The organism is Tropicimonas sp. TH_r6 (assembly GCF_033101155.1).
Lineage (GTDB): Bacteria > Pseudomonadota > Alphaproteobacteria > Rhodobacterales > Rhodobacteraceae > Tropicimonas.
Window position 1 is genome coordinate 1 of record NZ_JAWMPX010000025.1, and the last position, 57671, is coordinate 57671.

Sequence of the window (57671 nt, forward strand, 5' to 3'; positions counted from 1 at the left end):
TACCACGGATGCTCCATACTCGTGTTCAATCGAGCGCTGACAAGCGACATCGGCTATCGACGGGAAGCTCCTCTAAACTCAAGGCTACGCCGAAAGCTCCAAGCCCCTGCGGCGCCTCCACATGGAAAGGTGCAGCAGGGGAACAGCGTCTGCTCCTCGAATGATCGAACTGTGCGCCGGACAAGATCATACGGCTGTGACCGCGCCCTCCGGCCATGTGTGGTTCGGGAGGAGGAGGGCACGTGCCACTCTTGTGGTTCACGCGCCAGCCCGCGACCCGCAGCAACTCTGCCACCTTTCGATCGTCTTAACGCCCATAGCTCTTCGCCAGTCGGATCATGGCCAGCCGCAGCTCATCGTCGTTTTGTTCGACAGCCCGGTACTGCATGGAACAGCGGGCAAGTCCGATCACCTTGCAGGTCCGGCGTTTGGACGTGGCGAGTTTCTGACGCGTGTGAATGACGGCCTGACGAAGCTGGCTCGTCGTCAGGCCCTCGGCTTTAGGTGGTTCAGGCTTTCCTTGAGAATGAGCTTGTCGAGTTCCAACTCGGCCACGATCTTCTTCAGTCTTACGTTCTCTTTCTCAAGATTGCGCATTTCCGACAGCTGAGACTTGCCCATCCCGCCGAACCGACGCCGCATTCGCCATTGTCGCTCGGACCAATGGCGCGACTATGGCTCATTGTAGTAGGTTGCGTCGCTGACACCGACCGAACGACAGGCCCTTCGCACGTCATTACCATCCGCCAGCTTCAGCTCGATCTCTCGAAGCAGCTTCAGGACGTCCTCATCCGAATACCGTTTCCGAGCCATCTCTCTTCCCCCTTTCGTGGTCCAAACAATGGCCCAGTTTTAGGGGGCAGTCACAAATGTTCGGACGCTGAAGGACTGGCGGCGGGTTGCCACCCGCTACGGCAACCTCTTCCCAATGACGACGACGGTGCCGGGTTGTTTGGCACCAGTCAGGCTCAACTGGATTGACCCGCCGCGCTCCTCTCGGGAAGAAATTCGTCGACGACGGTATAGGCGACAATAACGATCATAGCTGAGAGGCCGATTTGAACCACTCGGACGATGCTCTTTACGTCGGCTTCATCGGAGAAGGGGGCAATGGAGCCGCCATAAACCACGAGAACGGTTGTAAGAGCCGATCCAGCGGCGGGTGCCAACGGGTGCTTAGACTTGCTCAGTGCCCCAAGCGCGACGCAAAGAAACACTGCGAGCAAAATGGCCGTCACAACGCTGGGTGCGATGACATTGATTTCGTAGAATACGATGGCGATACCAGCTCCGAGCATGTTGGCGGTCAACATCGCCTTCGCAACCCCCTTACCTGCGGCTGGCATAGCCGCCAGTTGCTGGCTCAGGATCGCGACGAAGAACAGGACGAGCAAGGCGGACCAGCCAAACAGGAAAAACGCCAAGGCGAATGGCACGGTCACCATGGACATTCGCACCAGCCTACGAACCGGATCGAAATCTTGCTTTGCTTTTTTTGGCTTCGCACCACCTGCCGCGACCGGTTCGGCCGGGAAGAGCGTGAAGCTCAATGCCGAGGCAAAACCCGCGATGAGAAGGTTGGCCGGGATCCAGGCCACGAATACCAACGCCAGTTCCTCGGACTGCACGATGATGTTCGGAATCATCATTGCGGCCATCAGTGCCAGAACGCCGGGCAGGATACCCGCACCGGCAATTGACCAGCCAAAGGAAAGGACAATCGCAATGGCAACGCCACCGAGGAACACCAGCGGATAGGGCGCCAGAAGCGAGAAGGCGAGCCACGACACCAGCATGAGCAGTGTCGCGAAGACAAACAACTTGAGCGCCACCTTGATCGGCATCGCTGCGGGCGCTTGCAGGAAGAGCGCCGCAAAAACCGCGCCGATGAAGGACAGCGGCCAGTCGAGGAGCAGCCCAAGGCCGAACACCCCGACCGTGCCGAAGGTCAATCGCAGGATTGAGCGCCGTTCTTCAGTATGCATATGACAAAAAGGCCACCGCACGAATGTACATGCGGCCGATGAAGTTCATGAGCTTGCTGTCGGTCGTGTACAGAATGACATCCGCCTGCCCGTTCAGTTGGAATCTCAGGTCGTCGTCCAGGCTGCCGGCCTCGTGGCCCGGCAGAACGATGCGCACGGGAAAGCGCTCCGCTTCCCGCAGGAATCCCGCCGTTGACGGAGCGCTGGCCAACTCTCCGGGAGAGTCTGCGCCGCTCACGGACACAGCGCCACTGAAGCTTTCGACCTTGCCAGTCAGGACGTGACCCGGATGCATGTTCAGGACCACTTCAACCGGCGATCCGACCTGCGCGAGTCCCATGTTGTTCTCGGTCATGTAGGCCTCGATCCAGACATCCGTCGCATCGAGGAAAGTAACCAGATCGCTGCCAGCGCGGGCGTAGGTTCCGGGTGCAATCAGCAGATTCGAGATGAGCCCGTCGGCAGGCGCTTTCAGTTCCGTCCATTCCAGGTTCAGATCGGCCTCTGCTAGCGCGGCAAGTGCCCGCTGGATCTTGGCGTTTTCCTTCCCTTCCTCACCCAGACGCTGTTTGGCCTTTTCCAGATCCGCATTCGCATTCTCGAGGTTGGCCTCGGATTCGGCGAGTTTTCCTCTTGCGTCATCTGCATTCGCAATTGGGACGAGCCCCTTCTTCTCAAGAGAGAAAATACGTTCGCTTTGCAGCCGGAGCGTGTCCAGGTCCACTTGAGCCCGGGCAACCTTGGCTTGCGCGGCGCTGACTTCGGCCGAGGATGCTCCCACATCCTGCGTGGCCGATTCCAGATCGGCCTCCGCCCTCGCCCGGTCGATCTCGTAAGGTGTTCGGTCGATCCGGACCAGAACGTCGCCGGCTGAGACAACTTCTCCATTTTTGACCAGAACTTCGGTCACGGTTCCTGTCACTTGAGGAACGATCTGCGTCGCCACAGCCTTGACCCGCGCATTTCCGGTAATCGGTGTCATGCGGTCTGCCGCGATGTACCAGACAAGAAACAGTGCCAGAATGGCGACCGTGCTCCAAATCGTGCGCTTCATCACGCCTCTCCCGCTGCGCTTTCATCGTCTGAGGCCGTCTCATCGGCCTCGTCTCCCTCTTTGATCCACAGGCTGAACAATTCATAGAACACGGCGAACAGGACAGGCCCCATGAAAACCCCGATCAGACCGTAGGCCATCATGCCACCGAGGACACCAATAAGAATGACCAGCATCGGGGTCTGGAGACCCTGCGAGATGAAAATCGGGCGCAGGAAGCTGTCCATGATCGTGACGGGAATGGCGAGCACGGTGAACATGAGGGCCATTCCACCTGACATGGAGCTCCAGGCGTAGATAATCACCGGGATCAGCACGAGGCCGGGTCCGACCTGGATGATCGACAGGATCAGACAGATGAAGGCGAGCGTGGTTGCGGAACCAATGCCGAATAGGGTCAGCAAGAGCCAGACGACGAAGGCCTGGATCGCGGCAACGCCGACGACGCCCTTCATGACGTTCTGGATCGTTGCACCGGCCATTAGGACAAACTCACCACCGCGCAACGAAAAGACCCGGTTCGCGAAGCTCTGTACGCCGACAACAAGCTTTGGGCCGGGCGACATGAGCGCGCCCATGACGATGACTGAAAGGGCGAGGCCGAGAAGCCCGACTCCGACCCCGATCACCTTGCCGAACAAGGCCTGCGTGAGCTCAAGGAGTTGAGGGCCGTATTTCGCCAGGGCGCCGTCGAGGTTCTTCTCGAACATCGTCCAGATCTCCAGAACCGGTGGGCCGATGACGGGAAACTCACTCAATCCTTCGGGCGGCGGGGGCATCTTCAGAGTTCCAGCCGCCGCCTGTTCGGAGAAGTCGGACCCGAGATCGGCCGCTCCGGATATCGCCGAGGCAATGGGACCGAGAGTGACGACGAGACCGATCAATACCAGAACGGTCGAAGCCAGCCCTTTCCGGCCGCCGAGCCGTTTCTGGAGCCAATCGAAGCCAGGATAGAGCGTAACAGACAAGATCACCGCCCAGATGAAGATACTGGCAAGCGGCGTAACCATCACGATGGCGCTATAGATAAACATACCCAGAAACATCAGGCGGATCGCGAGATCGACAATCCTGGAGTCCTGAAATTCTGCACTGGTTTCTTTGTGTTCGGCCATTTCGGTTCCCTGTCAGAAGTATGGCGGATCGTTGCTGGAGGTTGAACGATCGCTCGTTTCTTGTTGTGTCCTGGAGCGCAGGTGCGTTTCCACACCCATCCCCGCCCTCTGGCTTTTATTGTTTTTCCCTATCCGTCCTGTAGTGGGACAGAATTGCATCCGCGACGGTCGTCGCCGCCGTCACGAAGATGCCGAGGCCGATCACGATGTAGAACATCGTGAAGATCTTGCCAGCAGCGGATTCGGGTGAAATGTCTCCGAAGCCGACTGTCGAAATGGCAATTACCGAAAAATACACGGAGTCCAGCCAACTCCACCCCTCGACAAAGCGGTAAAAAACCGATGCCCAGAGCACAATGGCCAGCGTGAAAGCGAGTATACTGCGAACGCGACCGTCCCTGGAGGCGTAACCAACGCTACGCAAGATTTGACGAAATGACCCCAAGATCCCCTCCCTGTGCCCAACCTATGGTCTCGCGACTCGTCTTGACGGTGTCGACAAAACTCCCATTCCGGACAGGCTAGCCACACGGATAGGTTGAACGCCAGCCCTAAAGTTGAACCTGTGGCTCCCGGCAGATCCGGCGCGTGGCCGCAAAAGGAGGTGGCGGCTCCAGTCGGCCCCGAGAAATGTACAGGTGTCTGAGCAAGCACGAGAGTCCTTTCCGGGCCGAAAACGACGGCTGGCCAGGCAGCACAGAGTGACCGCTTCGTGCATCAAGTTCCTGTTCGTTGTCTGTCCGATGAAGGTCCGCTATCGCACTCTGGGGTAGGAGCCCGTTTAGGCGGCTTTGGGCTGGGTGCGGCCGCTCCAACGTCGAAGTGAACGGCAGCATTGTCCCTTCAATGGTCGCCCCTCGGGTAGTTTGAAGTTTCGGCTTGCTTGGCTGCCAGCCCTGTTCCGACGACTGCCTTGGACCAACACAACACCGATAAATCCTTGTCGGATGGAGTGATGGGACGCTTGCATGAACGGTCCATGTCAACCGTGTTCCCAAGGCGTCTCTTCTTAAGTCCGTATATGGTGAAAGTTCCTCAAGGTCGGCAGAGGACCACCTTGCTCGACTACCTATCCAACCGCTCCTCAACCGAGGGAGGGATAGCGCTTGCTTATTCGATTGAGCCCCCAACCTGACGACCAACTCTAGGCCTCAATCGGCTCATCTGGTCGGCTAGCACCACAGTCACCCAAACAATCGAATCAACCAGCATCCCATGAGGCCCTTTCGGTGAAACGAGAAGGTTTCTTTTTTGATGACCAATCATCAGGAAACTATTCACATGCCTAACGGATGGCCGATGGCCGACACCCAAAACAACGAAGTGATCCGCAAAACCACCGAACAAGTTCATACCCAGTTCAGAGAGATCGTTTCTTCTGAGAATACTAGCCAGCGAGGAAACTGGTTCTTCAGAGGAGACACAGCGGTAATCCCCCCCGATCTGAGGGGGGATGCTGAAGTAGAATTTTCTCGGCAGGATGACTGAGGAGATTCCGATGAAGAAGACACGTTTCTCTGAGGCCCAGATCATGGGCATCCTGCGGCAGATGGAGAACGGCGTGCCCGTTGCCGAGCTGTGCCGCGAACACGGCATGAGCAGCGCGTCGGTCTACAAGTGGCGCGCCAAGTATGGTGGCATGGACACGAGTCTGATCAGCGAGATGAAGGCTATGGCCGAGGAGAACCGGCGGCTGAAGCGCATGTGTGCCGATGTCAGCATGCAGAAGAATTTGCTGAAGGAAGCTCTGGGAAAAAAATGATACGGCCAGCTCAGCGCCGGGAGTTGGCCGTGAAAGCGGTGGCGATGAAGGGTGCCAGCAGTGCTCTGGCCTGTCGCGCGTTCAGCATCAGCGAGACGTGCTACAGATACAGCCCCAAGCTGGATGAGGAGAACGAACAGATCGCAGAACTGCTCGTCGCACGGACGACGGCCAAGAAGACCTGGGGCTTCGGCCTGTGCTTCCTGTATCTGCGGAATGTCCAGGGCCATGGCTGGAACCACAAGCGTGTCTACCGGATCCAGCGCGAACTGGAGTTGAACCTGAGGATCAAGCCACGCAAGCGGCTGAAGCGGCCGAACCCCGAGGAACTCGCGGTTCCGGGCGCACCGAACGAGGTCTGGTCGATGGATTTCATGGCGGATCGACTTGAGGACGGCCGGGCGTTTCGGCTGCTGAACGTCCTGGATGACTTCAACCGCGAGGGATTGGGTATCGAAGTGGACTTCTCGCTGGCTGCCGAACGGGTCGTACGGGCGTTGAACCAGATCATCGAATGGCGTGGCGCGCCAAAGGCGATCCGGGTGGATAACGGTCCCGAATACGTCAGTGGCACGCTGGTCGAATGGGCCGAGCAAAGGAGCATTGCCCTGACCTACATCCAGCCCGGAAAGCCCCGGCAGAACGCTTATGTCGAGCGCTACAATCGCACGGTCCGGCACGAGTGGCTGGACCTCTACATCGTATCCATGAGCTGCAGCAGATTGCCACCGAGTGGCTCTGGTCCTACGACAACGAGCGCCCGAACATGGGCACCGGTGGGATGACACCCGCCCAGAAACTGAAAATGGCCGCGTAAATTCTACGACCAAACCCCCGCACAAATGCGGGGATTACCCCGACCGGGCGCGGCTTTTCCTTTTTTTCGTTGTCAGCCAGCGAGGTGCAGCCCGCCCCGGCGCATTTCCCACAAGTGGCGGACAGTTCAAATCGGCGCGTCGTGGCAAAATAACCGCTCGATTTTTGTGCAGCGAGCGAGCATCGTCGGGTCAACGTGCTGCGCGACGGGAACGGGTCCGAACCGGTTGAGTGCGCGGCGCTGCATGGTTTCCGGGAGGATGGGATGACCAAGACCGAAGACGCTCTGTTCCACGATAAACTGGACGAAATTCGCGCAATCGCGGTCGAGAGACTGGACAAGGCGGATCGCGAGAGTTTTCTGACGGCGCTCGATCTCCTCTTTGCCCGGGCCTCGATGGAAGATTTCGAGGGTCGCAGCTGCGAGGAAATCTACGGCTCGGCGTTGGCGCTTTGGAAATTCTCGGCCCGCCGCGAAGCGGGCGAAGCGCGGGTACGGATCTATAACCCGCGCATGTCCGAGCATGGTTGGGAGTGCTCGCACACGGTGCTGGAAATCGTCAATGACGACATGCCCTTCCTCGTGGACTCGCTGACCTCCTACCTGACGGTGCAGGGGCTGGCGATCCACACGCTGATCCACCCGCTCGTGACCCTGCGCCGCACCAAGGCCGGCGAACGCGTCGAACTGGTCCCGGCCGGGACTGAGGGGGGCACGCGCGAATCCCTGATCCAGGTCCTGGTCGACCAGATCGGGGATGCGGCGCGGCTGGCCCGCTGCGAGGCCGAGATTGCACAGGTGATGCGGGACGTGCGGGTCTCGGTCAAGGATTGGCGTCCAATCCTGATCCGTCTCGGCGAAGTCACCGCGGCGCTGAAGGAGAACGCGCCTGCCGAGACGCGGGACGTGACCGAAGAGGTGGTGGAGTTCCTCGACTGGCTCTCCGAGAACCATTTCACCTTCCTTGGGTACCGCGAATACGAGACCCGCGAGGATACGCCTTCGGTGCAACGAGTCGAGAAGAGCGGGCTCGGGCTGATGCGGGACCCGGATTTTACGGTGTTGCGCGACCTCGAAGGCAGTTTCTCCGACTGGTCCCCCGAGATGGACGCCTTCACCACCGATCGCTCTCCGCTGATGATCATCAAGTCCAACCGCCGCTCGACGGTTCACCGGCCCACGCATTTCGACCTGATCGGGGTCAAGCGCTTCGACGCAAAGGGCAACATGACCGGCGCCCATGTCTTTGTCGGCCACTTCACAGCCACCGCCTATAACCGCAGCCCGCGTCAGATCCCGCTCCTGCGGCAGAAAGTCGAGCGGCTGGTCGAGCGCTCTGGTTTCCCCTCCGACAGCCACGACGCAAAGACGCTGGCCCATGTGCTGGGAATCTATCCGCGCGACGAGCTGTTCCAGAGCTCGGACGCGCAACTCCACGAAAACGCGATGGCCGCGCTGCACCTGACGATTCGACCGCGCACCCGGCTGCTGGTCCGGCCCGACCGGTTTGGGCGCTTCGTCTCCTGCCTCGTCTATGTGCCGCGCGAGCGTTACAACACCGAATTGCGGACCAGGATCGGCGATATCCTTGCCGAAGAGTTCGACGGCCGGATCGCCACCTGGACTCCGAGTTTCGACGAGGTGTTGGCGCGGGTGCATTACGTGATCGCGCTGCATGGTGGAAACGTGGCCACTGCGCATGATGTGACCACCATCGAGGAACGGATTCTCGGCGCGGTGCGCAGTTGGGGCGATCACCTGCGAACCGCGTTGATCGAGCGGGCGGGGGAATCCGAGGGCAATCGGCTGCACGCGCTCTACGGCGCCGGCTTCGCGGCGTCCTATCGCGACGAGTTCAATGCCGTCTCCGCCATCACCGATATCGAGAAGATGGAACAACTCAAGGGCGACGCCGGTCTCGAGTTGAAATTCTACCGCCGGCTGGAAGATCCCGAACGGAACGTGCGTTTCAAGCTCTACCGGCTGGGCCGTTCCGTGCCACTGTCCGACGCGCTGCCGATTCTCGAACATATGGGCTTCCGGATCCAGGAGGAGCACCCGTTCCGCATCGACCGCGAGGACGCCGTGATCTGGATGCACGATTTCCACATGGAATCGGCCGATGGCGCGCCGATCGATCTCGCAAATCTCCGAGACAAGCTGGAAACGGCCTTCGCGGAGCTCTGGACCGGTGAAGTGGATGACGACCGGTTGAACCGGCTGGTGCTCGTCGCCGGGCTAACGGTGCGGGAGACCGCGCTGCTCCGCGCCTATGGCGGCTTCCTGCGGCAGGCAAACATCCCCTATTCCATGCCCTACATGCAGGACGCGTTGATCGAGAACCCGGAGATCGCCCGCAAGCTGGTGGCGCTCTTCCAGGCGCTCTTCGATCCCGCTGGCGGGGCGGATACGGACAAGCGCGCGGCCCGGGCGGAGGAGATCTCTGGCGAGATCGAGGCCGCGCTCGACAGCGTCGCCCGGCTCGATTTCGACCAGATCCTGCGCCGCTTTCGCAATGCAATCCTCTCGACCCTGCGGACCAATTACTTCCAGCCGGGCGAGGGCGGGGCGACCAAGCCCTACATGTCCTTCAAGTTCGACTGCGCCCAGCTTGACGCCTTGCCGCTGCCGCGTCCCTGGCGGGAGATCTATGTCTTCTCCACCGCCGTCGAAGGCGTGCATCTGCGCTACGGCCCGGTCGCGCGCGGCGGGCTGCGATGGTCGGACCGCAAGGAGGATTACCGCACCGAGGTGCTCGGGCTGGTCAAGGCACAGCAGGTCAAGAATGCGGTCATCGTGCCCGTGGGCTCCAAGGGTGGCTTCCTGCCCAAGCACCTCCCCGTGGGCGGGACACGCGACGAGGTGGTGGCCGAGGCCGTGCGCTGTTACCGCATCTTCCTCTCCGGCATGCTCGATATCACCGACAATATCGTCGATGCCGAGATCGTGCCGCCGAAAGCGGTGATCCGGCGCGATCCGGACGACCCTTATCTCGTCGTTGCTGCCGACAAGGGCACCGCGACCTTCTCCGACTATGCCAACGCGCTGGCGGTCGAATACGGCTTCTGGCTGGGCGACGCCTTCGCCTCGGGCGGCTCCAATGGCTACGATCACAAGGGGATGGGCATCACCGCCAAGGGCGCATGGGAGGCGGTGAAGCGCCATTTCCGCGAGCTTGGCCACGACACTCAAAGCGAGCCTTTCACGGTGATCGGTTGCGGCGATATGTCGGGCGATGTCTTCGGCAACGGCATGTTGCTTTCGGACCAGATCAAGCTCGTCGCGGCCTTCGACCATCGCGACATCTTCATTGATCCCGATCCGGATCCGGCGGCCAGCTTCGCCGAACGCAAGCGGCTTTTCGATCTGCCGCGGTCGAGCTGGCAGAGCTATGACGAGAAGCTGGTTTCAAAGGGCGGTGGAATCTATTCCCGCGCGGCCAAGTCGATCACGCTGACCCCGCAGATCCGCCGCCTGACCGGGCTGGAGGTCAACCGGGTGACGCCATCGGAGCTGATCAAGGCATTGCTGAAAGCGCAGGCGGACCTGATGTGGTTCGGCGGCATCGGCACCTATATCAAGAGCGGTGACGAGAGCCATGCCGATACCGGGGACCGGGCGAATGACGCCGTGCGCATCGATGCCGACGAGATCGGCGTTCGGGTGATCGGCGAAGGTGCCAATCTCGGCATCAGCCAGCGCGGCCGGATCGAGCTCGCATTGGCGGGGATCAAGCTCAACAATGACGCGGTCGACAATTCCGCCGGCGTCGATTGTTCGGACCACGAGGTCAATATCAAGATCGCCCTCGGCGCGGTCGTCAATGCCGGCGACATGACAGAGAAGCAGCGCAACAAGCTACTGGCGAGCATGACCGAAGAGGTGGGCGAGCTGGTGCTCAAGACCAATTACCACCAGACTCTGGCAATCTCTCTGGACGAGTCGGTGGCGCCTGCGCTGCTCGATGAGCATACGCGCTTCATGCAGGGGCTGGAGGCGCGGGGCAAGCTCGACCGCGCGGTGGAGTTCCTGCCCGACGAGGAGGCGCTGGCCGAACGCCGTGCCGCCGGTCTCGGTCTGACCCGGCCGGAGATCTCGGTGCTGGTGGCCTATGCCAAGATCGATATCTTCTCCGATCTCGTGGAGTCGGACGTGCTGGACGATCCCTATATGGAGCGTTTCCTGATCGAATACATGCCGGAACCGCTGCGCAAGAAATACGGCGATGTGCTGCGCGACCACCGGCTGCGGCGCGAGATTATCGCCACGGTGGTGGTCAACCTGCTGGTGAACGAGGGCGGCCCGACCCTTTGTTCGCGGCTGCGAGAGGATACCGGCGCCTCGGTGGGCGAGATCGTGAAGGCATTCATCATCATCCGCGAGGTGTTCGGGCTGACTGATATCGCGGCAGAGGTGAATGCGCTGGACAACAAGATCGCGGCTTCGGTGCAGACCGAGATCCACCGTGCGCTCTCGGAGATGTTGGCGGCTCAGTGCCAGCGGCTGATCCAGGACAATTGCCATGCCATCGGTGATGCCATCGCACTCTATCGCCCCGGAATCGTCGAGATAGCCACGATCGCGGAGACCGCGGTCAGCGCCTTCTCGCTTGAGCGGCTCGCGGCCCGGACGGCCGACCTGATCGAACGGGGCGCGCCGGAGCATCTCGCCTCGCGCGTGGCACTGTCGGAACTGCTGGGCGGTGCGATCGACATATTCGATGTCGCTGGCAAGCTGGGGCGCGACGTGCGCGACGTGGCAGCGAGCTATTTCGCCGCCGGGGCACGGTTCAGCCTCGATTGGCTGCGCTCCTCGGCGCGGAGTGTCGAAGTGGCCGATCACTGGGAGCGGATGGCGCTGGCCCGGCTTCTGGCGGATATGCGCGTTCACCAATCCAATATCGCCGCCGCCGCGTTGGGACTCGTCGATGCCGAGCCGGGCGCGGACAGTATCGAGAAATGGATCGCGAAGAACAGCCAGCTGACTCAGCGGGCGGACAAGCTGATCGAGGAGCTGCGCGCGGGCGGTCCGCTCAGCGTTTCGAAACTCGCGGTGGCCTCGTCGCATCTGACGGTCGCGGCGGGGTGAGCGCGCCGGGACGAAATGTCCTGTCGCGAAGGTGAGACGGTAGGCGGCGTTGGTGCGATGCGCGGGACACGGCCGAAAGGCCGAAGGCCACCGTGCCTGCGCCGGTGCGCCCAGCTGCGGGGCGTCAATCGAACGGTTCCTGCTCCAGATTCCCGAAATCGCGACGGAGCTCCGCTGCGTCTGCAGACAAACCTGACCACGCCTGGATCTATTGCGCGCGAAAGGCGTCTGCCGCGCGCAGGCAGGTCTCCACCGCATGATGCAAAGACCGTGCATAGGAGCGGGCGGCGAGCAGTCGGAACCGGTCCGGTCCCAAGCAGAGCAGGAAGCACCCGATATGCTCGATCACGCAACGCTCCGCCGCACCCGGCTGCATGGCGTGGATATCAAACCCGACGAGGCGCTCGAAAGCGTCGGGCAGGTTCGGCCCGCTTGCATCGAGCCCGGCCCAGCCATCGTTCTGCTCGGTCACAGCCGCCACGCCCTGAAGCTGCCCCGCAAGCCGTGCGGCGAGATCTTCCTGCGTGTCATGTGGGGCGTAGAGCATCCATTGCCCGGCGCCGGTCCAGAAACAGCCAAGCGCACCCGACTGCACGAGCCCGCCCGGCCCCGGAGGTGGCGCGCCGAGGAACTCGGCCAGCAGCGGCTCGGCGGCCCCACCGCGAAAGCCGGCAACGGAGGCGAGCGCGAGATCTGTTTCGGCCAGCGAAATGGCACCGATCTGGACTGGCGCGGACTCGGCGCCCAGGGCAGGGCAGGGGTCTAGACGGGTTTCAAGCACGGAGTCGGTCTCCCTCGGGATCGATGAAATGCGGGCTGACGATCTCCGCCCGGCAGGTTTCGCCCTGGATTGGGTTGGCGATCTCGACGATCTCGCCATGGCGCGCATCGCCCCGCCGCAGGAAGCCGAGCGCGATGGAGCCGTCCAGATGCGGCGAGTGGCAGGCCGAGGAGATCCAGCCCTGATCGGTTTCCGGCACCTGCGCGCCCTCTTCTGCGAAGATATGGCTTCCGGCGGAGAGCGTCGCACCCTCCAGCGCCTTCAGCCCGACCAGCCGTACCCCATCTTCCTCCGCGAGCCCCTCGCGGCGGGCGAGCACGGCTCCAATACTGTCCTTTTTGCGCGACACCATCCGGGCCATGCCAAGATGAGCGGGGGCGGTCTGCCCGTTCAGTTCGTTGCCGGTTCCGTGGCCCTTCTCGATACGAAGCACGCCGAGCGCCTCTGTGCCATAGGGCGTGACGCCGAGATCCGCGCCCGCTTCTGTCAGCTCCTGCATCAGGCTGTTGCCATAGCGCGCAGGCACGGCGACCTCATAGGCCAGCTCGCCTGAGAACGAGATCCGGAACAGCCGCGCGCGCAGACCGCCGCAGATGGTGATCTCGCGACAGGCCATGAAGGGAAAGGCGGCATTGGAGATGTCCGTACCGGGATCGACAAGCCTTTCCAGCAACTTGCGCGCCTTCGGCCCGGCCACGGCGACCTGCGCCCAGGCATCGGTGGTCGAGATCAGATGCACGTCCAGATCCGGTCGCAAGCATTGGCGCACGAACTCCATATGCCGGAAAACGCCGACAGCATTGGCCGTGGTCGTGGTGACAACGAAATGCCCCTCTGCAAACCGCGCCGCCGTTCCGTCATCCATCGCGATCCCGTCCTCGCGCAGCATCAGCCCGTAGCGGCATTTGCCAACGGGGAGCCTGGCGAAGCCATTGGCATAGATCAGATTGAGGAACGCGGCCGCATCTGGCCCCTGCACGTCGATCTTGCCCAAAGTGGTCACGTCACAGATCCCCACCGTGCTGCGCACGGCCTTCGCCTCACGATCGACACTCTGCCGCCAATGGGTCTCGCCCGGGCGCGGGAAATACTGCGCCCGCATCCACGGACCCACCTCGGTGAAGACGGCGCCTTGGTCGGTCGCCCAGTCATGGCTCGGGGTCAGTCGGGTCGGGCGGAATGCCTTGCCGCGATGCCGCCCGGCCAGCGCGCCAATGGCGACGGGCGTATAGGGTGGGCGGAAAACCGTGGTGCCGGTCTCGGGGATCGGTTTGCCGGTCAGCTCGGCCATGACGGCCAACGCACCGACATTGGCCAGCTTGCCCTGATCCGTCGCCATGCCAAGCGTTGTGTAACGTTTGAGCAGCTCAACCGAGCGGAAGCCCTCCTGATGCGCCAGCTTCACGTCCTTGACGGTCACGTCATTCTGAAAGTCCAGCCAGCCGCGCCGCTTGCCCTCGCCTGTGTGCCAATAGGGGCGGAGATTGACCGGGGCGTCTTCGGCGCGCGGCAACTCAGGCAGCAGGCCAGCGACGGCTTCCGCCGCCGCCGCTGCACCGGTCTGAAGCGCACCATGTGTGGAGAAAACCCCTGCGGCTGCACCAGCAACCGAGAGGCCCGGCGGCAGCGTCTTGCCGGGCACAAAGGCTGCGATGTCGTCTTTCCATTGCGGTTTGCCGCCCTGGTGGCAGGTCAGCGACAGCGCCGGGTTCCAGCCGCCCGAGACACCGAGCGCACCGCATTCGAACGCCCTTTCGCTGCCATCGGCCAGCCTCAGGCGGATGGAGGTCAGGCCAAGCCGGCCCTTTGTGTCGATCACCTTCGCGCCGGCAAAGAGCGGGTAGTCCCCGAGCCGGGGAGCGTCCTCGCGGATATCGGCAACGGCGACGATTTCGACGCCCTTGGCCGCGAGATCCAGCGCCGTTCGGTGCCCGTCATCATTGTTGGTGAAAATCGCAACCCGGCGCGACGGCGTTGCCGCCCAGCGATTTGCATAGGCGCGCAGGGCGCCGGCCAGCATCACGCCGGGCCGGTCGTTGTTCTCGAAGGCAATGGGTCGCTCTGTGGCGCCGGCACAGAGCAGGGCGCGTTTCACCCGGATGCGCCAGAGGGTCTGGCGCGGCAGCTCCGGATGCGGCGCGGCGAGGTGGTCCGTGTTGCGTTCCAGCGCGCCATATTGGCCGTGGTCGAAGGTTCCGAAGACGGTCGTGCGCGGCAGGAGGCGGACATTCGGGAGCGATTGCAATTCCGCGAGCGTGGCCGCCAGCCAGTCCGAGGCGGGCGCGTCGTCGAGGCTGAACTGTTCGGAGAGCAGACGCCCGCCCATCTCGAAATCCTCATCGGCGAGGATCACCCGTTTGCCGGCACGCCCCGCCGTCAGCGCGGCTGCAAGCCCGGCGGGACCAGCGCCGATCACCAGCAAGTCGCAGAAGAGATTGCCCTTGTCATAGCAGTCCGGGTCTGGCTGCATCGACACCGCGCCAAGCCCGGCGGCGCGACGGATCGCCGGCTCATAGACCTTCTCCCAGAAGGCGGCGGGCCACATGAAGGTCTTGTAATAGAACCCGGCGGTCAGGAAGCTGGAGAAAGTATCGTTGATCCCGAGCAAGTCAAATCCGAGCGAGGGGAAACGGTTCTGCGATTGCGCCTCCAGCCCGTCGAATAGCTCCGCCGTGGTCGCCCGTGTATTGGGTTCGCGCCTTGCGCCGGACCGCAGTTCGACCAGCGCACAGGGCTCTTCGGAACCGGCGGTGAGCACGCCGCGCGGGCGGTGATATTTGAAGCTCCGCCCCATGAGCCGCACTCCGTTGGCCAGCAATGCCGAGGCGAGCGTGTCGCCGGAAAAACCTGTGTAGTGCTTTCCGTCGAAGGTGAAATAGTGGGGAGTGGACCGGTCGATCCGGCCTCCGTCCAGGCGGCTCATTGGGCAGCCCTCCCGGCAAGGGCCACGTCGTGGGCGAGTTCGGCCTTCACCACGTCATGGGTCACCGTGTTGCGGGTCACGACGAGCCAGGAGCGGTCGCCCTGTTCGTGATACCACAACTCGCGGTGGAGCCCGGCCGGGTTGTCGCGGATATAGACATAGTCGTGGAAGGCATTGGCGGCATCTTCGGCCTGCCAGTCCGGGCGGTCGAGCAGCGCGGCATCGCCGAGATAGGTGAATTCCGAGGCGTCGCGGAGGCCAAGGAGCGGGTGGGGGATCAGCATCTGGACCTCCTCAATGCAGGTTGGGACGCGGGCCCACGCCCTTTTCGTCGAGGGCGCGCCCGGCGCGGAAGCGGTCGAGACGGTAGGCCGTTGCGGTCGCGTGAGGCGTGTCGGTCGCCAGAAGCTGGGCGAAGGCGTAGCCGGAGGCGGGCGTCGCCTTGAAGCCGCCATAGCACCAGCCGCCGTTGAAATAGAGCCCGTCAATGGGGGTGCGGTCGATGAAGGGGGAGCCGTCCATCGACATGTCCATGATCCCTCCCCAGACGCGCAGCAGCCGGGCGCGGCCGATGATCGGCATCAGCGCCATACCGCCTTCGCAGACATCCTCGATCACGGGCAGGTTGCCGCGCGAAGCGTAGGAATTGTAGCCGTCGATATCGCCGCCGAAGACCAGCCCGCCCTTGTCCGATTGCGAGACGTAGAAATGGCCGGCGCCAAAGGTGATCACCCCGGGGATGACCGGTTTCAGCGCCTCGGAGACATAGGCCTGCAAAACGTGGCTCTCGATGGGAAGGCGCTGCCCGGCCATCGCCATGAGCTTGCCCGAGGCCCCGGCCACGGTCAGCCCGACCTTCTTCGCGCCAATATGACCGCGCGTCGTTTCCACGCCGCGGATGCGGCCGTCTTCGATGCGAAAGCCGGTGACTTCGCAATTCTGAATTATGTCCACGCCGCGCTGGTCCGCCGCCCGCGCATAGCCCCAGGCCACCGCATCATGGCGCACCGTGCCGCCGCGCCGATGCATCAGCGCGCCCTTGATGGGGAAGCGGGCATTGTCGAAATCGAGGAAGGGAGCTTCGCGGCGCACGGCCTCTCGGTCCAGCAGTTCGGCGCCCGCGTCATGCAGCATCATGGAGTTGCCGCGCCGCCGGAAAGCGTCCCGCTGGCCGTCCGTATGGATCAGGTTCATGATCCCGCGCTGGCTGACCATGGCGTTGTAGTTGAGATCCTGTTCCAGCCCTTCCCAGAGCTGCATGGCGAATTCATAGAATGGCTCGTTGCCCGGCAGCAGGTAGTTCGCGCGGACAATCGTCGTGTTCCGCCCGACGCTGCCGCCGCCGATATAGCCCTTCTCCAGCACCGCGATCCGCGCCTTTCCGAAGACCTTTGCGAGGTAATGCGCCGTGGCCAGCCCATGCCCGCCGCCACCGATGATGACGAAGTCATAGTCGGGTTGTGGCGCCACATCGCGCCAGGCCGGTTTCCAGCCCCTGTGCCCGGTCAGGGCCTCTTTCATGATCCGAAAGGCAGAATAACGCACGGGCCCCGCTCCAGATTGGTTCAGAGGCAATATGTCCGCAAACTCGCGGCATGACTTTTCTAAAACTGCCGTATAACTACTTATTTACGCCAAGCGGAGGTATGAATGAAAATCGGGTTCCTGTTGATCGACGGTTTTGCCCTGATGTCCTGTGCCTCTGCCGTGGAACCGCTCCGGGCAGCCAACCTGCTGGCTGGCGACACGCTATTCCAACCGGTCTATCTCTCGCGGGAGGGCGGGCGGGTGCGCGCCTCCTGCGGGGCATGGTTCAAGACCAGGCCGCTGAAGCGGACCGCGCGGTTCGACATGCTGTTTGTCGTGGCGGGGGGGGATCCGATGGGTTTCAGCGACCCGGCGCTCTTTGCCGGGTTGCGGGAGTTGTCTGCCAAAGGGATGCGGCTTGGCGGGATCTCCGGCGGTGGCGTGATTCTGGCACGGGCGGGCGTGATGGAGAACAGGCGCTTCACCGTGCATTGGGAGCATTTCGAGGCGCTCAGGGAGTGGTCGGAGACGCTGCTGCTGGAGCGGCGGCTCTTTGTCATCGATCGCGACCGGGCGACTTGTGCGGGCGGTTCGGCGCCGCTGGACATGATGCATGCGATGATCCGCGCCGAGCATGGGGCAGAGCTTGCCAGCGCGGTGAGCGACTGGTTCATCCATACCGGCATCCGCGCGGCGGAAGCTCCGCAACGGGCGCGCAATCCGCAGGGGCGGACGCTGCATCACACCACTGCGACTGCGCTCGACCTCATGGAGAGCCAACTTGCCGACCCGTTCCCCGTGGCGCGCATCGCCCGGCTCGTGGGGGCCAGCGAACGGCAGCTGCAGCGCCATTTCTCCGAAGATCTCGGACAGAGCGTCGCGCAGACCTGGCTGGAGATGCGCCTTGCCAAGGCGGATGAGTTGCTGCGCCAGACGCGTTTGCCGGTGACGGAAGTGGCGCTGACCTGCGGCTTTTCCAGCCCGTCGCATTTCGCAACGCGGTTCCGGGCGCGGTTTGGGCAAAGCCCGCGCAAGAGACGTCAGGCCGCGCCTTCCAGCAGGACCTGACGGGGTTTTGACTGTTCGACGCCTGACCGGGCGACCAGCTTTGCCTCGAACGCCTTTGTCGAGTAGCGCGCGGCGCCATAGGCTTGCCGGCCTTCTTCGGTGGCCAGCTCGGGAAAGATCTCCAGCAACTCGCCGAAAATCTCACGCGTTTCCGGGGCCGCGACCATGTCGCCCGGCTGGAAGCTCTCGCTCCAGCAATTGTCGGCAAGCACGATTTCATGGGCGTCGAACATGATGTGGATGTAGTCGACCTCTTCGGTCTCGAGCCGATCCACGCCGGCGAGATGTGTCAGGTCTTTTGCCTTGACCAGCACTTCGGCCTCACCGAGCAGAAGATGCGCGGCGCTGTTGGCGAAGAGGAGGCGGTGCTGCGGCGAGACCATCATGTCGCGATCCGGAACGTTCGGGCCAAGCGCGCCACGCCGGATGTGGATCGGGCGCAACCGCGGGTTTGCCAGCAGCTTGAAACGGCCGACCGTGCGGCGACCGAACCAGCGGATCGGGCGCAGACCGTTGTCGCGAGTCAGGACCAGATCACCTTCGCACAGATCTTCGACCGGGATGTCGCCCTTGGCCGTGCGGATCAGTGTCCCGGGTGTGAAGCAGGGCACGACACGTTCAATCTCGCTGAATTCGGCGCTGCCGGTGACAGTGCCATTGCTGTCGAGGAAGTTGACCACGCCGGATTCGGCGCCAGTCCACTGCACTTCCAGCGGGCCGACATGGTCGCTGAGATCGAGCGTGTCGTAGTCAGTGCCGGTTTCGCCGCCGACGATGACATCGCCATCGCCGATAAAGATGAAGGTATCCTGATCCGCGTCGCCGGACAGCAGGTCGCCGCCATCGCCCGTGACGCCCGAGTCGCCGGAGAGCGTGTCATCGCCGTCGCCGCCGAAGACAAGGTCGCTGCCCGCGCCGCCGAAGAGAGTGTCTGCGCCGTCGCCGCCATCGATGGTATCTGTGCCTGCCTCGCCATAGACGGTGTCGGCGCCATCGCCGCCAAAGACGGTGTCCGCGTCCTCACCGGCATAGATGGTGTCGTCGCCGTCGCCGGCCAGGATGATGTCCTGCTCGTCGCTCAGCGGTGCGACGGCGTCGTTACCATCGACCATGTCGCCATCGGGGTCACCGGTATAGGCGGTGTCGATGATTTCGCCCAGATCCGTCCCCTCGACCACGCCATCCAGCGAGCCCATGGCGGCGGATGTGTCGGCCGGCAGGACCGGTTGGTTGGAGTTGCCCTCGCCCGCGCCGACCACGTAGACATGCTCGATTTCCGAGAAGGTCGCCGTTCCGGTGACGTTCAGGTCGTCATCGTAGTAGGTGATCGTTCCGGCTTCGGGGTCGCTCACGTCGTATTCGACCGTCGCCGCGCCAGCAACGATGAGGATGTCGTTGTCATCACCGCCTTCGCCGCCCTCGATCACGTCATTGATGCGTGCGGTGATCACATCGCCATCATCGCCGCCATAGATGGTGTCGGCATCCGTGTCGTCGCCGCCATCGAGGAAATCGACGCCAGCGCCGCCAGAGACACTGTCCACGCCCGCGCCACCGGAGATAGTGTCGCCATCCGCGCCGCCGTCGATCATGTCATCGCCAGAGCCGCCGGTGATGTCGTCTTCGCCGCCCGCGCCTTCGAGGATCTGCGAGATGCCGGAGGCGGAGGCGTCGATCACATCGGAGTGGTCGGAGCCGAGAACGCGCTCGATATTGGTGAAATCGGCCGTGCTGGCATCGGAGGTGGCGTTCGCGTCGCCAGCCTCGTCGCCGGTGAAGGAGACTTCGACGCCACTTGTCATGGCCGAGAAGTCAAGCGTGTCGAGGTCTTCGCCGCCCTCGCTGCCATCGACCGTATCGGTGCCGAACCCGTCCTCGAAGATGATCTGGTCCTGACCGTCGCCGCCGGTGATGTCGTCGTCGCCGGCGCCGCCGGTCAGCACATCGTCGCCGCTGCCGCCGTCCAGCGTGTCGTCGCCCTCGCCGCCGAGCAGGGTGTCGCCGCCCCAGTCGCCCGAGAGCGTGTCATTGCCCGTGCCACCGTCCAGAGTGTCGGTCCCGGCGCTGTCAAAGGTCTGGGTCGAGCCGTCGGCGGGGTTGTCGAAAACATCAAGGATGTCGTCGGTCGCCGGGTCCAGGATCATCCAGGTCGTGCCGTCGGTCGTGCTCTCGGTCGTCGACGCGCCGGCCGTCAGTGTGCCGTGGGAGACGAAATTGCCCGAGGCGTCGATCTCGACCAGTTCGACGTCGTACGGGGACAGGTTCTCGAAGGTGACGCTGGTCGCGCTGCCGCCAGTGGAGGCATAGTCGGTGGGATCAACGGCGAGTTGGTCGCCATAGATAACATCATCCCCGGCATTACCGGAGAGCGTGTCATCGCCCTGGTCGCCATGGATCGTATCGTCATCGGTCTGCACGGACGTGAAATGCACATCCGTCAGGTAGACGACCTGGCCGCCGGTCGAGCCATTTTCGTAAACGATCTCGATCTCGGATACTGGCCCCGCGATCTCGACGAGGACAGAGCCATTCGCGATGTCGGAGGAATCGTTGACCGAGCCGCCGGTGATCGTGTTGCCCGTGACCGTGTCATCGCCCGCCGCCGTCAATGTCACCGCGACTGGATTCCCATCGGCGTCATACGCGTTGACGGTGACGATATCTTCCCAGCTGGAGCTGTCGATATCGTTGATGCGGAAGCTCACATCTTCCATCGACTGGTCGGTCGCGATGGTGACCGTGGCCACATCCGCGCCGCCATCGCCGCCCAGAGCCAGGGTGGAGTCTGTGGCAAAGGGCTCGCCCGTAGCGACATATTGGGCCGTGGTAGCGGTCTGAGCCGAGGTCAGCGCGCCGTCATCGCTGACATTGACGGTAAGAGTGGCGAGGCCGGTATTCTGGGAGAACCCGGTTGTCGCGTCGACCCCGGTGCCGTCGGCGGTCCAGTTCAGGCTCTCGGACGCGGAGGTCAGCGTGTCCACGCCGCCGGTGACCGTGTCGTTGCCCTCGCCAGCATAGATGATGTCGTCGCCGGATCCGGCCTGGATGTTGTCCTCGTCGCCGGTCGTGCCGTTGATGCCGTCATCATTGTCGACCATTTCCAGCTGCGCATCGACATAGCTGGCGTCGATCACGTCGTCGCCGCTTGTGCCGTCGACAATGCCGTCCGGGCCGCCATTGATGACGAGGGTCTCGATCTCGGTGAAATCAGCCGTTGTGCCGTCGCTGAAAAAGAGCGTGCCGGCCTCGGGGTCGTTGGCGTCATATTCGACCCGGTCGACATCGCTTGCGATCAACGTGTCATTGCTGTCATCACCGCCTTCGCCGCCGATGATCGTGTCGCCGGATTCCGCGTAGAAGATGTCGCTGTCATCGCCGCCCGACATCGTGTCGCTGCCGTCGCCGCCGATCAGCGTGTCCGCGCCGGCGCCGCCGAACAGGTTGTCATCGCCGCTGCCGCCGTCGAGCGTGTCCGCCCCCGTGCCGCCATCGAGGATGTCGATGCCCGCTTCGCCGAAGAGAAGGTCGTCGCCCTCGTCGCCGTACAAGGTGTCATTGGCTTCGCCGCCGTAGAGCGTATCCGCGTCATCGCCGCCATGGAGCGTGTCATCGCCGGCGCCGCCGGACAGGGTGTCCTCGCCGTCCTCGCCATAGAGCGTATCGTCGCCCAGGCCGCCCGCGATCGTGTCGTTGCCGGTGCCGCCATAGACAATGTCGTCATCTTCGAATGCGTCGACAGCGTCGAAATGGACGTCGGTGATATAGAGCAGTTGTCCGCTACTGCCGGCGTTCTCGTAGATGATCTCGATGCGCGCAACCGGCCCGGCGATCTCGACCAGCACGGAACCCGCGGCGTCCGTGGCTGCGGTGGAGGAGCTACCGGCGGTGACCGTGTTGCCACTGACCGTGTCGTCGCCCTCGACCGTCAGCGTGACCTCGACCTGGTTGCCGTCCGCGTCATAGGCATAGACCGTGACGACATCCTGCCAGGAATTGGCATCAATATCCTGGATGCGGAAGCTGACGGCCTCGACCTCGTCCGCATAGTCGGCGCCGGTGCTGGCGGCAAAGGAGATGTCGGTAGTCCATGTCGAGCCGGTGCCCGAACCGCGCAGGCCCAGGTTGGATGTGCTCGAAAAGGGATCGTCGGTCTCGACATAGGTGGAGTTGGTCTCGACCGTGGCGGTCGTGCCGATCGTGCCCTGGGTGAAGCCGACCGTGACATCGATGCCGCCGGTATCTTGCGTGAACCCGGAGGAAATGTCGGTTCCGTCGCCGCCCTCGTCGGACCAGGACAGGTTGAGCGCGGTTGTCGAGATCGTGTCCGGACCGGCTTGAATCACATCATCGCCGCCGCCGGCGTTGATCGTGTCATTGCCGGCGCCACCAGTGATCGCATCGGCCTCACCCGTTCCGTTCAGGATGTTGTCGCTGTCATCACCGTCAATCGTCGCCATAAACCCACCCGTGGTACCCAGAATTTTAAGCTTATTCTTCGTTTAGAAGTGGATTTGGCCAATTCATAGGCAATGCCGCGACGCGGCGCGGTTAATTCTTCGGAAACAGACTGATTTGAGACAAATTCTCGCCACATTGTCCCGCTGAGGTTGACAATCAGGAGTTGATTTGAGGAATTTTTGGTTGAAAACGGGCCGGTTTTGGTGGTTCGAAGCGAGGATTGTTTCCAGATTGGTTTCCAAAGCGCGTGGATCGGTGAGCCGTAAACCTCGGTTTTTTCGGGCTGTAGAGGCTGTGTCTGGGGGGCTCATTGTCACGGCGATTGGCGTTGCATCCGGATCCTGTCGGGTGAAGATTGAGGGGACCGCGCCGGACCGTGCCGGCGGGCATTCATCCGGAGAGTCCCATGACCTATGTCGCCCATCCTGACCGCTATTCCCGCATGAAGTATCGCCGCTGCGGCGCCTCCGGCCTCAAGCTGCCGGCAATTTCCTTGGGTCTGTGGCACAATTTCGGTCATGACACGCCGCACCAGACCAAGCGGGAGATCTGTCAGGCCGCTTTCGACCATGGCATCACCCATTTCGACCTCGCCAACAATTACGGCCCGCCTCCGGGCTCGGCCGAAGAAGCTTTCGGCGAGATCCTGCGGACCGATTTCCGCGACCATCGCGATGAGCTGATCATCTCCTCCAAGGCGGGTTACCGGATGTGGGATGGCCCCTATGGCGAGATGGGCAGTCGGAAATACATGATCGCGAGCTGTGATCAGTCGCTCAAGCGGATGGGGCTCGACTATGTCGATATCTTCTATTCGCACCGTTTCGATCCCGACACGCCGCTGGAGGAGACGATGGGCGCGTTGGCCGATCTCGTGATCGCCGGCAAGGCGCTCTATGTCGGCATCTCTTCCTATAATTCCGCACGCACTCGCGAAGCGGTCTCGCTGCTGGAGGAGATGGGCGTGCCGTGCCTGATCCACCAGCCGAGCTATTCGCTACTGAACCGTTGGATCGAGCGCGACGGATTGAAGGACACGTTGACGGAGTTGGGCGTGGGATCCATTGCCTTCTCGCCACTGGCGCAGGGGATGCTGACGAAGAAATATCTTGGCGGCGTGCCGGAGGGCAGCCGTGCGACGAAGGGCGGCTCCTTCCGCGACGGGTTCCTGACCGAGAGCGCGCTGGACAGTGTCCGGGCGCTGAACGCGGTGGCCGAGCGGCGCGGCCAGTCGCTGGCGCAGATGGCACTTGCCTGGGTGCTGCGCGAAGGCGGAATCACCACGGCCCTGATCGGGGCGAGTAAGCCGGAGCAGGTGATCGATTGCGCTGGTGCGGTCGGCAATCTCGATTTCACCGAGGAAGAGCTTGCCGAGATCGACCGGTTGGCCTCCGAGGAGGACATCAATATCTGGGCGCAATCCTCCGAGAATGTCTGACCGCGGCACGGCCCTTCCCATGTGGGAGGGGCCGGCCCGATCAGAACAGGATCAGAGATTGTCCTCGACGCGGAAGCGTTCTGGGATCTGATCGCCTCCGTCGAGGATGAGGTCGGCCATGGTCTTGGCAACCATAGCGGAAATACCGAAGCCGATCTTGAAGCCGCCATTGGCAACGAACTGACCCTCGCGGCCGGGCCAGGGGCCGAGCATCGGAGCGCGGGTGCGGGAGCGGGGGCGCAGCCCGGCCCAGCGGTCGATGACCGGCGCGTCCGCGAGCGCCGGGCAAGCCAGCTTGGCGCGGGCGACGACCTCGTCGATCTGGGCATCGATGCTGAACGGGTCATCGTATTCGCGTTCGGTGGTCGAGCCGATGGCGAGGGTGCCGTCGTAATGCGGGATGCCGTGGGTCGACTCCGCGAGGTATTGCGGGGCGTCGGGGTTGTCGAGCTTCAGCAGCGCGGCCTGGCCCTTGATCGGCGCGCCAACCTTCTTGCCCAGATCCTCGCTGAGATCGGCGAGACCCGCCGCGCCGGTGGCCCAGAGAGTCCGGCCCTCATTCTCCGCCTCGCCGATGAGAATCTCGCCGCCGGCCGCCTCGAAAGCGGCGGCAAGCGCGGAGCCTGCCTGGCGGGGGTGTAGCCGGGCAGAGAGGGTCTCGTGGATGAGCCAGCCGGAGGGACTCGCGGGCGCCCAGTCGCCAAACTCTTCCGCGCGGACGACATTCCAGTCGGCCTTGCCCTGCCAGAGCGTCTTTGCCTCCTCGCCGCGCTCGCGGGCGCGGGTGAGACCTTCCTCGTCTAGGATCGGCTGCAGGCGCCCGGTGCGGGCATAGCCCGTTTCCATGCCGGAAGCGGCTGCGATATCGGCCCAGAAACTCTCCGCCCTGATCAGGGCTTCGAACTGGAACTGCTTCTTCGGGTTCCAGCGTTCGGGGACATGCGGAGCGAGCGCGCCCACGATCCCGCCCGAGCAGCCCGAGAAGACGCCTTTCGTGTCGATCACGCGTATTTTCGCGCCGCGTCGTTGCATTTCCCAGGCACAAGCCAATCCGAAGATGCCCGCGCCGCGCACTGTAACGTCTACCCTTGCCAAGGTTTTCCCTTTCGCCCATGGTCCGCGCGTTTTGAAGCGGGGTCTAGAACAGGTGGCGGGCGAGGACCAGAGCGACAAAGTGATCTGGCGCGACGGCGATGTGCCGGTCGCGACGCGCTTCGACGACCCTTATTACTCGCTCGAGAACGGGCTGGCGGAGACACGGCATGTCTTTCTCGCGGGCAATGACCTGCCGGGGCGGCTTTGTCCGGGCTTCTCCGTCGCGGAGCTTGGGGTCGGGACGGGGCTGAACCTGCTGGCATTGGCGCTGGAAGCCGAAGCGGCCGGGGTCACCGGAGTTAGCTATGTCGGGTTCGAGGCGTATCCGCTTGAACGCGCGGAGCTGGAGCGGGCCCTCGCCTCCTTCGAGGAAGTCTCCGGGCCGGCGCAGGATCTGTTGGCCCAATGGGACTCTGGTGCCTTTGTTGCGCAGGTCGGGCCGATCCAAGCGCAAATGATCGTCGGGGACGCGCGGGAAACGTTGGCGCGCTGGGGCGGTCTGGCGGATGCGTGGTTTCTTGACGGGTTCGCGCCGGCGAAGAATCCGGAACTCTGGGAGGCGGATCTCATGGCTGAGGTTGGTGCGCATACGGCGCCGGGCGGCAGTTTCGCGACTTATACGGCGGCGGGTGATGTGCGGCGCGCATTGGCTGCGGCGGGGTTCGAGGTCGAACGGTTGCCGGGCTTTGGGCGCAAGCGGCATATGAGCGTGGGACGCAAGCTGTGAGCGCAGGTCAGGACACGCGGCTGGGAATCCTGCTGATGATCGGCACCTGCGTTTTGTTCTCGCTGCAGGACGGGATCTCGCGCCACCTGGCGGGAGAATACAATGTCTTCATGGTGGTGATGATCCGCTACTGGTTCTTCGCGGCTTTCGTGATGACGGTTACGGTGCGCCAGGCTGGGAGCCTGCGCGCGGCGGCGGCGACGGCGCAACCGCACTTGCAGATAACACGCGGCGTGCTGTTGGCATTGGAGATCTGCGTCATGGTCACGGCCTTCGTGCTGCTGGGGCTGGTGGAAAGTCTCGCGATCTTCGCAAGCTATCCGCTGATCGTGGCGGCGCTTTCGGGGCCGATATTGGGCGAGCGGGTCGGTTGGCAGCGCTGGGGGGCGATCGGGATCGGGTTTGTCGGGATCCTCGTGATCCTCAAGCCGGGAGTTGGCGTGTTCTCTCCCTATGTGTTGATTGCCCTGACTGCGGCAACTCTCTTTGCGATCTACAGCCTCCTGACCCGGCGCGCCGCCCGGAAGGATGCCTCGGCGACCAGTTTCTTCTGGACCGGGACAGTCGGCGCAGTGGTGATGACCTGTATCGGGCTGTTTCACTGGCAGCCCATGATCCCGGCGGATTGGGGCTGGATGGCGCTGCTCTGCGTGACCGGTGCGAGCGGGCATTACCTTCTGATCCGTTGCTACGAGGTGGCGGAAGCGAGCGCGGTGCAGCCTTTCACCTATCTGCAGCTTGTTTTCGGCGCGATGATCGGGGTTCTGATCTACGGTGAAGTGCTGCAGCCGAATGTGCTGGCTGGGACGGCTATCGTGGTCTCTGCGGGGATTTTCACCCTTCTTCGGGAGAGGCGCGTTCGCTAGCGGGGGCTCCCGCCCGCGGCACGCGCGCTGACGCGCTTGCCCGCGGTTGGGGGTGGCCGCGCCTTGCGGCGCGGATCCGTGAATTTCGCTGCCTGTGGCGTCTTTCTTAACCGTTGCGCAGCAATTCCGTCATCGGAACATCGGGAAGCGTTCCATTGAGGCGGGCGCGGTAAACCATGATCGATTCCGTGACCCGCATGACGTAATTGCGCGTCTCGCGGAACGGGATCAGTTCGATCCAGTCGATCACGTCCACTGAGTCCCGTCGCGGGTCGCCACGGGCTTCGGACCAGTCGATCGAGCGCCCGGGCCCGGCATTGTAGCCAGCAGAGACGAGGACTGGCGCCGGTCCGAAACGGTCGATGAGGCCGGCGAGATAGGCACTCCCAAGGGTCACGTTGTACGCCGGATCGGCCGTCAGCCCGTCGCGGCTATAGGATAGGCCCAGTTTGCCTGAGACATCCTTGGCGGTCCCCGGCATGAGCTGCATCAGGCCACGCGCGCCGGCAGGGCTGACAACGACCGGGTCGAACTCGCTTTCGCGGCGGGCGATGGCGAGGGCCAGCTCTTTTGGCACCGGCAGGTCGCGTTCCATCAGCGGGCTGAGAGGGAAGTAGGCTGCCGGCAGGACGACGAGATTTCGCGCGGCTCGCTTGGCGATCATCAGCGCGACATGGGGTTGGTCGAGCTCCAGCATAAGCGCGGCGAGAGTGCCGGCCTGCTCCCGCTCCAGCGACTCAACCAAGTGGGTCAGGAAGCGTTCAGCGAGGTTCAACTCGCCGGCGTCGAGCAACAACAGCCCGGCGACGAGGTTGGAATTGCCGCGCAACGGGCTCTCGGCCAGCGGGGGGAAGGTCTCCGTTCCCGCAAGGGTCGGATCCATTGGCAGGCCGGCGGCTTCGGCGGCGAGCAGGCCGTAGAAGCTGGTCTGGTGCTGAGCGCCGCGCGTGTAGGCGACAAGGGCGGAGTCCGGATCTTCGGCAGCGGCGAAGGCGCGGCCCTGCCAGTAACCGGCGCGGCCGAGGCTGATGGGGGTGAAGACGGCGGCCTCGAAGCGGTCGAAATGCAGCAGGGCGAGTTCAGGATCGTCGAGATAGCGCAAGGCGATGAAGCCGGAGAGCCATTCGAGATCGGCAAAGGCCGAGCCTTCGACGAGGAAATGGTGGCTGGCGAGCGCGTAAGCTTCCTCCGGGCGCCCCTCGCGCAGGGCGCGGCGGGTATAGATCCGGCGCCAGTTGGACCATTTCTCCGGTCGCCCGAGCGCTTCGGGATTCGCTGAGCGGGTGACGAGCAGCGCGATGGCTTCCGAATGCCGCCCCTTGCGGGCGCGCCAGATGAAGCGCTCATAGGCGAGGCCGGGATGATCCTGAAGCGCTTCGGGGACGGCTTCGATACGGGTGTCCACGCCGGGCTCGCGCGCGGCAAGGGTCAGGCGCGCTTCCGCCAACTCGGCCCAGCCCTCGGGCGCGCGGGGGATGTTGCGCCGCGCGGCCGAACTCTGTCCGCGCCACAACAAGTCATCCAGCCGCGCGGCATGGTTTTCCTTCAGTACGCTGCCGAAGCGTTCGAGCAAGGCGGATTCGGTTTCGCCGGTCAGGGTCCGGGTCCGCCAGGCGAGCACGGCCGTTGCCTCCGCTTCGCCACGCTCGCCAAGCGCCAACCAGGCGTCGACGAGGCGCAGAACCCCGGTGCCGGTATTGGGAAGATCGCCTCCGAAATAGTCGACCACCTCCTGCGGCGCTGCATCCTCGGGGATCGAGCCCTCGCCGCGGGTGCGCAGCAGCGGCAGACCGGGCCAGTCCGAACGGCGCGCGAGGAAGTCGCGATAGGCGTCGAACTCGGCCTGGCCGCCTTTGCGCAGCCGGTGCCACTCGACGATGTCGCGCCCCTCGTCGCCGGCGGGCCGTGCGGCAACGCTCGCGGCACGCCAGTTCTCGACGCGCACCGCTTCCATGGCCTCGGCCAGCGCCCGACCCTGATCGGTCGGCGCGGCGAAAGCCATCAGTGGCAGACAGACAAGCAGAAGCAATCCAAGAAGGAAGCGCATGGGAGCGGGGCCTGTATCTTCGTTCAACGGGGAATCTTTCGGACCAGAGTAGCGGTGGGGCGCGTTGTGGCAACTCACAAACTTGGCAAGGCGGATTGCTGCCTATAGGGTCCGCCGCGATTCACAAGTGTGAATCGGCCCGGACCGGGCCAGAAGGCGCGCCCGATGGCGCGGGAAAAGGAGGATAACAATGTTCAGAGGCTCGATTCCCGCACTGGTAACGCCTTTCAAGAAACAGCAGGTCGATTACGAGGCCATCGATGCGCTGGTGGACTGGCATATCGGACAGGGGTCCAATGGGTTCGTCCCTGTCGGAACCACCGGCGAAAGCCCGACCCTGACCCATGCCGAGCATGGCGAAGTGGTCGCGCGGGTCGTGAAGGCGTCCGCGGGGCGGGTGCCGGTGATCGCCGGGGCAGGCTCCAACAACACCGCCGAGGGCATCGGGCTGATTCGGCACGCGGCGGAGGTCGGTGCCGATGCGGCGCTGGTTGTGACGCCCTATTACAACAAGCCGACCCAGTCCGGGCTCTACGAGCATTTCAAGGCCCTGCATGATTGCTGCGAGCTGCCGATCGTCATCTACAACATTCCCGGCCGCTCGGTCGTGGACATGTCGCCCGAGACGATGGGGCGTCTGGCCGACCTGCCGCGGATCATTGGCGTCAAGGACGCGACGGGCGACATCACACGGGTGAGCAAACAACGCGCGACCTGCGGCAAGGATTTTGTCCAGATTTCGGGCGAAGACGCTTCGGCGCTCGGGTTCAACGCCCATGGCGGTGTCGGCTGCATCTCGGTGACGGCGAATGTCGCGCCGAAGCTCTGCGCCGAATTCCAGGCGGCTACCCTTGCTGGCGATTATGCCAAGGCGCTGGACTACCAGGACCTGTTGATGCCGCTGCATACGGCAATCTTCCTGGAGCCGGGGCTGGCCGGGGCCAAATACGGGCTGTCCTTGCTGGGCAAGTGCTCGGACGAGGTCCGGCTGCCGTTGGTTGGTCTGACCGATGAGACCAAGGCGGCCATTCGCGCCGCGATGGAGCATGCCGGGGTGCTCTGATCCGTTTGGGCTGCCTGTTCCCTACGAGTGCATATCGAAAGAGGCCGGAGACGGCCTCTTTTTCGTTTTGAACCGGTTGCGGACGTTGGCAGGGAACTTCGATTGGCACCGAGCCGCGACGGTCCTGCCGATCACAATGAACGGCAGCACCGTCGCGCTCGACTCCCGTTGCATTAGACGTTCCGTCCTCTGCCCCGCTTGTTCCAGATGGACGCCACAATCCTGCCCTTGGGGAAGGGCACTCTCCCGTCAGTTCGAGACGTTGTTGCTGTGACTGGAGTTGCCCGTGATTTCCGCCATTTTCCGCCTTCCCTGGTATGGAAACCTGCTCTTCGCGGCGATCTTCGCCTTTGGCGCATACTGGATCCATGGCGAGGTTGAGCGGGAGGAAGCGGAGAAAGCGGTCGCTTTGAGCGTGGGGCCGCCACGCCCGGTGACGCTGGCCGATTTCGACCCGAAACGGGACACGCATCCGGCCGATGAAGTTCACCTGCTGGGGTGGATAAACCCGGATTACACCTACACGCTCGTGGAGGAGAAGAACGGGCGGGTTCAACGGGAACGCCTGATGTACGTCCTGTTTGACGGCAACCAGGATGCGGAGGCGCGCATGGCCCATGCCGCCATCATCCTGCCGCCCGCACAGAAGGGTGCGTTTGCTGCCTGGCTCAAGAAGGGCAATTCGCTCTCGCAGATCGCTGAAGACACGTTCGGCAGGGAACTGTCGCTTCCGGTCAGTCGTTTTAACGGCGCACGGGACCGAAGCCCGGATCTGGAAGAGCTTGCCCGCGATGCCTTTGACGAAGCCGGCCTGACGCGGGCGCCGAATTTCCTCTATATCGAGCCATGGATCGAGGGTCGCGCCGCGGCACTGGCGCCCGAGCCCGAGACGGCCGGACAGGTCGCATTGGTCCTCGGAACGGTTGCCGGGGTCTTTCTGGCGCTGGCCGTGACCAAATTGCTGATGCGGCGGGGCGGAAGATCGAACCGTGCAGAGCGTGTATCAGGTCAACCCGGCGCTGCTGCAAAACGTGGTGATCCGCAATTGCAGCGGATGCTGGATGCGAGCGAAAAGGAGCTCCAAAGGTTGCATAAACACAAGACCGCCCGTCCGTCCTTCGCGCAGTCCCGGATTCCGAGCCTCTTCGCGCTGGTATTCTTCCTCGGCTACTACCTCTACATGAGCAGCGGCGGCAGCGTCCCGCATTGGATGATGACAGGGGAGGTCCTTCTCCCGGCCTTCATCGCCTTGCTCGTGCCGCTCTATCTCGCCTATCGCTTCGGCTATCTCGATTGGTTGAACGGCAGGTCGGCTGGCAACGTGGTGCAGGAGGAGGCGACGCAACCCTTCCACAAGACGCTTCCTGCACGAATCCTGGGATATAGCTTCGTCCTGGCCTACCTGTTCATGCCGATGCTCCTGCCGGTCCTGCTGCTGATCTATGGCGGCGCCTATCTGCATAGCCGCTTCCGCCGGCCAAATGCGAAGGTTCGGGAAAATGTCGGGCGTTCCGTGGATTTGAACCGCTATTTCGGTTCGGGCAAAACGTTGGAGCCGGTTGATGACGCCAACAAGGGCTGGGAACCGGCCTCGGCGGCGCCGCACGCTCATGTGGTCGAGAACCCCTGGGGAGAACCCGGACCGGCCGCGCGTCGGTCGGTCCCGGCAAACGCCCACAATCCTGGGCCCGATCCGGCAACTGTGGCCAAGCCGTCCCAGCTGCGCGGAAAGATCGAGACGCCCTTCTCCGATGCGGTCCGGCGCAAGGCCAAGGAGGACCCCTTCGAGCGGCTGCGCCAGCGGTATCCGCATTTGCAGCCAAAAGGTCACTGACGGCTTTTGCCTCGCGCGCGGCACGGCTTCCCTTGGAACTTCCCGCCAATGCGCCTATGTACCGCTCCCATGGCCAAACCGAAGGACAATCCAAACTACAAGGTGATCGCCGAGAACCGGCGTGCCCGGTACGATTTTGCCATCGAGGACGATATCGAATGCGGAATCATCCTGACCGGGTCGGAGGTGAAAAGCCTGCGCACGACTTCGGCCAATATCGCCGAGAGCTATGCCTCTGTCGAGGAAGGCGAGCTGTGGTTGGTGAACTCCTATATCGCACCCTATGACCGGGCCATGTTCGGCCATGAGGAACGGCGGAGGCGCAAGCTTCTGGTTTCAAGGAAAGAGCTCTCGCGGCTTTGGAATGACACGCAGCGCAAGGGGATGACCCTGGTACCGCTGGTACTCTATTTCAACCACAAGGGCATCGCCAAGATTAAGATCGGCATCGCCAAGGGCAAGAAGACCCAGGACAAGCGGGCCACGGAGGCCAAGCGAGACTGGAATCGCCAGAAGCAACGACTCCTGCGCCACGGCGAGTAGGCAAGATCGCGCGCTGTAAAGGCAGGGCGCGTTCAGGGAAATCCAAAGATTGATATCGGGGATGATCGGGTTTTCTGAGAACCAGGGCGTCTGATCCGGGCGATCGGTGCGGGAGCGCGGACGAGGCGCGGGCGCGCCTGCGCAACAGGTCCCTTGCCGACACGCCTGAGGGTATCAGACGCGCCAGCTGCCCGACCTAAGCGATGCAGTCCCCGTCAGGAAGATTTCCGACGAAAGACTGCCAGGCCGCCGATACCAGTCAGCAACAATGCCAACCCAGCCGGAAGCGGAATAGCAGCCACTTCCATGACGTAAGCTGACTTTTGCGGGGACGCGGTTCCGACGATGCGGAAGTCATATGACCCAGCATTCGCGAAGAACGCTACGGACGGGGCCTCCGACGACAGAACGGTGCCGCTTACATCGAGGTCGCCAAAGGTAAAGAGCGCTTCAAACAGATCGCTCATTCCGGCTAGGGTGAAGGTAATCCAACTGTCAGAGGTCAGCGTGATTGACGCGGAATCCGACCATTTGCCGCTGATTGCCCCCGCCAGGGTGCCCGACCCCTCGAACGTGATCGAGTCATGGCCCTTGCTGCCAAGATCGAACCACGTGCTTTTGTAGAGATCACATTTGGCGAACGAACGCGAATACCCCCTGCTCTCGCAAAAGGTCTTACCGTCACCAATGTCAATTATTGCTGCTGAAGCGGGTATGGCTGCTGCGGACGCAGCCAGCGCTGTTGCCACCAAACGAGATTTGAACATAGAAGGCTCACTGTTAACGAAATACTAACCTTTTCGATGAGCGACTTCCTGGAATCTATCAAGTCAAATCGTGCTTCCGTCGCGGAAACAATCTCGGGGTACTGTTGTGATAAAAATGGTTAACGCTCTTTCCAAAAGTGGATGCGCGCCGTCTTGGGATTTTGCATTTACTAACAGATGCATACGCCTCACCGGGAAACGTCCCCGATGTGCCCGCATTTGTGAACCTCCCTTTGCGTCTGCCGAGCCATTCTCTGCGCCGTAGCAAGGCGTTTCAAAGTACTGGTCAGGGAAGACTTCCGCGAGTGAGAGATCGATCCAAAGGCATTGGCATTTGCCAATGGAACCGCGCGTGGGATGGCTCAGGGCCCGCCCACGCACGGCTTTGGATACAAGCGTCCGTCAGGCAGCTTTGCGGCGGCGCGAGACAACACCCAGTCCACCCAGGCCGACAAGGATCATCGGCAAGCTGGCGGGCAGGGGCACCGCAGCGACCTGCTGATAGATCACGTTGTCCATGTAGAGATTGTGGATCGAATCTCTATCAGGAACGCTGGCAAGCGCATAGCTGATGAGGTTCGCGCCAACATCCAGACCAAAGAAACCGGTAATCGGTCCATAGCCCGTTGGGCTGGTCAGGCTCGAATCGAGCAGGTTGTCGTCGGCGTCGAATACCTGAAACAGCACTGGCGCATAGTTGTAATGGCCGTCAAAGCCGATCGCAGATACCAGTTCTGCGAAATCCATCCGCAGGAACCCGCCTCCAGTGGAGCCACCGGTGGTATTGTTGGTGTAGGTCAACCCGCTTTGTGGTGCGACGTAGGCGGTGCTCACGTTTCCGTCCGAAAAAGAAACGAATCCGTTCCCGGCTGTCGTTGCATTCAGAGTTGCGTTGCTGAAATCATAGGTGACGGCGTCGGCGTCGAACGCATCGAGCGCGATGACTGCCGCTTCTGCGGATGATCCTGTAATTGCGACGGACAAACCCGCGGCGATCAAGGTGTATTGGATTTTTTTGAACATTTTCTTCCTAACATCGTGGCACATCCGGGACTGGCGTGGATGCACGGTTCCCGCTTTAATCGATGATGCTCCAATGCGGCGCATTTGAGGCAAATTTGGGCGAAAGTGCAGGCGTTGGATGCACTCGCAGCAAAAGGCCGTGCAACCTGCTGAATCGGTCCAGGGTTGCCCCATTGCGCCTGTCAGTGCAGCTTTTCTTGCGATGGGGTGGGTGGCGGACGCTCTTTACGAATTCGCCTGACGGCTCCCTGTCGAGGCCTTCGGAGCTGAGCTACCGATAGGTTCGCTCGGAGAGGTCCGTCTTTGCAATCATGTCCCGGCAGGCCGAAAGGAACGCGGTTTCCGGGGCGGAGAATCGGCGGTTCGGATTGCTCAACAGGTAGATATTGATCAGCGGGAGATCGTCATGGGGGGGCAATTGGCGCAGTCGACCGTATTCGACATCATATTGCGCGACATGCAGCGGCAAGGCACCGACGCCGATATCGGCCACGATCATCCGCCGCAACTCGTGCAGGTTCGAGGAAACACCGCTCCAGCCGGTCTCGATCCCGGCGCGGGCACGCAGGCGGGCTACGGGGTCAAGCGGACCATCCTCGGTTTCTGTCTGGAAGGAGACGGAAGGTTCGCCCCTAAGATCCTCCGGCGTGATTTCCTCGGCGCCAAACAGCTTGTGGCGCGGGCCGCAGAACAGGCCGAAATACTCTCGGTAGAGAATCGTGACGTCGAGATCCGGCGGGATTTCCGGAAGCAGGCAAATTCCCAAACTGGCGCGATTTTGACTGATGCGGCCACAAATTTCATCGCTCTCCGCGACGGTGAAGGAATAGGTCACGTTCGGGTGCTGCTGCGCGAAGGCGTGGAGCACGTCGTCGAGATGGGGCGAGATGACGTGACTGGCGATGGAAATCGAGATATGGCCGCGCAGGATCTCGCCATCGACCTCGAGCAGCGAAGGCAGTTGCGAGACCGTGCCGAAGATCGAGCAGCACTCTGTATAGAGCATCCGCCCGGCCCGTGTGACCCTGAATTCATGCGGTTTTCGCACAATCAGCACCTTGCCGGTGGTCTCCTCGAGCCGTTTCAGCGCGGCTGAAACAGTCGGCTGCTTGAGGCCAAGAAAATCGGCTGCGCGGGAGATGCCGCGTTGCTCGACAACCACCATGAAGGTCCGCAGCAGATTCCAGTCGAGCTGCCAGGGAAAGCGTTGCTCATAGGGCTTCATGATAGATCTCATCTATGCTGATAATTTAGAATATTTATTTGCTCGATATTGAGGCGCGTGCAAGCGTTTTGGTCAAGGCGGAGGAAACCGTCGTCCCACCACTGGCCCCGCGCCCCTGGGGGGAACTGCTGCCAACAGATCCAACAGGAGAGACAGATGACCAAGCGCAGAACCGTTTTGACCCTCGCCGCTGCGGCCGGCACGCTTGCCCTTGCCGGCATCACCGCCACGACACCCGCTATCGCCGAAGAACTGGGGGCGCTGAAGGAGAAGGGCACGATCCGGATCGCCATGTCAGGCGCCTACCCGCCCTTCAACTTCGTCAATGACAAGAACGAGGTTGTCGGTTTCGATCCGGCCATCGGCACCGAGATCGCCAAGCGGATGGGGCTGGAGACCGAGATTGTCACCACCGCCTGGGACGGCATCATCGGCGGGCTTCTGGCCAACAAGTATGACGCCATTGTCGGCTCGATGACGATCACCGAGGAGCGCGACGAGGTGGTCGATTTCGTCGGTCCCTATTACACCACCAAGCGGGCGATCTTCACCAAGCCGGGTTCCGAATTCACCTCCGTCAGCCAGCTTGGCGACGCCAAGGTCGGCGTGACCCTTGGCGAGACGCATGAGGAATGGGCCAGCGCGCAGGGGTATGACATCAACACCTACAAGGGCCTGCCCGAGCTGCTACTGGAGTTGGAGAATGGCCGCGTCGACGTGATCGTCAACGACTCCATCGCCGCGATCCTGGCGATGACCGAGAAGGGGCAGGAATTCGCCATCATCGAGGACCTGGAGACCGAGGCCTTCGGCGCCGGCATCGCGATCCGCGAAGGCAACCCCGAGCTGGCCGCGGCCATGCAGGAAGCGCTCGACGCGATGATGGATGACGGCACCTATGTCGAGATCGCCGAAAAGTGGATCGGCGCCGATATCCGCTGATCCAAACGGCCCGCCGGCGCCTGCTGGCGGGCCACCACTCCGAGACGCGAGGCCGGGATGAGCGCCGAATACGGCAAGCAGACATGGGAAGAGATACGCGACGCGGACAAGGATCGCGTCGTGATTCTCAATGTCTCGGCCACGGAAGATCACGGGCCGCATATGCCACTCGACACCGATACCGTGCTGGGCATGGCGGTCGCGAATGGCGTCGCCGGGCTGGCCCCGGAGGAGGTTTTCGTGATGCCGGCGGTTCCATATGGCTTCAACGAGCATCACAAGGATTTCCCGGGCGTGATCTGGATCCAGCCCGAGACCCTGCTCGCCTTTGTCACCGACATCACAAAATCGCTCGCTCATCACGGCTTTCGCCGAATCCTGCTGCTCAACTCGCATGGCTCCAACCACCCGGTGCTGGATCTCGCCGCGCGCAAGACGGTGATCGAGACCGGCGTGATCTGTGTCTCGGCCTCCTACTGGAACCTCTGCGCCGATCGGATCAACGCCCATCGCAAATCCGAGATCGGCGGTATCGCCCATGCGGGCGAGTTCGAAGCGGCCATGTATGCCCATCTCCACCCGGAGTTGGTGCATCTCGAAAAAGCGACGGAGCAGAACCTGCACGACCCCGACAGCCGTTTCTTCAACCTCGACCTTGCGCGCGGCGGCGGCAAGGCGATGCTGATGCGCTGGTGGTCCGAGGTCTCGCCCGATGGCACGATGGGCGACCCGACCGTGGCGGACCCGGAGACCGGCGCCAAATTCCTGCAAGCCGCCATCGAGGAGACGCTGGCATTGGTGCGCGAGATCCGCGCCCTGCCCATCCTCGACCGCACAGATCATCACTAGGGGGCACGGATGCTGGATCTCGACCTCATGCTGCGGATCTATCCGTTCTTTCTTCAGGCCGCCTGGGTGACGATCCAGTTGTCGATCCTGACGACGATCCTCGGTTTGATCTGCGGCTCGCTCGGGGCGGCGGCGCGGCTGTCGCGCCACGGCTATCTGCGCATGATCGGCGCGACCTATGTGAGCCTGTTTCGCGGCACCCCGGCGCTGATCCAGCTCTTCCTGCTCTATTTCGGCGGACCGCAGGTCGGCATCCAGCTTGACGCGTTCGAGGCTGGCGTGATCGGGCTCGGCGTCAATATCGGCGCCTATATGACCGAGACCATGCGCGGCTCCATCATCGCCATCGACAAGGGCCAGGCCGAGGCCGCGCGCACGCTCGGGCTGTCGAGCTACCAGGCTTTTCGCAACGTCGTGCTGCCGCAGGCGCTGCGGCTGATGATCCGCCCGCTCGGCGTCAATATCAACGCGCTGATCAAGGGCACGGCGCTGGTCGCCGCGATCTCCGTCGTGGAGCTGACCTATACCGCGCAGCGCTATATCGGCTCGACCTACAAGCCCTTCGAGATGTTCCTGCTCTCGGGGCTGCTCTACATGGTCATCATCTACGTGGTGGGCAAGGGCATCTCCTATCTCGACCGGAAGGTGCGCCTGACATGACCCCGATCCCGCTGAAAGGAGCCCGCCATGGGGCTTGATTTCTCCGTTGTTCCCGGCTGGATGGACACGATCCTGCTCGGCGTGGTCTGGACCATCGCCATCACCGTTTCCGCCGCGGCCCTGAGCTTCGTCGGGGGCATCCTGCTCGCCGTGATCGCGCTCTACGCACCCTGGATCATTCGCCAGCCCTTCCGCCTCTTCGCCTGGCTCTTCATGGGCACGCCGCTGCTGCTGCAGCTCTTCCTGATCTATTTCGGCCTGATCCAGATCGGCATCGACCTGCCGGCCTTCGTCGCCGGGGTCGTGGGGCTGGGGCTGCATTTCGCGGTCTACAATTCCGAGCTGATCCAGACCGCGATCATCGCCGTGGATCAAGGCCAGATGGAAGCCGCCCGCACGCTCGGCCTCTCGCGCACCCAGGCGCTGCGCAAGGTCGTCGTCCCGCAAGCCGTGCGCGACGTGATCCCGCCCATCGGCAACAACATGATCGCTCTTTTGAAAGATTCCGCGCTGGTCTCGGTGATCGGCGTCACGGAGCTGACGCTCTCGGCCCAGCTCGCCATCGGCCGCACCTACCGGCCCTTCGAATTCTACCTCGTGGCCGCCGTCTGCTACTACGTCATCAATCTCGGGATGGAAGCCGTCCTGCGCCGCATCGAGCGCCGCATCGCGCTCTCCCGCTAACCCTGCGAGGCCCGCATGTCCGACACGCCGCATTTTGTCGAAGTTCGCAACGCCCGGAAATCCTATGGCTATATCGAGGTGTTGAAAGACATCAGCCTCTCCGTGGATCGCGGCCAGATCGTCGCCATCATCGGCCCCTCCGGCTCCGGCAAGTCGACGCTCCTGCGCGCCATCAACGACCTTGATCCGCTCACAGGCGGCGAGGTGTTTCTTGAGGGTGTGCAGGTCAACAAGACCCTGTCGCATCGGCAATATGAGAAACATATCAACGAGATGCGCGAGCATATCGGGATGGTGTTCCAGCATTTCAACCTCTTCCCGCATCTGACCGTGCGGGAAAACGTGACCATGGCGCCGAAGCTGCTGAAGGGCATCTCCAAGGCTGAGGCCGACACTCTGGCCGAGGAACAGCTCGCCCATGTCGGGTTGCTCGACCGCATCGACTATTACCCCTCGCGCCTCTCCGGCGGGCAGAAACAACGCTGCGCCATTGCCCGCGCGCTGGCGATGAAGCCCAAGCTGATGCTTTTCGACGAGGCCACTTCGGCGCTGGACCCGGAGCTGGTCGAAGAGGTGAACCTGGTGATGAAGAAGCTCGCCGAGGAGCATATGACCATGATCATCGTCACCCATGAGATGGATTTCGCGGCCTCGGTCTGCGATCGGGTGCTGTTCATGGATCAGGGCTACGTGGTCGAGGAAGGCCCGCCCGAGGTGGTCTTCAGGAACCCGAAAGAAGCCCGCACCCGCGAATTCCTGCGCAAACATCTCGGAGACGCGACGTGACCGACGCCCCCTCCCATCTCTTCTACCAGTCCCGGACCCCGCGCCCCTTCCTTGACCATGGTGAGGGGATCTATCTCTTCGACGAGACCGGCAAGCGCTATATCGACGGCTCTTCGGGGGCGATGGTCTCCAATATCGGCCATTCCAACCCGCGCGTGCTCGCCGCGATGAAGGCCCAGATGGACCGCGCGACCTTCGGCTACCGGCTGCATTTTCGCACTGAAGCCTCCGAAGCGCTGGCAACGAAAACCGTCTCGATGATGCCCGAGGGGCTGGACCGGGTCTTCTTCGTCTCCGGCGGCTCGGAGGCCGTCGAAAGTGCGATGAAGCTCGCCCGGCAATATGCGATCACCCAAGGGCAACAGAGCCGCTGGAAGGTGATCTCGCGCTTTCCATCCTATCACGGCTGCACGCTTGGGGCGCTGGACCTGACCGGCTATGACCCGCTTGCCCGCCCCTTCGATCCGATGATGCGCGGCATGCCGAAAGTGCCGGCGCCCGCGACCTATCTCGACCGGGACAACCTCTCCGAAGAGCAGCGCGGGCTGAAATACGCCGAGATGCTGCGCGACAAGATCCTCGCCGAGGGGCCGGAAACTGTGCTGGCCTTCATCATGGAGCCTGTTGGTGGCGCGTCCACCGGCGCGCTGGTCGCCCCGGACAGCTACTATGGTCGTGTTCGCGAGATCTGCGACGAGTTCGGCATCCTGCTGATCTATGACGAGGTGATGACCGGCGCCGGGCGGACGGGCCGCTTTCTCGCTGCCGAGCACTGGGGCATCACGCCCGATATCGTCGCGCTCTCCAAGGGCTTCGGCGCGGGCTATGCGCCGCTCGGCGCCATGGTCGCGCCCGCGCGGCTGGTCGATCCGATCCTCGATGCGGGCGGCTTCCTGCATGGCTTCACCTATGCCGGAAACCCGCTGGCCTGTTCCGCCGGGCTAGCCGTTCTGGAAGAGATCCAGACGCAGGGGCTTATCGCCAATGCAGCCGCCATGGGCGCGGTCGTGATGGACAGGCTCACCGGCCTGATGGAGCGCTATCCCTTCATCGGCGATGTGCGCGGCAAGGGGCTGCTGACCGCTTTCGAATTTGTCTCCGACCGCGAGACGATGGAACCGCTCCCGGTAGAGCTGAACGCCCATAACCGGCTGGTCGAACTGGCCTATGAGCGCGGGTTGATTACCTATTCGCGGCGCACGCGCGGCGGGGTTGCGGGTGATCACTTCCTGATCGCCCCGCCGCTGATCATCACCGAGCGCCAGATCGGTGAGATGATGGAGATCCTGACCGACAGTCTCGACGCCTTCGCCGCCGAGGCCGGGCTTGAGACGGGAGTGGCCGCATGACAATCCGCAGCGCCACAGCCACCGATGCCGAGGCCATCACCGGGATGCTGCGCCGGCTGGCCGAAGAAACCGGCGACGGCGCGCGTTTCGCCTCTACGCCCGAAGCGATCCGAACCCATGGCTTCGCGGACGCCCCGCTCTTCGAGACGTTGCTCGCGGAACGGCAGGGCACCGCTGCCGGCATGGCCCTGTTCTTCCCCCATTTCTCGACGACGCTCGGCGCCCCGGGCGTCTATGTGCAGGATCTCTGGGTTGCGCCCGAGGCGCGCGGCATCGGCATCGGCGCCGCCCTTCTCGCCGCCGTGGCCCGCCGCGCGACAATCGAATGGGGCGCAGCCTATCTGGCCCTCAGTCGCCACGTCCACAATGACGGCGCCGCCGCCTTCTACGCCCGGCTCGGCTTCGCAACCCAGAACGATCTCATGCACATGTACCTGGCCGGCGATGGCTTCTCTCAGCTTGCCACGCCCCCGACCGCCGAGGCCGCCCCATGAAGCTCCCTGACAAGACCACAACGCTCGAAGCGGCCGTCGCCCGGATTCCTCACGGTGCCACCGTGATGCTGGGCGGGTTTGGTGTCCCCGGTACGCCATTCACGCTGATCCAGGAGCTCCTCCGGCAGGGCCAGCGCGGGCTGACGCTGATCAAGAACGATGCCAACGAGACCGGCATGGGCGTCGATCATCTGCTTGCCGCCGGGCAGGTGGCACGGCTGATCACCACCCATATCGGCCTCAACGCCCACGCGATCGAACTGATGAACAGCGGCAGGATCGACGTCGAGTTCTGCGCCCAGGGCATTCTCGCGGAACGCATCCGCGCTGGCGGGGCGGGGCTTGGCGCGATCCTCACGGATATCGCTGCCGAGACGGAACTGGCCGCCCACAAGCAACGCGTCGAGATCGATGGCAAAAGCCTTGTCGTGGAGACCGCCCTGCGCGCCGATGTGGCGCTGATCCACGCAAACAGTACGGATCCGTTCGGCAATCTCGACTACGTGGCCACGGCGCGCAATTTCAACCCGCTGATGGCCATGGCCGCCGAGCGGGTGATCGTCGAAGCCGAGCGCCTGCTTCCCTTCGGCACGCTGGCCGCCGATGACGTCCACACGCCCGGTCCCTTTGTCGATCACGTGGTCGAACTGGGCGCGCTCAGCGAGGAATATGCCATTGTCCGACGCTAGACAGAGGATGGTGGCCCGCGCCGCCGCCGAGATCACCCCCGGCATGGTGGTCAATCTCGGCATCGGGTTGCCGACAAAGGTCGTGAACCATCTGGACGCCGATTTCCCGGTCTGCCTGCATACCGAAAACGGCCTCTCGGGGATCGGACCGACCCTGTCGCCGGAGCAGGCCGACCGGAACCTGATCGACGCGGGCGGCGCCTATGTCTCGACCTTGCCCGGCTCGGCCTTTTTCGACAGCGCGGTGAGCTTCGCGCTCGTGCGCTCGGGCCGGCTGGACCTGACCATGCTGGGCGCCTTCGAGGTCTCGCAAGCGGGCGACCTTGCGAATTGGAAGATCCCCGGAAAGTTCTCGCCCGGTGCAGGCGGCGGCATCGAGCTGGCGCAGAAGGCGCGCCGGGTTGTCGTGCTGACCACCCAGACAGACCGCGCTGGCAATCCCAAACTCAAGGCGGAGTGCACCCTTCCGATCACGGCGCGCGGCTGCGTTGCCCGGATCTTCACCGACATGGCCGTCATCGACGTAACCCCCGAGGGGTTTGCCCTGTGCGAGCGCGCCGAGGGCGTCGCTGCGGCCGAGATCGCCGAGGCGACCGGCGCCCCGCTGGCCCTTCCCGCTGGCGATATTCCGACATTCTGAGGAGGCCCGGATGGATCCGACCCTGCAAACCCGCCTGCTCGATGCCGTCGATGCGGGCTTTGATACCCAGACGGCGTTTCTCGCCGAACTGGTCGCCCATCCCTCCACGCGCGGCAAGGAGCAAAGCGCGCAGGATTTCATGGCCAGCGAGCTTTATGCGCGCGGATACGAGCTCGACCGCTGGCAAATCGATATCGACGAGATCAAGAGTTTGCCCGGTTTTTCGCCCGTGCTCGCCCCCTATGAGGATGCGGTAAATGTCGTGGGCAGCCATCGCAGCCGTTCGAAAATGGGCCGCTCGTTGATTCTCAACGGCCATATCGACGTGGTGCCCGAAGGCCCGCTCGACATGTGGGACAGCCCGCCCTTCGTTCCGCGCATCGCCGATGGCTGGATGTATGGGCGCGGCGCGGGAGACATGAAGGCGGGGCTGGCCTCGAATCTCTTCGCGCTGGACGCGCTGCGCGCCTGTGGGTTGCAGCCAGCGGCGGATGTCTTCTTCCAATCCGTGGTCGAGGAGGAATGCACCGGCAATGGCGCGCTGGCCTGTCTCGCGCGCGGCTACAAGGCCGATGCCGCACTGATCCCGGAGCCCTTTGCCGAGAGCCTTGTCACGGCCCAACTCGGGGTGATCTGGTTTCAGGTCCATCTCAAGGGGCTGCCGACCCATGTTGCCTATGCCGGCTCAGGTTCCAACGCCATTGAGGCCGCCATCCCGCTCATCGCCGCGTTGCACGAGATGGAGACGCGTTGGAACCTGCCCGATCAGCGCCCCGCCGACTACGCCCATATGGACCACGCGCTGAACCTCAATATCGGCAAGATCCAAGGGGGCGACTGGACCAGCTCCGTGCCGGCCTGGTGCGTCTTTGACGTGCGCATGGCGATCTTTCCGGGCCAGAGCATCAAGGCCGCGAAGGCGGAGATCGAGGCGGTTCTGCTGGACGCGGCGCGCGAAAACGCTTTTCTGAAGAATGCCTTGCCGGAGATCGTCTATCACGGCTTCCATGCCGAGGGTTACGCGCTCTCGGTCGACCAAAGCGCTTGCGCCGCGCAAGCCGTCGGTGCGCTCGACGCCGCCCATGGCGCGGTGACGGGCGAGACGCTCGACCGCGCGGCGATCACCGCGACCACGGATGCGCGCTTCTTCGGCCTCTATGCCGACACCCCGGCGCTCGTCTACGGCCCCCGCGCCGAGGCGATACACGGCTTCAACGAGCGCGTGGAGCTGGAAAGTATGCGCCGGGTCACCAAGGCCACGGCGCTGTTCATCGCCGACTGGTGCGGCGTCGAAGAAACCTGATCGGACATCCCATGCGCGAAGCTGTCATCGTCTCCACCGCCCGCACACCGCTCGGCAAATCCTACCGTGGCGCTTTCAACAACCTGGAAGGGCCGAGCCTTGCGGCCCATGCCGTGCGCGCCGCTGTCTCTCGCGCCGGGCTGGAGGGCGGCGAGATCGAGGATATCGCCTTCGGATCGGCGCTCACGCAGGGCTCCACCGGCGTGAATGTCGCCCGCCATATCGCCCTGGCCTCCGGCCTGCCGGACACAGTTGCCGGCGTCACGTTGGACCGGCAATGCGCCTCCGGGCTCAATGCGCTGGCGGCGGCGTGCTACATGGTTTCTGGCGAAGGCGTCGATGTGGCGCTGGCGGGGGGGCTGGAGAGCATTTCGCTGGTTCAGGAGAGCCACTGGAACGCCCATCGCTATCGCGATCCGGCGGTGCGAGACGGGTACTACATGTCGATGTTGGAGACTGCCGAGCGGGTGGCCGAACGCTACGGTGTGAGCCGCGCAGCACAGGATGCCTATGCGCTGGAAAGCCAGCTCCGCACCGCGCAGGCTCAGGGGGCGGGGCTCTTTGCCGATGAGATCGTACCGGTCGAGGCGGTGAAGGTCGTCACTGACAAGGAGACCGGCGAGACGCACGCGGAAACCGTGCGGCTGGAGGCAGATGAGTGCAACCGGCCCGGGACCACCGCCGAAGGGTTGGCCAAGCTCAAGCCCGTGCTGGGCGAGGGCAAGACGGTAACCGCTGGCAATGCCAGCCAGCTCTCCGATGGCGCGGCGGCGCTGGTGGTCATGTCGGCGACCGAGGCGGCCCGGCGCGGGCTGGTCCCTCTTGGCGCGCTGCGTGGTTTCGCCGTGGCCGGCGTTGCTCCGGAGGAGATGGGCATCGGCCCTGTTGTGGCGGTCCCGCGCTTGTTGGAGCGGGCCGGCTTGCGTGCCGACGAGATCGACCTCTGGGAGATCAACGAGGCCTTCGCCGCCCAGCTCCTGCCTTGCCGCGACCAGTTGGAGATCCCGACCGAGCGGCTCAATGTGAATGGCGGAGCGATCTCCATCGGCCATCCCTACGGCATGTCGGGCGCGCGCATGGCGGGACATCTGCTTCTGGAGGGACGGCGCCGCGCCGCGCGGTGGGGGGTGGTCTCGATGTGTGTCGGCGGCGGGCAAGGTGCGGCCGGCCTGGTCGAGTTCCTTTGAAACCCTTCCCTGTCGGGCTCGCAGAATCAACGCCTGGAGGGCAGCGGTCGGTGCACGATCCCGGCTTCGAAACGTCAATGCCGACCATGACCCAAGAGATCTGGTCATCGACCTGAATTGCGCATGTCTCGTGGGGGCTGGCTCTCAGTTGGAGCCGAAAACAGAGAGGGCCGCCGACGATCATGAGTGTCGTTGGCGGCCCGATATCTGTGTGGCAAAGCCTGTCAGGAGGACCGGCGACGCATCGCAGCCAGACCGCCGAGGCCGGTCAGCAACAAGACCAAACCAGCCGGGAGCGGAACGGCAGCCACCTGAAGGGTGTAGGATGAGCTTTGACGGGTGATGCTGTCGGTCGGATCGGTCGCGTTTATGCCGAACAGGTACGTACCCGCGGCAGCGGCGAATGTTACGGTCGAGGCTGCAGCCGACAGGGCGGTGCCGCTGATATCCAGATCGCCGAAGGAGAACAGCGCATCAAAACCCGCGGTCGGATCGATCAGGGAGAATGTAACGATGCTGTCAGAGATCAGCGTAACCGTTGCAAAATCGGGGTACTTGGACGGGTTTGTTCCGGCAGCATCGGCCACGTAGCCAGTCAGCATGCCTGCCCCTTCGAACGTAATGTCGTCTGGTCTGGCGACGCTGTTCGAGAGATCGAAAGAGTTGCTGATTTTGGCGTCACAATCGGCTGCCGCAAACGAACCGCGCTTCACGTTCTGGTTCAGGCTCTCGCAAAATGTCTGGCCATCACTGATCGAAATCGTGGCCGCAGAAACGGGAATAGCTGCAGCAAATGCCAATGCTGTTGCCGCCAGAAGAGAACGCATCATACCAAGTCCATCTGGTTTATTTTGTCTTAACAGAAACCGGTTAACGTCTTGTTTGGACTAGGGTCAAGTCAAACTCGGCGGCATCTTTTTATCGCCACAATGATTGCCCCTGAGCGTCACAAAGTGAGCGCCTCTCACCATTTTCTGGTCGAAATTGGCCCTTGCCTTGGAAACAATTGTGGGGCGTTGTTGCCGAATTCCACGCGAATGCTTTGGTTCGAAAACGGATTTGCCGAAACCCCGGTCATTGATTCGATAGAGGGTGGATGATGCGCTCCACCGGGGCGTTTGTGACAGCAGGATCACTCAAGTCAGGTCATTCTTTCAGACCCTGGGGCCTCGACGCCCGGTGCGCGACGCGCGGCCCGGCCGGACTGGTTCGGGGTCTGCGTGCGGTGCTGCGATGCCAGTGGCCAGAGCTCAGTCGAGCCGAACCGCCGGGTTGGACGAGGCGTTGGTCACCGGTGGATCGAACCGGTCCGTGGCGAAATGGGCCGCAGTCCCGATGATCACGATGGACAGGCAGGCAAGCAGGAAGGATCGCATGGTCTGTTACTCCGTTTGCGTTGCGTGGCGCAGGAATTCCACCAGATCGGCCCGGTCCTGCGCCCCGGTGATCCTCTGCATCGGCATTTTCGTGCCCGCCACATACACTTCCGGTCCGAGGTCGAACAGCGCGTCGATCGTCTCTGCGTCCCAAGTGATATCAGACTTGAGCAGCGTTTCGGAGTAGCCATAGCCCGGCAGGCTCCCGGCCACGCGACCAAAGAGCTGATGAAGGCTCGGTCCCGCCCGGCGCCGTCCGTCCGGCTCCAACGTGTGGCAGATCGAGCATTTGCGCATGAATTGTGCCTCGCCATTCGACGTGGCCTCGCTCCCGCTCAGGAAAGGGCGTTCTCCGTTGACCATTCGTGTGGCGGCCTCCGCCCCGTCGACTGGCCAGGAGAACATCGCGTCATCAAGTCCGCCGGCATGGATGTTCGTGCCGTCGGGCGAAACTGCCAGCGCCCAGATCGGCCCACGCAGAGTCGCATGGAAATCTACTATGAACCGCCAGCTTGCCGTATCGATCAGAGAGATATAGCCCTCACCATCGCCAACCGCCAACATGCGGCGGGCTGGATCGGCTGCCATGCCGAGGATCGGTCTGCGATCCAGCGTCAGGTCGGCGATCTCGGTTCCATCTGCGATCGAGAGAATACGGGTCGCGCCATCGACGGCGCCATAGGCCAACCAACCGCCGGGTTCATGCAGGACCAGCGTGTTGATCCCAAAGCCGTTATTGGCAATCTGTCCGAGCGCGGTGCCATCGCCCACGCGCCAGAGACGGAGCGTGCCATCGGCGGAACCGGAATAGAGCCGGGCGCCATCATCAGTGAACGCGACGGCGTTCACGCCGGCTTCATGGCCCTTGAGAAAGCGCGGCGCAGTGTTGCCGGCCACGTCCCAAAGCCCGATGGAGCCGTCCCAACTGGCCGAGGCCACGGTCTGACCATCGGGCGAAACCGCCAGAGACATGACCTTGCCAAGATGTGCTCCAAGGCGGCGTCCCTGTCCGGTGTCCAGATCCCACAGATAAAGCGCGAAATCATCGCCGGCCGAGACCGCCCGGGTTTCCCCGAGGAAGGACACGGCATTGACAGCCGCCGCGTGGCCCTCAAGCCAGCGCGGTGCGCCGTCCATCCAATAGCCAACCGAATTGTCGAAACTTGCCGTCAGGATCGCCCCGCTCTCAGAGACGGCGATGCCCTTGACCGGGCCGCCATGACCTTCAAGCGTGAAGAACTCGCCCGCCGCCGCAAGCGCCGGTGCACAAAGCAGGGCAAGCGTCATTGCCGCCCTGCGCATCTATTCGGCGGGTGCCTGTGAGGTGGCCTCTTTCGCCTTCACCTCATCAAGCCAGAGAGAGTGGTGTTCCTTGGCCCATTGCTCCTCGACATAACCCGAGCCCATCGCGTCGAAGGCGCCCTCCATGCCGGCCGTGCCGATATAGATATGGCCGATGATCATCGCCATGAAGCCGAAGCCGACCGTGGCGTGGACGAGCTGGGTGAACTGCATCTCCTGCTGCGGTGAAAGCTGCGTCGGCAGGTCCGGAAGGCCCAGCCACGAGAGCAGACCGAGATTGTTGATCCAACCGAAGAACGGATCGAAGATCGGAGCGCTGAAGGGCATGAGCAGGCTGATTCCGGTGGCGGCAATGGCGACCGACAGCCCGATCACCGACCAGAAGATCAGCTTCTGCCCGGCATTGAACTTGCCGGCCGGCGGGTGAATGTCGTGGTTGAAGAGTCCCCCCAACACCATCATCCATTTCACGTCGTTCCAGTTCGGGATGTTGTAGCGGACCCACTTGAAGAAGATCAGCACGACGCCGAGCATGAAGGCCCAGCTGACATTGTTGTGGACGAGCTTGGACCAGAGGGCGAGCGTGGCATGGGCATCAAGCCCCATGACGGGGATCAGGAACTGTCGCCCATACATCGAAACCAGCCCGGTCAGGGCCAGCAGGATGAAGGACCCAGCGGTCATCCAATGCATCCAGCGATCGAAATTCCCGAAACGCAGGATCGTACGCCCGGTCCGTTCGCCGGCAATCGGCACGCGACCGAGGGCGAAGTAGACGATGGCGAGAAGGCCGATCATGCCCAACAGCAACCAGCCGCCATAGGTGCCCAGCCAGTCCTCGCGGTAGTGCATCCAGCTCATGCCACCATCCTGGATCAGCACGGTGGCGCCGGGCGAGCTGGCCGAAGCCGTCACGTCGGCAGTCCCGTATCGCAGAGAGCGGAACATCTCGGCATCGGAGACGCCGCCCAAAGTGCCGAGCTGCCCGGTCGGGTCGGCCGCACGTTGCGGATCGCCCGTATCGGTGCGACGGAAGTCGTAATCCACCCGCTCGCCACGTTGGCGGGCCATGATGTCCTCGCGGGTCTGGGCGCCGCCGGTGGCCACGCGGGCGGCCTCGATGGCTTCCGAATTGTCGGGCCCGCTTGGCGACAGGAAGGGCGTCAGAACAAGGGTCGCGACGACAATCAGCACCAGGACAAGCAGGAAGGCACCAAATCCGCTTTTTTTCTCGGACATGCAGGTCTCACTCGGTCATGTGTCGGCGCGCAGAGACGCCGTTGCAGGGAAATTCCGGCGCACGCCCCGGACGGACCGGAGCGTGCGAAGATGGGGGACGCGAGCCGCGCCCCCGATCATCGGACCATCAGGCGTCAGCCGCCCTTCTGGTCATAGGCGGTGCCCCAACCCCAGGCGCCCGAGCCGAAGCCACGGGCCACGACGCGTTCGCGATAGATGGCGGAAACAACGTCCCCGTCGCCTGCCAGCAGCGCCTTGGTCGAGCACATCTCGGCGCAGATGGGCAGCTTGCCCTCGGCGATCCGGTTGCGGCCATATTTGGAGAACTCGGCATTCGAGTGAGTCTCCTCCGGGCCACCGGCGCAGAAGGTGCATTTGTCCATCTTGCCACGCGAGCCGAAATTGCCGGCCTGCGGATATTGCGGCGCGCCGAACGGGCAGGCGTAGAAGCAATACCCACAGCCGATGCAGAGATCCTTGCTGTGCAGCACGACCCCCTCTTCGGTCTGGTAGAAGCAATCCACCGGGCAGACGGCCATACAGGGCGCGTCCGAACAATGCATGCAGGCCACGGAGATCGACCGCTCGCCGGGGGAACCATCATTGATGGTCACCACGCGACGGCGATTGATGCCCCAGGGCACTTCATGCTCGTTCTTGCACGCCGTGACGCAGGCATTGCACTCGATGCAGCGCTCGGCGTCGCAGAGAAACTTGGATCTAGCCATTCTTCATTCCTCCTTAAGCCGGCGAAATCTTGCAGAGAGTCGTTTTCGTCTCCTGCATCTGTGTGACCGAGTCATAGCCATAGGTCTGCGCCGTGTTTGTACTTTCGCCGAGGACGTATGGATCGGCGCCTGAGGGGTATTTGTCCCGCAGGTCTACGCCCTGGAAATGACCGCCAAAGTGGAAGGGCATGAAGGCAACGCCCTCGCCGACACGCGGCGTGACCATGGCCATGACCTTCACCTTGCCACCCTCAGGGCCTTCGACCCAGACCTGCGCCCCGTCGCGCACGCCCAGATTGTTGGCATCCCTCGGGTTGATCTCGACGAACATGTCCTGCTGGAGCTCGGCGAGCCACGGGTTGGACCGCGTCTCGTCGCCGCCACCCTCATACTCGACCAGACGGCCGGAGGTGAGGATGATCGGAAAGTCCTTCGAGAAGTCGTTCTTCTGGATCGAGGCATACATGGTCGGAAGGCGATAGAACTTCCGGTCCTCATAGGTCGGGTAATCCTCCACCAGGTCGCGCCGCGGGGTGTAGAGCGGCTCGCGATGGATCGGTATCGGATCCGGGAAGGTCCAGACGACCGCGCGGGCCTTGGCATTGCCAAAGGGCGCGCATTCATGCGCAATCGCCACCCGCTGGATGCCGCCCGAGAGGTCGGTCTTCCAGTTGGTCTTGGGTCCTGCCACGGCCTCGATCGAGGCGCGTTCCTCGTCGGTCAGATCACCATCCCAGCCCAGGTCCATCAGCATCTGCATGGTGAATTCCGGATACCCGTCCTGGATCTCGGAATTCGCCGATGCCACGCCCTCGGCCAAAAGGTTGTCGCCATCCCGCTCGACGCCAAAGCGGGCGCGGAAGGTGAGACCACCCTCGGAAACCGGCTTGGACATGTCATAGAGGTTCGGCGTGCCCGGATGGCCCATCTCGGCCGTGCCCCAGCAAGGCCAGGGAAGACCGTAATAGTCGCCATCGGCCGGACCACCGATCGCCTGAAGCGTCGTGCGGTCGAACGTGTGCTGGTTGGCCATGTGCAGCTTGATCCGGTCGGGATCCTGGCCCGTGTAGCCGATCGTCCACATGCCGCGATTGAACTCGCGGGTCACGCTCTCGACATTCGGCGTCTCCTCGTCCTCCATCTCGATATTGCGGAAGAAGCGATCGCCGAAACCGAACTTGTTGGCGAACTTGGCGATGATGACGTGATCGGGGAGACTCTCGAAGAGCGGGTCCATGATCTGGTCGCGCCACTGGAAGGAGCGGTTGGAGGCCGTTACCGAGCCGCGGGTCTCGAACTGGGTCGAGGCGGGCAGAAGGTAGACGCCATCGGTCCGGTCCTGCATGACCGCAGAGACGGTCGGGAACGGGTCCACCACGACAAGCATGTCGAGCTTCTCCATCGCCGTCTTCATCTCCGGGCCGCGGGTCTGCGAGTTGGGCGCGTGGCCCCAGAGCACCATGGCACGAACCGAATCCGGGTTGTCCGTATTGGCCGGATCTTCAAGCACACCGTCAATCCAGCGGGACACCGGAATGCCCGTCAGGTTCATCAGGTTCTTGTCCTTGCCGTCGGAGCTCTTGACGGTCTCGAACTGCCCCTTGAGCCAGTCGAGATCCTCTTCCCAGACACGGGCCCAATGGGCCCAGGCGCCGGCCGAGAGGCCGTAATATCCCGGCAGCGTATGGCTGAGAACGCCAAGATCCGTCGCGCCCTGCACATTGTCATGGCCGCGGAAGATGTTGGTGCCACCACCCGAGGTGCCCATGTTGCCGAGGGCAAGTTGCAGGATGCAGTAGGCGCGGGTGTTGTTGTTGCCATTGGTGTGCTGGGTGCCACCCATGCACCAGATCACGGTGCCGGGGCGGTTATTGGCAAGCTGGCGGGCAACCCGCTTGAGCTGCGAACCGGGCGTTCCGGTGACGCGCTCGACCTCTTCGGGGTTCCACTTGCGAACCTCTTCCTTGATCTGGTCCATGCCCCAGACACGGGTGCGGATGAACTCCTTGTCCTCCCAGCCATTCTCGAAGATGTGCCAGAGGATACCCCAGACCAGCGCGACATCCGTGCCCGGACGGAAGCGGACATATTCATCGGCATGGGCGGCCGTTCGCGTGAAGCGCGGGTCGCAGACGATGAGCGGCGCGTTGTTGTTCTCCTTCGCCCGCAGCACGTGCAGGAGCGACACGGGGTGCGCCTCCGCCGGGTTGCCGCCGATGATGAAGATCGCCTTGGAATTGTGGATATCGTTGTAGGAGTTGGTCATGGCGCCGTAGCCCCATGTATTCGCAACGCCCGCGACGGTGGTGGAGTGGCAGATGCGGGCCTGGTGGTCCACGTTGTTCGTGCCCCAATAGGCGGCGAACTTGCGGAACAGGTAGGCCTGTTCATTGTTATGCTTGGCCGAGCCGAGCCAGTAGACGCTGTCAGGTCCGCTCTCTTCGCGGATCTTCATCATCCCGTCGCCGATCTCGTTGATCGCCTGCTCCCAGGAGATGCGCTTCCACTCGCCACCCTCTTTCTTCATCGGGTATTTGAGCCGGCGCTCGCCATGGGCGTGCTCGCGAACCGCGGCGCCCTTTGCGCAATGCGAGCCGAGGTTGAACGGGCTGTCCCAGCCGGGCTCCTGCCCCACCCAGACGCCGTTCTGCACTTCGGCTACGACGGTGCAACCCACCGAGCAATGCGTACAGACGGATTTCACGTTTTTCATCGATCCGGCGACGGCGGATTGGGCGCTGGCGCGGGTTACCGTTCCACCGGTGGCGCCAAGTGCCGCCAGGCCGCCAATGGCCAGGCCGGAGCCGCGCAGAAATGTGCGGCGGTCGACGGTCTTTTCAGCCGCCGAAGTGAGGATACTTGTCCGCTGGGGGCGTCTCGCAACCCCGTTGGTCTTTTTCCTGAGCATTTTCTAACCTCCCTTGCTTTCCCGCAATCGGGATCGCTTGGTACGAATGTTTGTCCTCGGGCAGTCGGGCGTCACGCAACCAGTCGCCTTTGGGCTAATCGTGTCACCGTCCGGTCAGAACCGGGCGCTGTCGTAATAGGCGCGGGTATGCGCGGTGTCCTGCATGCGGGTATCGCCGGTCACCTCATCGGCCGCAGCTTCCTGCGGAACGATCGTGGCGGCGGCGGCAGCGGGAACAGAAACGGCAGCGACTTTCAGGAAGTCACGGCGCGTTGCGTCCTTGCTCTGCTGGCTCACGTAGCTTGCTCCTTGTTGGGGGCCGGGGGCTCCGGCCGGTTTCAGTTCAGCTCGCCGCTCATGCGGAAAGCCTGCGTCTCGATCTCCATGAAGGCCCGGCCAACAGCGCCGACCGGAGCGTAGAAGATTGAATTTTGTGCGCCTTCGAGGTCGGTGAAGAAATGACCGGCCCAGGGCGCGATATGGCGGAAAAAGAACTCTTTCTGGCGATCCAGCCGCGTTGGCGTGCCGAAACGACCAAGGATCATGCCCGCCATCATGTCCATGACACTGGCGATATTGTCTTCCGGCTCAAAGACGTTGGGGGCGCGGCTGATCCGCAGCGCGGCCATGTCCTCGCGCAGTTTGGAGAGCGGTTTCTCGTTGAGAAACCCGGTCATGTAATAGCTGCCATAGGGCAGGAGTTCGCCGCGGCCAAGCCCGATGAAGAGCGTGTTGAACTCGGATTCCACGGCGCGCGGGCTCACCGCACGGGCGACACGTGCCAGGCTGGACACAGCGCCTCCAAGATCGGTTTCGTCACCCGACAGCGCGGCGGCCTTGCCCAAAAGGTGCTTGTCCGGCGGTCCAGAGAGCAGGGCGCCAAGGAAATCGTAGAGATCTGCGCGCAGGCGGTCCTCTTCGAGTATGGCAGTATCCGGGGCGGTCATGGTCATATCTGAGGTCTTGCTTTCGGCTGTCAGGAGAATTCGAATCGCATACGGCGCGGGGCCGGAGACGGAGTGTGAGCCTCTTGCTCGGGCAGCGGCGCGGTGTCGGTTTCCAACGCGGGGCATTCCTCGGCAAGAGTGGTCGTGTCGGAGATGTCGGCGGTCTCGGTGTCCGGCAGGTCGGCGGAGGCATCGGGATCTTCTTCATCGGCGGGAGCGGGGTTGGCTTCCGCCTCTTCGGCGGCGGCCAACGCCTTGACATGCTCCAGCATGCCCTTTCCGACCTGGTAGCTGGTCTGGAGGTTCTCGATCACCAAAGCGGCGTCCGTGTAATCCTCGCCGTAATCGACCAGCGCATCCAGGTTGGCGAGCGCGGGGTTGCTGAGCCAGAGGCGGCGCAGCGCCCGCCGGCGCAGCCGCTCCGGCACGGCGGCTTTCAGGAAGGCGGCAAAATCATCGCCGGGTTCCAGCAGGTCGGGATCCTTCAGCCCGAGTTCCTCGAGGATCTCCTCGTCGGAACGCTCTTCGAGCGCGGCCTGTTCGCGCGACGCCACTTCAGCTTGCAGGGCAACCTGTTCGGCGTCGGCTTCCGCGGTAACGCCGGCCTTGCGGCGGGTCCAGAAATCGCTGGCCATCACTGCAACCTCCCCGCCTTGCGCCCGCCGGGCGAGAGATAAACATCCGTGAGCTGCGGAATGCGCGCATCGCCCACCCCGTCCACGCTCTTGTCGGTCCGTTCGCGGTCCCGACGGCGTTTGACGAACACCTCCTCGGCGTGATGCTCCTTGACGAAATCCCGGATCAGCGCCACCAGCCCCTCGGGCATCGGCACCAGCTCAACGACCTCCTCGCCGCTGTCGAGATAGTCCTGGGTCTCATAGGGCGAGGCCGTGACCAGCAGCACTTCGGGGCGCTCCTCATCGGCCGACATGACCACGCCAATCGACGGCAGATCCGCTGAAAGGCCAGTCAGATAGGCCTCCGTGTCGGTCCGCCAGAGCTCGAGCTCTACTGTTGCGGCATGGAATTCCTGGCATTCCCCATCTTCACGCAAAAGCTTCCACGCCGCATGCCCGGCACCCGGCAGAAGACCCACGGCCTTCCACTGATACCGTCGCCACGGCGTTGATCCCGGTGCCCTGCGGATCACGATCCCCAGAGGCAAGGACACAGTCGGCTGCTGCATAAAAGTTCGGTCCTCCCAAGCGTGCCGTCGTCATTTGTTCGCGCTTCGTGACGGCTACACCGCCCAATAATTGATCGAAACCTAGGCGTTCTCCAAATGGTTTCTGTAGCTTCGCTGAATTTTCCGAGCTGGATGGCGCGCTTTGACGACCGCCATATTGACGTAACGTACAGGTTTGGCCGGCGGTTCGGCCTTTGCCCTGCCCTTCTCATGCGGGGTTGGCACAGGGTTCTGGCGCCGGGCTGCGGCTTCCGGCTTTACCAGCGGCAGCGAACGCGGTTAGCTTCACGGCTACGCGAACAGATCGGGCGGCGCCCGAAAGGCCAGCCTGGGAGGAATGGATGCCTGGAAAACTGATTCTCTGCGACTGCCTTGGCAGCCAGTCGCCGGATGTCGCAGCGCTTGGCTCCATTGCGGGCGTTGGCTGCTCACGGGTCCACACGCATCTCTGCGGGGCCGAGTCCCGACTGGCCGCCGAGGCGATGGCCGAGCCCGATGCGATCATCGCCTGCGCCCAGGAACAGGCCCGTTTCGAGGAGATGGCCGCCGATCTGGACATCCCCGCCCCCCGTTTCGTTGACTTGCGCGACCGGGCCGGCTGGTCGGACGAGGCCGTTGCGGCAGGGCCGAAAATGGCTGCGTTGCTGGCCGATGCGCTGCATCCCGCCCCTCCCGTACAGGTGATGGACGTCACCTCCGAAGGCACCTGTCTGGTCTTGGCCGCGCCGGACCTGGCCTTTGATGTGGCCGCGCGCCTTGCGGATATCCTCGCTGTGACGGTGCTGGTGGAGACGGAAGCCGAACCGCCGACAACCCGCCGCTTCGACGTGGTCACGGGCCGCCTGCGCGCGGCGACCGGGGCGCTCGGAAGTTTCGAACTGGAGCTCGATTCGCTGCGTCAGCTTGAGTCGGGCGGACGCGGTGCGCTGGGCTTCGGCCCGCCGCGCAATGGCGCCCGGAGTGGTTGCGACATCATCCTCGATCTGCGCCCCGTGGGCACCGCGCCGCTCTTTCCCGCGCCCGAAAAGCGCGAGGGCTACTTGCGCGCCGATCCCGGTCGCCCGGCCGCCATCGAGGGTGCGGTCCTTGAAGCCGCGCAGATGGTCGGCACTTTCGAGAAGCCGCTCTATCTCTCGCTCGACCCGCTGATCTGCGCCCATTCCCGCGCCGGTCAGGTGGGCTGTCGCACATGCCTCGACCTCTGCCCCACCGGGGCCATCACGCCCGCTGGCGACCACGTCGATATCGATCCGCTGATCTGCGCCGGCTGCGGCTCCTGCGCGGCGAGTTGCCCTTCTGGCGCGATCGCCTTCGAGGATCCGCCAACACCGGCGTTGATGGCCCGTATCGCCCGGCTGGCCGAGGCGTTTGGTGCCGCTGGCGGCGACGTGCCCCGGCTCCTGATCCATGATCGTGGCTTCGGTGCCGAGATGATCGCGCTGTCCGCACGTTATGGGCGCGGCCTCCCCGCCGATGTGATCCCGCTCGACCTCGAACGCGTTTCGGGGTTTGGCCATGCGGAGATGCTGGCCGCGCTGGCCTGCGGTTTCGGCGCGGTGGATGTGCTGATGGCGCCCGAGACCGAGCGTCCCGCCCTTGCCTCCGAGATCGAGCTGGCCCGGGCGCTGGCCGGCCCCGAGCCTGCGCTGCGCCTGTTGGAACCGGGCGAGCCCGACGCGCTGGAGCAGGCGCTCTACGGTGCCTCTGTCGCCGAGCCGCCCGCGCCGATCCTGCCGCTCGGCTCTCGCCGACAGGTTGCCCGGCTCGCCGCCCGGACGCTGAACCCGACTGCGACGGAGCCGCTGCCCTTGCCGTCGGGCGCGCCCTATGGCTCGGTCGTGGTGGACGACGAGTCTTGCACACTCTGCCTCGCCTGCGCGTCGCTTTGCCCGGCTGGCGCGCTTGGTGACAACCCGGACCGCCCGCAACTCCGGTTCCAGGAGGATGCCTGCCTGCAATGCGGTCTCTGCGTGCAGGTCTGCCCGGAGGACGCCATCACGCTTGATCCGCGCATGGATCTTTCGGAAGCCGCTCTCGCCCAGCAGGTGCTGCGCGAGGAAGAACCCTTCCCCTGCATCGAATGCGGCAAGCCTTTCGGCGTTCGTTCGACCATCGAGCGCATTGTCGAGAAGCTCGAAGGCAATCACGCGATGTTCCAGAACGCCAAGGCGACACGTATGATCCGTATGTGCGAGGATTGCCGGGTGCAGGCGCAGTATCATTCCGAGGACAATCCGTTCGCTGGCGACGAGCGGCCACGCGTGCGCACTACCGACGACTACCTGAGCAAGCGACGGGATCACTGATGCTGGATTGGTGCTCCGAGATCGGCCGGCACGAGGCTCGCCGTGTAGGCCATGATATCGGCCAGCTCCTCGAGGGTCAGTCGAACCGGTGCAATGGTCGGCCTGCGCTCCTCCGGGAAAGGCGGCGTGACCCCTTCGACCTGGCTGAAGGAGGGGTGCGGCTTGAGCACATAAAATGCCTCGAAACGTTCGTCCCAGTCCTCGAAGGTGCGCAGTACCGCGAAGGAGGGGGTCGAGCCGACGCCGGCCATGGTGTTGCGCGGCCCGACTACGTGGCAGCGGCCGCAATGCAGCAGCGACAGCTCCGCCCCGCGCGCCAGATCGCCATCGATCTCCGCTTCGGCGACGTCTTCGACAACGGCCAGCGCCTGGGTAAAGCGCGGCGGTCCGGCGAAGCCCTCGATCGCGCGGGCGGCAATTTCGGAGGCCAGCCAATCGGTGAACCTCTGGACGTGCGGATTTCCCTCGGAGTCCGCCGAGACCACCAGATGCCAGGGCGCCGTGTCGTCTTCAAAGACGGGCACGCCGCCGCCACGGGCGAACCCCGCCTGCGCGGCGTCCCCCGGCTCTACCAAGGTGATCGGGGTGCTGTGCTTGAGCGAGAAGCGCGGCAGGAGATGGCGCAGGAACCCGGTCTCGACAAGTTCCGGCGGCGCGGCAATATGCAGGCGCCGCTCCTGTGCGTGGAGCACCGTCGCGACCCAGGCAAGCGCCGCGGCCACAATGAAAATTCTGGTGCGATGGGGCACGTTGCGACCCTTTCCTGCTCGCAGATCACAGACCCCAAGGGTAGGGTGCGCGCCAACATTCCGTCAACTCCAGGCACCAAACCCCTGTCGCAGAACGGATTTCAGAAGGAAGGCAAGAAATGTATGTAACCCGAGAAGCGG

At 63.4% G+C, this 57671-nt stretch carries 49 protein-coding genes and 1 pseudogene (1 of these 50 running past the window's edge); 23 read left to right on the top strand and 27 right to left on the bottom strand.

Features of this window, described 5'->3' with window-relative positions; all coding sequences use genetic code 11:
- Window positions 1–486: 486 nt before the first annotated feature.
- The 6 genes from R3X27_RS19445 to R3X27_RS19470 form a co-directional block, all read right to left on the bottom strand.
- Window positions 487–642 carry a hypothetical protein gene (locus R3X27_RS19445; protein ID WP_317710551.1) on the bottom strand — a complete coding sequence of 52 codons (156 nt, stop codon included), beginning with the start codon at window positions 640–642 and terminating at the stop codon, window positions 487–489.
- Between the two features lie 30 nt (window positions 643–672).
- Window positions 673–813 carry a transposase gene (locus tag R3X27_RS19450; RefSeq protein WP_317710552.1) on the bottom strand — a complete coding sequence of 47 codons (141 nt, stop codon included), beginning with the start codon at window positions 811–813 and terminating at the stop codon, window positions 673–675.
- A gap of 155 nt (window positions 814–968) precedes the next feature.
- Complete coding sequence (locus R3X27_RS19455; RefSeq protein ID WP_317710553.1) at window positions 969–1985, bottom strand: DUF2955 domain-containing protein; 1017 nt, start codon at window positions 1983–1985, stop codon at window positions 969–971.
- Entirely contained in the window at window positions 1975–3039 is a 1065-nt protein-coding gene (locus R3X27_RS19460; RefSeq protein ID WP_317710554.1) for an HlyD family secretion protein, read from the bottom strand. The genes R3X27_RS19455 and R3X27_RS19460 overlap by 11 nt, the downstream gene beginning before the upstream one ends.
- Complete coding sequence (locus R3X27_RS19465; protein WP_317710555.1) at window positions 3039–4154, bottom strand: AI-2E family transporter; 1116 nt, start codon at window positions 4152–4154, stop codon at window positions 3039–3041. The genes R3X27_RS19460 and R3X27_RS19465 overlap by 1 nt, the downstream gene beginning before the upstream one ends.
- Window positions 4155–4269: 115 nt before the next feature.
- Window positions 4270–4599, bottom strand: a complete 330-nt coding sequence (locus tag R3X27_RS19470) for a potassium channel family protein (protein WP_317710556.1) — start codon at window positions 4597–4599, stop codon at window positions 4270–4272.
- Window positions 4600–5408: 809 nt separating this feature from the next.
- On the opposite strand from R3X27_RS19470, the gene R3X27_RS19475 reads away from it, so the two are divergent.
- From R3X27_RS19475 to R3X27_RS19485, 3 genes and pseudogenes are all read left to right on the top strand, one after another.
- Complete coding sequence (locus R3X27_RS19475) at window positions 5409–5642, top strand: hypothetical protein (RefSeq protein ID WP_317710557.1); 234 nt, start codon at window positions 5409–5411, stop codon at window positions 5640–5642.
- Window positions 5643–5652: 10 nt separating this feature from the next.
- A pseudogene (locus tag R3X27_RS19480) lies at window positions 5653–6733 on the top strand (IS3 family transposase).
- A 264-nt stretch (window positions 6734–6997) separates the two neighbouring features.
- Window positions 6998–11821 carry an NAD-glutamate dehydrogenase gene (locus R3X27_RS19485; RefSeq protein ID WP_317710558.1) on the top strand — a complete coding sequence of 1608 codons (4824 nt, stop codon included), beginning with the start codon at window positions 6998–7000 and terminating at the stop codon, window positions 11819–11821.
- Window positions 11822–12029: 208 nt separating this feature from the next.
- On the opposite strand, the gene R3X27_RS19490 is transcribed toward R3X27_RS19485, so the two are convergent.
- Genes R3X27_RS19490 through R3X27_RS19505 form a run of 4 tightly spaced genes read right to left on the bottom strand, consistent with a single transcriptional unit; the run spans window position 12030 to window position 17070 of the window.
- Window positions 12030–12602: a sarcosine oxidase subunit gamma gene (locus R3X27_RS19490; protein WP_317710559.1), complete on the bottom strand. Its 573-nt coding sequence runs from the start codon at window positions 12600–12602 to the stop codon at window positions 12030–12032.
- Window positions 12595–15525, bottom strand: coding sequence for a sarcosine oxidase subunit alpha family protein (locus R3X27_RS19495; protein ID WP_317710560.1), 2931 nt, complete (start codon window positions 15523–15525; stop codon window positions 12595–12597). The genes R3X27_RS19490 and R3X27_RS19495 overlap by 8 nt, the downstream gene beginning before the upstream one ends.
- A complete protein-coding gene (locus R3X27_RS19500; RefSeq protein WP_317710561.1) occupies window positions 15522–15809 on the bottom strand; it encodes a sarcosine oxidase subunit delta in 288 nt (95 codons plus the stop codon). The genes R3X27_RS19495 and R3X27_RS19500 overlap by 4 nt, the downstream gene beginning before the upstream one ends.
- 10 nt (window positions 15810–15819) lie before the next feature.
- Window positions 15820–17070, bottom strand: coding sequence for a sarcosine oxidase subunit beta family protein (locus tag R3X27_RS19505; protein ID WP_317710562.1), 1251 nt, complete (start codon window positions 17068–17070; stop codon window positions 15820–15822).
- A gap of 105 nt (window positions 17071–17175) precedes the next feature.
- Here R3X27_RS19505 and R3X27_RS19510 point away from each other — a divergent pair, with 105 nt between their 5' ends.
- Window positions 17176–18120: a GlxA family transcriptional regulator gene (locus R3X27_RS19510; protein ID WP_317710563.1), complete on the top strand. Its 945-nt coding sequence runs from the start codon at window positions 17176–17178 to the stop codon at window positions 18118–18120.
- On the opposite strand, the gene R3X27_RS19515 is transcribed toward R3X27_RS19510, so the two are convergent.
- The gene (locus tag R3X27_RS19515; RefSeq protein WP_317710564.1) at window positions 18093–22577 is read right to left on the bottom strand and encodes a Hint domain-containing protein; all 4485 of its coding nucleotides are present in this window, start codon (window positions 22575–22577) and stop codon (window positions 18093–18095) included. The genes R3X27_RS19510 and R3X27_RS19515 overlap by 28 nt on opposite strands.
- Before the next feature lie 407 nt (window positions 22578–22984).
- Between R3X27_RS19515 and mgrA the strand changes: the two genes are divergently transcribed.
- Entirely contained in the window at window positions 22985–24016 is a 1032-nt protein-coding gene (mgrA, locus tag R3X27_RS19520; RefSeq protein ID WP_317710565.1) for an L-glyceraldehyde 3-phosphate reductase, read from the top strand.
- A gap of 51 nt (window positions 24017–24067) precedes the next feature.
- Here the strand turns inward: mgrA and R3X27_RS19525 are convergent, their stop codons facing one another.
- Window positions 24068–25090 carry an FAD-binding oxidoreductase gene (locus R3X27_RS19525; RefSeq protein ID WP_317710614.1) on the bottom strand — a complete coding sequence of 341 codons (1023 nt, stop codon included), beginning with the start codon at window positions 25088–25090 and terminating at the stop codon, window positions 24068–24070.
- 100 nt (window positions 25091–25190) lie between these two features.
- On the opposite strand from R3X27_RS19525, the gene mnmD reads away from it, so the two are divergent.
- Complete coding sequence (gene mnmD / locus R3X27_RS19530) at window positions 25191–25838, top strand: tRNA (5-methylaminomethyl-2-thiouridine)(34)-methyltransferase MnmD (protein ID WP_317710566.1); 648 nt, start codon at window positions 25191–25193, stop codon at window positions 25836–25838.
- A complete protein-coding gene (locus tag R3X27_RS19535; protein ID WP_317710567.1) occupies window positions 25835–26704 on the top strand; it encodes a DMT family transporter in 870 nt (289 codons plus the stop codon). Before mnmD ends, R3X27_RS19535 begins: the two co-directional genes overlap by 4 nt.
- Before the next feature lie 106 nt (window positions 26705–26810).
- On the opposite strand, the gene R3X27_RS19540 is transcribed toward R3X27_RS19535, so the two are convergent.
- The gene (locus R3X27_RS19540; RefSeq protein WP_317710568.1) at window positions 26811–28751 is read right to left on the bottom strand and encodes a lytic transglycosylase domain-containing protein; all 1941 of its coding nucleotides are present in this window, start codon (window positions 28749–28751) and stop codon (window positions 26811–26813) included.
- 190 nt (window positions 28752–28941) lie between these two features.
- Between R3X27_RS19540 and dapA the strand changes: the two genes are divergently transcribed.
- The 3 genes from dapA (at window position 28942) to smpB (ending at window position 32191) form a co-directional block, all read left to right on the top strand.
- Window positions 28942–29814, top strand: coding sequence for a 4-hydroxy-tetrahydrodipicolinate synthase (dapA, locus tag R3X27_RS19545; protein WP_317710569.1), 873 nt, complete (start codon window positions 28942–28944; stop codon window positions 29812–29814).
- Window positions 29815–30100: 286 nt separating this feature from the next.
- The gene (locus R3X27_RS19550; RefSeq protein WP_317710570.1) at window positions 30101–31648 is read left to right on the top strand and encodes a hypothetical protein; all 1548 of its coding nucleotides are present in this window, start codon (window positions 30101–30103) and stop codon (window positions 31646–31648) included.
- Between the two features lie 69 nt (window positions 31649–31717).
- Entirely contained in the window at window positions 31718–32191 is a 474-nt protein-coding gene (gene smpB / locus R3X27_RS19555; protein WP_317710571.1) for an SsrA-binding protein SmpB, read from the top strand.
- A 215-nt stretch (window positions 32192–32406) separates the two neighbouring features.
- On the opposite strand, the gene R3X27_RS19560 is transcribed toward smpB, so the two are convergent.
- From R3X27_RS19560 to R3X27_RS19570, 3 genes are all read right to left on the bottom strand, one after another.
- Window positions 32407–32958 (bottom strand): VPLPA-CTERM sorting domain-containing protein, encoded by a 552-nt coding sequence (locus R3X27_RS19560; protein WP_317710572.1) that lies wholly within the window; start codon window positions 32956–32958, stop codon window positions 32407–32409.
- A gap of 402 nt (window positions 32959–33360) precedes the next feature.
- Window positions 33361–33981 (bottom strand): VPLPA-CTERM sorting domain-containing protein, encoded by a 621-nt coding sequence (locus R3X27_RS19565; RefSeq protein ID WP_317710573.1) that lies wholly within the window; start codon window positions 33979–33981, stop codon window positions 33361–33363.
- A gap of 271 nt (window positions 33982–34252) precedes the next feature.
- Entirely contained in the window at window positions 34253–35206 is a 954-nt protein-coding gene (locus R3X27_RS19570) for a LysR family transcriptional regulator (RefSeq protein ID WP_317710574.1), read from the bottom strand.
- A 156-nt stretch (window positions 35207–35362) separates the two neighbouring features.
- Between R3X27_RS19570 and R3X27_RS19575 the strand changes: the two genes are divergently transcribed.
- From R3X27_RS19575 to R3X27_RS19625, 11 genes are read left to right on the top strand one after another with little or no spacing between them, the layout of a single operon-like run.
- Window positions 35363–36148 (top strand): transporter substrate-binding domain-containing protein, encoded by a 786-nt coding sequence (locus R3X27_RS19575; protein WP_317710575.1) that lies wholly within the window; start codon window positions 35363–35365, stop codon window positions 36146–36148.
- A 57-nt stretch (window positions 36149–36205) separates the two neighbouring features.
- Window positions 36206–36997 (top strand): creatininase family protein, encoded by a 792-nt coding sequence (locus R3X27_RS19580; RefSeq protein ID WP_317710576.1) that lies wholly within the window; start codon window positions 36206–36208, stop codon window positions 36995–36997.
- A 9-nt stretch (window positions 36998–37006) separates the two neighbouring features.
- On the top strand, window positions 37007–37657 hold the full coding sequence (locus tag R3X27_RS19585; RefSeq protein WP_317710577.1) for an amino acid ABC transporter permease: 651 nt from the start codon (window positions 37007–37009) through the stop codon (window positions 37655–37657).
- 27 nt (window positions 37658–37684) lie between these two features.
- Entirely contained in the window at window positions 37685–38341 is a 657-nt protein-coding gene (locus tag R3X27_RS19590; protein ID WP_317710578.1) for an amino acid ABC transporter permease, read from the top strand.
- A 15-nt stretch (window positions 38342–38356) separates the two neighbouring features.
- Window positions 38357–39127 carry an amino acid ABC transporter ATP-binding protein gene (locus tag R3X27_RS19595; protein WP_317710579.1) on the top strand — a complete coding sequence of 257 codons (771 nt, stop codon included), beginning with the start codon at window positions 38357–38359 and terminating at the stop codon, window positions 39125–39127.
- Window positions 39124–40476 (top strand): aspartate aminotransferase family protein, encoded by a 1353-nt coding sequence (locus tag R3X27_RS19600; RefSeq protein ID WP_317710580.1) that lies wholly within the window; start codon window positions 39124–39126, stop codon window positions 40474–40476. The genes R3X27_RS19595 and R3X27_RS19600 overlap by 4 nt, the downstream gene beginning before the upstream one ends.
- Window positions 40473–40970, top strand: coding sequence for a GNAT family N-acetyltransferase (locus R3X27_RS19605; RefSeq protein ID WP_317710581.1), 498 nt, complete (start codon window positions 40473–40475; stop codon window positions 40968–40970). Before R3X27_RS19600 ends, R3X27_RS19605 begins: the two co-directional genes overlap by 4 nt.
- Window positions 40967–41659 (top strand): CoA transferase subunit A, encoded by a 693-nt coding sequence (locus tag R3X27_RS19610; RefSeq protein WP_317710582.1) that lies wholly within the window; start codon window positions 40967–40969, stop codon window positions 41657–41659. The genes R3X27_RS19605 and R3X27_RS19610 overlap by 4 nt, the downstream gene beginning before the upstream one ends.
- Window positions 41646–42299 carry a 3-oxoacid CoA-transferase subunit B gene (locus tag R3X27_RS19615; RefSeq protein ID WP_411572516.1) on the top strand — a complete coding sequence of 218 codons (654 nt, stop codon included), beginning with the start codon at window positions 41646–41648 and terminating at the stop codon, window positions 42297–42299. Before R3X27_RS19610 ends, R3X27_RS19615 begins: the two co-directional genes overlap by 14 nt.
- 10 nt (window positions 42300–42309) lie before the next feature.
- The gene (locus R3X27_RS19620; RefSeq protein ID WP_317710584.1) at window positions 42310–43602 is read left to right on the top strand and encodes an ArgE/DapE family deacylase; all 1293 of its coding nucleotides are present in this window, start codon (window positions 42310–42312) and stop codon (window positions 43600–43602) included.
- 11 nt (window positions 43603–43613) lie between these two features.
- Window positions 43614–44789 carry an acetyl-CoA C-acyltransferase gene (locus tag R3X27_RS19625; RefSeq protein WP_317710585.1) on the top strand — a complete coding sequence of 392 codons (1176 nt, stop codon included), beginning with the start codon at window positions 43614–43616 and terminating at the stop codon, window positions 44787–44789.
- A 224-nt stretch (window positions 44790–45013) separates the two neighbouring features.
- On the opposite strand, the gene R3X27_RS19630 is transcribed toward R3X27_RS19625, so the two are convergent.
- From R3X27_RS19630 to R3X27_RS19675, 10 genes are all read right to left on the bottom strand, one after another.
- On the bottom strand, window positions 45014–45619 hold the full coding sequence (locus R3X27_RS19630) for a VPLPA-CTERM sorting domain-containing protein (RefSeq protein ID WP_317710586.1): 606 nt from the start codon (window positions 45617–45619) through the stop codon (window positions 45014–45016).
- Between the two features lie 420 nt (window positions 45620–46039).
- A complete protein-coding gene (locus R3X27_RS19635; protein ID WP_317710587.1) occupies window positions 46040–46165 on the bottom strand; it encodes a hypothetical protein in 126 nt (41 codons plus the stop codon).
- Between the two features lie 6 nt (window positions 46166–46171).
- Window positions 46172–47452, bottom strand: coding sequence for a c-type cytochrome (locus tag R3X27_RS19640; protein ID WP_317710588.1), 1281 nt, complete (start codon window positions 47450–47452; stop codon window positions 46172–46174).
- Window positions 47453–47467: 15 nt separating this feature from the next.
- Window positions 47468–48706, bottom strand: a complete 1239-nt coding sequence (locus R3X27_RS19645; RefSeq protein ID WP_317710589.1) for a formate dehydrogenase subunit gamma — start codon at window positions 48704–48706, stop codon at window positions 47468–47470.
- Between the two features lie 134 nt (window positions 48707–48840).
- Entirely contained in the window at window positions 48841–49434 is a 594-nt protein-coding gene (gene fdh3B, locus R3X27_RS19650) for a formate dehydrogenase FDH3 subunit beta (RefSeq protein WP_317710590.1), read from the bottom strand.
- A 13-nt stretch (window positions 49435–49447) separates the two neighbouring features.
- Entirely contained in the window at window positions 49448–52342 is a 2895-nt protein-coding gene (locus tag R3X27_RS19655) for a formate dehydrogenase subunit alpha (protein ID WP_317710591.1), read from the bottom strand.
- Window positions 52343–52456: 114 nt separating this feature from the next.
- The gene (locus R3X27_RS19660; RefSeq protein ID WP_317710592.1) at window positions 52457–52639 is read right to left on the bottom strand and encodes a ubiquinol-cytochrome c reductase iron-sulfur subunit N-terminal domain-containing protein; all 183 of its coding nucleotides are present in this window, start codon (window positions 52637–52639) and stop codon (window positions 52457–52459) included.
- A gap of 41 nt (window positions 52640–52680) precedes the next feature.
- A complete protein-coding gene (locus R3X27_RS19665; RefSeq protein WP_317710593.1) occupies window positions 52681–53295 on the bottom strand; it encodes a molecular chaperone TorD family protein in 615 nt (204 codons plus the stop codon).
- Window positions 53296–53318: 23 nt separating this feature from the next.
- Window positions 53319–53924, bottom strand: coding sequence for a DUF3306 domain-containing protein (locus R3X27_RS19670; protein WP_317710594.1), 606 nt, complete (start codon window positions 53922–53924; stop codon window positions 53319–53321).
- Complete coding sequence (locus R3X27_RS19675) at window positions 53924–54475, bottom strand: DUF3305 domain-containing protein (protein WP_317710595.1); 552 nt, start codon at window positions 54473–54475, stop codon at window positions 53924–53926. Before R3X27_RS19675 ends, R3X27_RS19670 begins: the two co-directional genes overlap by 1 nt.
- Before the next feature lie 341 nt (window positions 54476–54816).
- Between R3X27_RS19675 and R3X27_RS19680 the strand changes: the two genes are divergently transcribed.
- Complete coding sequence (locus tag R3X27_RS19680; RefSeq protein WP_317710596.1) at window positions 54817–56781, top strand: 4Fe-4S binding protein; 1965 nt, start codon at window positions 54817–54819, stop codon at window positions 56779–56781.
- On the opposite strand, the gene R3X27_RS19685 is transcribed toward R3X27_RS19680, so the two are convergent.
- A complete protein-coding gene (locus tag R3X27_RS19685) occupies window positions 56775–57530 on the bottom strand; it encodes a hypothetical protein (RefSeq protein WP_317710597.1) in 756 nt (251 codons plus the stop codon). The two genes, R3X27_RS19680 and R3X27_RS19685, sit on opposite strands and share 7 nt — an antisense overlap.
- Before the next feature lie 119 nt (window positions 57531–57649).
- Here R3X27_RS19685 and R3X27_RS19690 point away from each other — a divergent pair, with 119 nt between their 5' ends.
- Window positions 57650–57671 carry the beginning of an Mrp/NBP35 family ATP-binding protein gene (locus R3X27_RS19690; RefSeq protein ID WP_317710598.1) on the top strand. It continues 1040 nt past the right edge of the window, so only the first 22 of its 1062 coding nucleotides appear in the window; the start codon lies at window positions 57650–57652; the stop codon falls past the right edge of the window.

Coding starts and splice junctions, on each gene's coding strand:
- R3X27_RS19445 (WP_317710551.1), bottom strand. CDS start 642: ATGCGGCGTCGGTTCGGCGGGATGGGCAAGTCTCAGCTGTCGGAAATG.
- R3X27_RS19450 (WP_317710552.1), bottom strand. CDS start 813: ATGGCTCGGAAACGGTATTCGGATGAGGACGTCCTGAAGCTGCTTCGA.
- R3X27_RS19455 (WP_317710553.1), bottom strand. CDS start 1,985: ATGCATACTGAAGAACGGCGCTCAATCCTGCGATTGACCTTCGGCACG.
- R3X27_RS19460 (WP_317710554.1), bottom strand. CDS start 3,039: ATGAAGCGCACGATTTGGAGCACGGTCGCCATTCTGGCACTGTTTCTT.
- R3X27_RS19465 (WP_317710555.1), bottom strand. CDS start 4,154: ATGGCCGAACACAAAGAAACCAGTGCAGAATTTCAGGACTCCAGGATT.
- R3X27_RS19475 (WP_317710557.1), top strand. CDS start 5,409: ATGACCAATCATCAGGAAACTATTCACATGCCTAACGGATGGCCGATG.
- R3X27_RS19485 (WP_317710558.1), top strand. CDS start 6,998: ATGACCAAGACCGAAGACGCTCTGTTCCACGATAAACTGGACGAAATT.
- R3X27_RS19495 (WP_317710560.1), bottom strand. CDS start 15,525: ATGAGCCGCCTGGACGGAGGCCGGATCGACCGGTCCACTCCCCACTAT.
- R3X27_RS19500 (WP_317710561.1), bottom strand. CDS start 15,809: ATGCTGATCCCCCACCCGCTCCTTGGCCTCCGCGACGCCTCGGAATTC.
- R3X27_RS19510 (WP_317710563.1), top strand. CDS start 17,176: ATGAAAATCGGGTTCCTGTTGATCGACGGTTTTGCCCTGATGTCCTGT.
- R3X27_RS19515 (WP_317710564.1), bottom strand. CDS start 22,577: ATGGCGACGATTGACGGTGATGACAGCGACAACATCCTGAACGGAACG.
- mgrA (WP_317710565.1), top strand. CDS start 22,985: ATGACCTATGTCGCCCATCCTGACCGCTATTCCCGCATGAAGTATCGC.
- R3X27_RS19540 (WP_317710568.1), bottom strand. CDS start 28,751: ATGCGCTTCCTTCTTGGATTGCTTCTGCTTGTCTGTCTGCCACTGATG.
- dapA (WP_317710569.1), top strand. CDS start 28,942: ATGTTCAGAGGCTCGATTCCCGCACTGGTAACGCCTTTCAAGAAACAG.
- smpB (WP_317710571.1), top strand. CDS start 31,718: ATGGCCAAACCGAAGGACAATCCAAACTACAAGGTGATCGCCGAGAAC.
- R3X27_RS19560 (WP_317710572.1), bottom strand. CDS start 32,958: ATGTTCAAATCTCGTTTGGTGGCAACAGCGCTGGCTGCGTCCGCAGCA.
- R3X27_RS19565 (WP_317710573.1), bottom strand. CDS start 33,981: ATGTTCAAAAAAATCCAATACACCTTGATCGCCGCGGGTTTGTCCGTC.
- R3X27_RS19570 (WP_317710574.1), bottom strand. CDS start 35,206: ATGAAGCCCTATGAGCAACGCTTTCCCTGGCAGCTCGACTGGAATCTG.
- R3X27_RS19575 (WP_317710575.1), top strand. CDS start 35,363: ATGACCAAGCGCAGAACCGTTTTGACCCTCGCCGCTGCGGCCGGCACG.
- R3X27_RS19580 (WP_317710576.1), top strand. CDS start 36,206: ATGAGCGCCGAATACGGCAAGCAGACATGGGAAGAGATACGCGACGCG.
- R3X27_RS19585 (WP_317710577.1), top strand. CDS start 37,007: ATGCTGGATCTCGACCTCATGCTGCGGATCTATCCGTTCTTTCTTCAG.
- R3X27_RS19590 (WP_317710578.1), top strand. CDS start 37,685: ATGGGGCTTGATTTCTCCGTTGTTCCCGGCTGGATGGACACGATCCTG.
- R3X27_RS19595 (WP_317710579.1), top strand. CDS start 38,357: ATGTCCGACACGCCGCATTTTGTCGAAGTTCGCAACGCCCGGAAATCC.
- R3X27_RS19605 (WP_317710581.1), top strand. CDS start 40,473: ATGACAATCCGCAGCGCCACAGCCACCGATGCCGAGGCCATCACCGGG.
- R3X27_RS19610 (WP_317710582.1), top strand. CDS start 40,967: ATGAAGCTCCCTGACAAGACCACAACGCTCGAAGCGGCCGTCGCCCGG.
- R3X27_RS19620 (WP_317710584.1), top strand. CDS start 42,310: ATGGATCCGACCCTGCAAACCCGCCTGCTCGATGCCGTCGATGCGGGC.
- R3X27_RS19625 (WP_317710585.1), top strand. CDS start 43,614: ATGCGCGAAGCTGTCATCGTCTCCACCGCCCGCACACCGCTCGGCAAA.
- R3X27_RS19630 (WP_317710586.1), bottom strand. CDS start 45,619: ATGATGCGTTCTCTTCTGGCGGCAACAGCATTGGCATTTGCTGCAGCT.
- R3X27_RS19635 (WP_317710587.1), bottom strand. CDS start 46,165: ATGCGATCCTTCCTGCTTGCCTGCCTGTCCATCGTGATCATCGGGACT.
- R3X27_RS19640 (WP_317710588.1), bottom strand. CDS start 47,452: ATGACGCTTGCCCTGCTTTGTGCACCGGCGCTTGCGGCGGCGGGCGAG.
- R3X27_RS19645 (WP_317710589.1), bottom strand. CDS start 48,706: ATGTCCGAGAAAAAAAGCGGATTTGGTGCCTTCCTGCTTGTCCTGGTG.
- fdh3B (WP_317710590.1), bottom strand. CDS start 49,434: ATGGCTAGATCCAAGTTTCTCTGCGACGCCGAGCGCTGCATCGAGTGC.
- R3X27_RS19655 (WP_317710591.1), bottom strand. CDS start 52,342: ATGCTCAGGAAAAAGACCAACGGGGTTGCGAGACGCCCCCAGCGGACA.
- R3X27_RS19665 (WP_317710593.1), bottom strand. CDS start 53,295: ATGACCATGACCGCCCCGGATACTGCCATACTCGAAGAGGACCGCCTG.
- R3X27_RS19670 (WP_317710594.1), bottom strand. CDS start 53,924: ATGGCCAGCGATTTCTGGACCCGCCGCAAGGCCGGCGTTACCGCGGAA.
- R3X27_RS19675 (WP_317710595.1), bottom strand. CDS start 54,475: ATGCAGCAGCCGACTGTGTCCTTGCCTCTGGGGATCGTGATCCGCAGG.
- R3X27_RS19680 (WP_317710596.1), top strand. CDS start 54,817: ATGCCTGGAAAACTGATTCTCTGCGACTGCCTTGGCAGCCAGTCGCCG.